Here is a 57,671-nt window from a genome sequence, read left to right on the forward strand (position 1 = left end):
CATGGGTGATGGGGCAGGGGACCGACATCGTGCCGATCCCCGGGACCAAGCGGCGGAAGTATCTGGAGGAGAATGTCGGCGCGCTGGACGTTACCCTGACCGACGAGGATCGCGCGCGGATCCACCGCATCCTGCCGCCGGGTGCGGCGACCGGGACGCGCTATGCCGAGGCGCAGATGGCGTCGCTGGGACGGTAATCGGGTCTGTAGAGCATCATGACATGACGTCGATTCACCCAGCCCGTTCGTCCTGAGCGTGTCGAAGCCTGTCCAGAGCGAAGCCGCAGGCGGCTTAAGCGTCATCTGGGCTTCGACAGGTTCAGCACGAACGGTTCAAGCTACTGTCGCGCGCACTCGTCAGAAGGTGGCGTGAAATCGGTCCTGTTGGTGGCGGGCGGCGTCGAGTTGGCAGAGACGCTCGATCTGGGTGAGCGACGCCGACAGCAATGTCGCCGGCGCGAGCCGGTCGGCGCGGTGCAGGGTCACGACGTCGGTATCGGACAGGTCAGACAGGGCGTCCTGATCGATCGTGTAGAGGCCGTCGATGACATGTTCGTGCTGGTCGGAACGGCGGAGCGTCAGGCGCAGGGGTCGGATCAGGTGGCGGGCGGCATAGTCGGCAATCAGGTCGCGTGCCGCGTCGAGGTCGGCGACGAGGCGTCGTAGCGCGTCCGCGACGGTCGTGGGCAGGGGAGTGGGTCGACCGTCTTCGAACAGCATTTGTCCGGATGCTCCGAGCGCCGGGTCTTCCTCGTCGATGGCGAGGCCCGCGACGCCGTCGGGGTGCAGCCGGAACCCCGTGAGTTGCAGCGCGCGGGGGCAATAGGTGGCGTGGAACCGCCCGTCGACGCAGAACAGGTTCTGCGGCTCCACCAGCCCGAGCAGCGCGATGAGGTTGAACCGGCCCGTATGAGCGTCCTTGGCGAGGCAGAGCGGCATGTCGGCGGCGGCGAGCGCCATCTCCGACAGGCCGATCTGCACGAAGCGCGGCGTGGACGCGACGATGCCGGGGTCGAACCGCAGCGCACCGTGGTGTGCCGGATCGAGCGGGCGGATGCGGCTCATACGCGTTGCAGGCCGTATTCGCGGACCGACCGCAACAGGTCGCGGTGGCGCGGCGCGCGGGCGATCAGGTCGGCGCGAAGGCGATCGTTGCGCGCGATCAGGCCGGTGGCCATTGTCGCCTCCGATGCCGCCGCCCCGACGGGGGGATAGTGGCTGGCGAAGCGCATGCCGTGCAGGACATATTGGTAGCTGGGCCACGAGAACACCTCCCGCGCGTGCGAGAAGTCCTGCGGCGCGGGCGAGTGATGCCGCCATAAGTCGAGCCGTTCCTGGAGCCCGTCCGGCATCGACGCGGCGGCGGCGTTATCGCGCCAGAAGTCTGTGTCGGTGCGCTGGGTGATGACGTAATGCAGCTTCAGGAACTCGACGATGCGCAGCCAGTGGTGGCGGAACGTGTCGTTGAACTGGCGCGCGACCATGTCCATCGCCGCACGCGTGCGGGGCAGTCGATCCGCGATCGCGTCCATCGACGTTTCGATCAGCATCAGCGCGGAGGCCTCCAGCGGCTCGATGAAGCCGGCGGACAGCCCCACCGCGACGCAGTTGTTCTGCCAGAAGCGCTCGCGGTAGCCGCCGTCGATGTTGATCGTGCGGACCGACAGCGCGTCGGCGGCTGGGCCGACGTAGCGGCGCAAGGCGGCTTCGGCGGCATCGTCGCTGGTGTGCGCGCTGCTGTAGACATGACCGACGCCGCGGCGCGTCCACAGGCCGATGTCCCAGATCCAGCCGGCATCCTGCGCGGTCGAAATGGTGTGGCAGGCGATCGGGTCGTCCTCGCGGTCGTACGGTACCTGCATGGCGATCGCGCGATCGGCGAACAGCACGTCGCGGCAGCTTTTGAACGGGACGCCGTAGACGCCGCCGATCAGCAACGCCGCGAAGCCGGTGCAGTCGACGAACAGGTCGCCGGCGATGCGACGACCGTCGTGGAGTTCGACGTCGAGGATGTCGCCGTTGTCGGACTGGTTCACGCGGGTCACGTCGCCGATGACGTGCTCGACGCCCAGCGACGCGGTGGCATGATCGCGCAACATCGTCGCGAACTTGCCGGCGTCGAGATGGTAGGCGTAATTGGCATGGCCCGCATATTCGGGCGCGGTGATCGTCTTCGGTGCGAGGCCGGCGTCGCACAGCGCCGCCTGATAATCGACGCAGTCGGCGAAGCTCGCACCGCTGCCGTCCGAGCGGCCCAGCCAATGGGGCGCGAGGTCGATCTCGCTGGCGCCGGCCGGCGGGTTGAGCGGGTGGTAATAGGCGTCGCCGGGCAGGCCGTCGGTCCAGCCGACGAAGCGTGCGCCCTGTTTCAACGAGGCGTCGCAGGAGCGGATGAAGTCCGTCTCGCTGATGCCGATCTTCGCCAGCGTGTTGCGCATCGTCGGCCACGTACCTTCACCAACCCCGACCGTGGGGATCCGGTCGGATTCAACGAGCTTGACCGTCACTCCGCTGCCGGTGCGCTTCGCTTGCGCGGCGATCCGGCACGCCGCGAGCCATCCTGCCGAGCCGCCGCCGACGACGATCACGGTGTTCACGCTGGCCGCAGGACCGCGGCCGACTTCCCCTCCATTCGACATCTAAGCCCCTGTTATTTGCGGGAATAAAATCGTTTGCATTTTCCCGTTGTATTAATCAGACAATAACTTTAGCAAAGACGATGATCCCGTTCAAGCGAGGCGGGACTTCAATCGGGAGGGATAGCGATGGGCAAAACTCAAGGACAATTCAAGCGGAACGCGACGTATTCTGCGTGTGGACTGGCCAGCGCGCTCATCGCTTTGATGGCCGCCACGCCCGCGATGGCCAAGCCGCAGACGGCGACGCCGACGGTACAGGATCCGGCCGCGAGCCTGCCGCCGCAGACGGAGGAAGCCGCCGACGACATCGTCGTCACCGGTATCCGCGCCAGCATCGCGACATCGGCCGCACAGAAGCGCGATGCCATCGGCGTTCTGGATGCGATCTCGTCCGAGGATCTCGGCAAATTCCCCGACGCCAACGTAGCCGAATCGCTTCAGCGTATTCCGGGCGTCGCGATCGACCGCAGCAACGGTGAGGGCCAGTCGGTCACCGTTCGCGGCCTGGGCCCACAGTTCAACACCGTGTTGTTCAATGGCCGCAGCTTCGCCAGCGACAATTTCAACCGCGCTTTCTCGTTCGACCTGATCCCGGCCGAACTCATCAGCGGCGCGCAGGTCTACAAGAGCTCCCAGGCCTCGTTGCAGGGCGGCGGTATCGGCGCGACGATCAATATCCAGACGCCACGTCCGCTGGACCTGAAGGAGTTCAAGGGCATCGTCAGCGCCAAGGCGCTGTACGAGAAGAACAGCGAGAAGTTCACGCCGCAAGTGTTCGGCCTGCTGAGCAACACCTTCGCCGATGGTCGACTCGGATTGCTGGCGTCCTTGTCGTACCAGAAGCGTATCGCGTCGATCGATTCCGTCACGAACGGCGGCTATCTGCCCAACACGACGGTCGGGCCGAACGCTGCGCCGCTGTTCCGAAACGTCTATGCGCCCCGCAACCAGGATGTCGGCAATGCGCGCGACGTCCGCACCCGGCTCGGCGCCACGCTGGTCGCGCAGTACGAGGCCAGCGACACGCTGACCTTCACGGTCGACGGGCTGTACAACAAGTTCAAGAGCGATTCGACCACGCGCGCGCTCGGCAGCTGGTTCGAGCCGTCGCAATATACCGCCGCGACGATCGACGGGAACCGCACGATCACCTCGCTGACCACCAGCGGCAATGCCGACTTCATCTCGTCGGGCGCGGTGCGTGAGACGACGACCTGGGAAGCCGGCGGCAACGTCGAATGGAATCCCACCGACGAGTTCAAGATGGTGCTGGATGCGACGTGGTCGCGCGCCAAGAACGCGGGCGGCGGCAAATCCTATTTCGCGGTCATCGGCTCGCCGTCGCAGTACAGCTTCACCCAGGCGGAGAATGGCGGCATCGGCTCCACCTCCGGCTATGGCGCGGGCGTGCTGAGCAATCCGGCATTGGGCCGCACGCATATCGCAGGCGTCAACGGCAACGACATCACCGAGAAGGTGACGGAATACCGCTGGAACAACGAATGGAAGCCGGAGAACACGCTGTTCAAGGCGTTCCGCTTCGGTGTGGCGCGCACCTCGCGCAACAAGAACAACGTCCCGATCACGTCCGCGGACGATGTCGGTTGCGTGTATTGCGGCTATCCGACGCTGGCCGACCCGTCGCTGCTGTCGTCGTTCACGATGGACGGACTGGGCGCGAAGAGCGGTTCGGTTCCGCTGACCTTCCTGACCTTCGATCCGCGCCGCTATCTCGATTTCCTGACCAGCGCGGCCGCGACTTCCGCGCTGGATCGCGCCCAGGGTCTGGCGGCCGGCACCACGGCGGCGCGGTATGCAAGGGTCAACGGCTATGCCGCTACGCCGCAACCGTCGGCTCGCGTCCGGGAAACGGTCTATGCCAGCTATGCCGATTTCGATTTCGAGGCGGACGTCGGTGCCATGCCGCTGTTCGTCAACGTCGGCGCGCGATACGAGTATACGGAGCTCAGTTCGTTCGGGCAGCAGCGCCAGCTGGTCGACCTGACGCCGACCGGCGGCAATCCCCCGACCGATCCGACGATCTATGTCGGTGTGTTCGCCAGCCCCGCGGGTGTCGCGATTTCCCGTGACTCATCGTACAGCAACTTCCTGCCGGCGGCGAACGTGCGGTTGAACCTGACGCCCAAGCTGCAGGTCCGGGTCGCGGCATACAAGACGCTGACCCGGCCCGCGATCGGCGATCTGGCCCCGACCTTCAACACCGACACGCTCCGGCCGGCGACGCTGAGCGCCAGCGGCGGCAACACCGAGCTGAAGCCGTATCGCGCCAACAACGCCGATCTGTCATTGGAATGGTATCCGACGCCGACCACGACGCTGTCGGCGGCGGTGTTCTTCAAGAAGGTCGACGACTTCATCGTTCAATCCTTCGCGACGGAGTCCATCCCGATCGCCAATGCGGGCAACGCACAGGGCGTGCGGCTGCCGGTCGGCGGGCTGATTACGCAACGCGGCGGGCAGTTCTTCGGCGAATTCAGCGTGCGACGTCCCCGCAATGCCGAGTCGCTGGAGATCAAGGGGCTGGAGTTGAACGTGGTGCACACGCTCGACTGGCTACCGGGCGTGCTGAGCGGCTTCGGCGTTCAGGCCAATGCGACGTTCGTCAGCACCAACCGCGACTTCGACGTCGACCAGATCGGTCAGTCGTTCGCCGCGGAGGGGATCGGCAATTCGCAGAATGCGACGGTCTTCTACGAGAAATACGGCATCTCGGCGCGCATCGCCTATAATCGCCGCGAACGCTTCCTGCGGCAGCTGGCGGGCGGTTCGGGCAACGAGCCGATCTTCGTGCGCGATTACGGCCAGTTCGACGGCAGCGTCGCCGTCAACGTGACGCCTGCCCTGCAGGTGTTTGTCGAGGGCACCAACCTGTTCAATGCGAAATACTTCACCACCGGCCGGTTCGACAACCAGTTGCTGACCTATCAGAATTTCGGGCCGCGTTACGATGCGGGCGTCCGCTTCTCGTTCTGAACGACATACGGTGGGCGGGGTCGGCTACGCCGGCTCCGCCCATTCCTGCCGTTTTCCGGGGTGACGCGGCCCGATGATGCGGTACACCTTGTGAAAGCAAGGGGGAAGACATCACCGTGACGTACCGCGCATCGACCGCCATCGCACTTTGCCTCATGGCGGGAGCCGCTTCGGCGCAGACCGCGCCGCCGCCCGCGTCCCAGCCGATCGAGAAGACGCAAGCGCCCGAGGACAAGGCGACCGCGCCATTGCCCGAGCCGTCGGGATCGATCGCGCCGACGCAGGCGACATCGCCGCCTCCCGCTGCCCCCGCCGCTGCGACCGTGGCGGTTGCGGCGAAAGCGGAGAAGCCGCCCGCCTGGATCGTCAACGCGCCCCGCGGCCTGAACACGCGGGAGGTGCGGGTCGAGGTGGACGAAGGGAGCTGGATGAACGTCGACGTTGCGCCGGACGGGCGCTCGATCGCGTTCGACCTGCTCGGCGATATCTACACGATGCCGATGTCCGGCGGGACGCCGATCCGGATCGCGGACGGCCTGGCGTTCGAGCATCAGCCGCGGTTTTCCCCCGATGGCCGGCAGATCGCCTTCACGTCCGATCGCGGCGGCGGCGACAATATCTGGGTCATGAACGTCGACGGCACGGACAAGCGTCAGGTGACCAAGGAGGACTTCCGCCTGCTGAACCAGCCGAGCTGGAGCCCGGACGGACGCTTCATCGCGGCGAAGAAGCATTTCACGACGGGGCGTTCGCTCGGCACGGGCGAGGTGTGGCTCTACCATGCGTCCGGTGGTGGCGGCGTCCAGCTCGTCAAGCGCGCGAGCGAGCAGCTTCAGAAGGAGTTGGGCGAACCGATCTACGCGCCGGACGGCAAGAGCATCTATTACACGCGCAACGTCACGCCGGGGCCGATCTTCGAATATGCGCAGAACTCGCGCACCGACCTGTTCGACATCGAGCGCTATGATCTGGACACGGGCGAGGTCGAGACGGCGGTGTCCGGCGTCGGCGGATCGGTGCGCCCGACGCCCGCGCATGACGGCAAGCGGATCGCGTTCGTGCGGCGCGAAAACAATCAGACGAAGCTGTGGGTCAAAGACATCACGACCGGGGTCGAGCGGGTCGTGTACGACTTGCTCGATCGCGACGTGCAGGAAACCTGGGCGGTCACCGGCGTCTATCCGAACATGGCTTGGACGCCCGACGATCGCGCGATCATATTCTGGGCCGGTGGCAAGCTGCGGCGGGTCAACGCGGACGGAGGCGGCGGAGCGGTGATCCCGTTCCGGGTCGCCGACACGCGCGTCGTGATCGACGCCACGCACCCGGTCGTCGAGGTCGCCCCCGAGCGGGTGGTGACGAAGATGCCGCGTTGGGCCAGCGTGTCGCCGGACGGCAGGCAGGTGGTGTTCGAAACCCTGGGCAAGCTATGGGTGAAGCCGGTGTCAGGTGGTGCGCCGCGACGCCTGACGCGTGGATCGGACGAGATGGAGCTGTGGCCAAGCTGGTCGCGCGACGGTCGGCAGGTGGTGTTCGTCGGATGGACCGATGCGGGCCTGGGGCAGGTCAGGGTGGTCGGTGCCGCCGGTGGTGCGGCGCGGGCCGTGACCACCGCCGGCGGTCATTATCGCCGTCCGCGCTTTTCCCCCGACGGCAAGACGATCGTGTTCGAACAGGGCGAGAGCGATGGCCTGACCGCGGCCCGCGGCGCATCGGGCGTTGGTGCGTACCGCATCGCGGCGTCCGGCGGCATGCCGGTCCGGATCGCCAAGGACGCGGCCGAGCCGCAGTTCGGCAGCGACGCGCAGCGGGTGTTTTCGCTGAAATCGGACAAGGGCAAGCGTCAGCTGGTCAGTACCGATCTGGACGGTCAGGCCGAGCGCGTCCACGCGACCGGCGAACTGGTCAACGACTTCCAGGTCAGCCCGCTTGGCGACTATGTCGCGTTCCGACAGAATTACGAGGCGTTCGTCGTGCCGCTGCTGCCGGGCAAGCAGGCCGTCGAAATCGACCAGAAATCCGGCCCGCTGCCCGTCGTCCGGGTCAGCGGCGACGGTGCGGACTTCATCAACTGGTCCGCCGACGGCAAGCGCATCCACTGGAGCGTCGGGCCTACGCTGTATTCGGCCGACACCGCGGCGCTGTTCGCCGCCGGACCGCAGGGCGAGGATGCGCCGAAATTCGCCGCGCCGAAGTCGGGCGTGTCGCTGTCGATGGACGTGCCGGCAGCCAAGCCGACGGGTACGGTTGCGCTGGTCGGCGCGCGCGTCGTGACGATGGCGAGCACCGATGGAGGCATCCTGAACGATGCGACGATCCTGATCCGGGGCGACCGGATCGTCGCGATCGGCCCGCGCGGTACCGTCACCGTGCCGACCGGCGCGACGATCGTCGATGTCGCCGGCAAGACGATCATCCCCGGGCTGGTCGATGCGCACGCGCATGGACCGCAGGGCGAGGACGAGCTGATCCCGGAGCAGAACTGGAACGCGATGGCGAACCTCGCCTTCGGGACCACGACGGTCCACGATCCGTCGTCGCGATCGGCGGAGATCTTCCCGGCCGCCGAGATGCAGCGTGCGGGCCTGCGCCTCCAGCCGCGCACCTTTTCCACCGGCGAGGTCATCTATGGCGCGAAGGCCGCGGAGGTTTATGCGGACATCGCGACCTATGACGATGCTCTGGCGATCGTGCGTCGCCTGAAGGCGCAGGGTGCCCACTCGGTCAAGAACTACAACCAGCCGCGTCGCGAACAGCGGCAGATGGTCGTCGCGGCGGCGCAGGCGGAGGGACTGGAGGTCGTGCCGGAGGGCGGCTCCCTGTTCACGATGGACATGAGCCTGGTGCAGGACGGCAATTCGACCGTCGAGCACAACGTGCCGCTGGAGCATTTCTATAACGACGTGGTGCAGCTCTGGTCGCAGACCAAGACCAACTACACACCGACGCTGGTGGTGACCTATGGCGGGCCGGCGGGCGACCCCTATTGGCGCGCGAACACCGATGTCTGGCGGCATCCGCTGCTGACCCGACACGCCCCGCCGGCGGCACTCGCGGCACAGAACGCGCGTCGCGAAATCGCGCCGGACGAGGATTATGTCGACGCGGCCAGCGCGCGCGAAGCCAAGAAGCTCGCCGACAAGGGCGTGCAGGTGTCGATCGGCGCGCATGGCCAGCAAGCCGGGCTAGGCGCGCATTGGGAGATGTGGAGCTTCGTGCGCGGCGGCTGGTCGCCGATCGAAGCGCTGCGCGCGGGCACGATCATGCCCGCGACATCGCTGGGCTATGCCAAGGATGTGGGTTCGCTGGAGGTCGGCAAGCTGGCGGACCTGGTGGTCCTGAACGCCGATCCGACGATCGACATCCGCAACAGCGACAAGGTCGACAAGGTGATGCTGGGCGGACGGCTCTACGACGCGGCGACGTTGAGCGAGGTTGCGACCGGAACGTACACGCGCAAACCCTATTGGTGGGAGGGCGCGACGGGGGCCAATGGCAGCGGCGCGCGCCTGACAAGCGGGCATGGGCACGGCGACTGGGCACAGGACTGAGCCCGGCGCGTCCGGCGCCGGATGGCCGTGGTCCCGTCGTGCACCGCGGTGGACGACGGGACCACGGCGTATGCGTCAGGCCAGCGTACGGACGTTCGGCTCGCGATCCCAGTAGCGCTTCTTTGCCGCTTCGACGAAACCGGACAGGTCAGTGACGCCCTCGTCGGCCTCGACTCCGGCCTTGTCGAGCAGCGGCTTCGCGGCGTCGTTCGCACCGATCGCCTTGAGGTGGCCGAATGCGTCCATGACCCACTGAACGGCCGCGCCCTCCTTGACCAGCTTGGCGCAGGCGGCCTCGGACAGGATCACGGCGCAGGCATCCACCGTCACCGAAGGCTGGCCGAACAACTGCGCATCCGCGGCGACGAACGACCCGTCCGACAGCGGCACCTTGCCGACCTTGGGCGCGATCAGCTTCGCCACCCCGCCCGCCGCCGCGATACCCGACGTCAGGGCCGCGAGCGCCGCCGCATCGGTGCCGTCCGTGATCAGGATGCCGACGGTGCGGCCTTCCAGCGTGTGCTTCTCCAGCGGTCCGCGGATGATCCGCAACGCCGGCGACAGGTCCATGTCGATGACCGGCGCGGCGGTCTGCGAGGCTGTCGGCAGGTCCATCGCCAGACCGTCGGCGACGCGCTGCGCCAGAGACTCGTCGACGTTGCGCAGGTTCGCCATCACTGCGATGCGGATATGCTCCAGCGACACCTTCGACAGTTCGAAGACCAGAGCCGACGCGATATGCGCCTGTTCCGCCGGGTCCATCGAGCGGAAGAACAGCCGCGCCTGACTGTAATGGTCGGCGAAACTCTCGGGCCGGATGCGCAGCTTCTGGCCCTGCTCCTCGGACGGGAAGGTCTTGTAGCCGCCCTCCGGGTCCTCGCGCGCGCCGGCTTCCTCGCCGGCCCGGGCAAGGCTGTTCGGCTCGTAATTGGCGCGGCCCTTGGGCACCGCCATCTGCATGTGACCGTCGCGCTGCTGGTTCATGAACGGGCAGCCCGCTGCCGCCGCACGCCCCTTGGCCGAGTTGATCGGCAGCTGGTGGAAATTGACCGAGCCCAGCCGCGAGAGCTGCGTGTCGGTGTAGCTGAACAGCCGCCCCTGTAGCAGCGGATCGTTGGAGAAGCCGATGCCCGGCACGACATGGCTCGGCACGAACGCCGCCTGCTCGGTTTCCGCGAAGAAATTGTCGGGATAGCGGTCGAGCACCATCCGCCCGACGATCTTCACCGGCAGCACTTCCTCCGGGATGATCTTGGTCGCGTCGAGCACGTCATAGGGCTGGCTGTTGGCGAATTCCTCATCGAACAGCTGCACGCCCAGCTCCCACGTCGGGAAGTCGCCGCGGTCGATGCTCTCGAACAGGTTGCGGCGCTGGAAGTCGGGATCGGCGCCGGCGATCTTCACCGTCTCGTCCCAGATCGTCGAGGCGAGGCCCGCCTTCGGCTTCCAGTGGAACTTGACGAAGGTGCTCTTACCCTCCTTGTTGATGAAGCGGAAGGTGTGGACGCCGAACCCCTCCATGTTGGCGAAGGTGCGCGGCAGCGTGCGGTCCGACATCGCCCACATCACCATGTGGGTGGATTCCGGCATCAGGCTGATGAAGTCCCAGAACGTATCGTGCGCGGTCGCCGCCTGCGGATAACCGCGATCGGCTTCCATCTTGGCGGCGTGGATCAGGTCTGGGAACTTGATCGCGTCCTGAATGAAGAACACCGGGATGTTGTTGCCGACAAGGTCCCAATTGCCCTGTCGCGTATAGAATTTGACCGCAAAACCGCGCACGTCGCGCGGCGTATCGACCGATCCCGCGCCGCCCGCGACGGTCGAGAAGCGGGTGAACACCTCGGTCCGCTGGCCCTTCTTCTGGAACAGGTCGGCGACGGTGATGTCGGCGAGGCTTTCGGTGCACTCGAAATAGCCATGCGCCGCCGATCCACGGGCGTGGACGATCCGCTCCGGAATACGCTCGTGGTCGAAGTGGTTGATCTTCTCGCGGTAGACCTCGTCCTCCAGCAGGACCGGACCGCGCGCGCCGGCCTTTAGCTGGTTCTGGTTGTCGCTGATCGGGGTGCCGTGATTGGTGGTCAGCACTGGATGATCGGCATCGGCGATCTGATGGGTTTCGCCGCCGTTGCCGGCATTCAGGGCGCTATGATCGTGCATGGAAACTCCTCGGGTTCGGGAGAGCTAACGGCCCAGCGGACCGGTCGGGTACGAACGAGTGCGCCTATCCGCAGGAATGTGAGCGCCTATCGCGTTGATCCAGATCAACAGACCGCGTGCACCGTTCGAATTTCTCGAACGATCAGCGATATCTTATCGGGATGTTTCATGCGGGAGGCCGCGCTTAAGGTGCAGCCCAACACGATCACCACCACCGGAAAGGACCCTGCCATGACCTATGTGACCACCGCGGACGGTGCGGAGATTTTCTATAAGGATTGGGGTCCCAGGGACGCGCAGCCGGTCGTTTTTCACCACGGCTGGCCCTTATCGTCGGACGATTGGGACACGCAGATGCTGTTCTTCCTCGATCAGGGCTACCGCGTGGTGGCGCACGACCGGCGCGGCCACGGTCGTTCCAGCCAGATCGGGACGGGCCATGACATGGATCATTATGCCGCGGATGCCAGTGCGGTGGCGGAGCATCTCGATCTGCGAAATGCGGTGCACATCGGCCACTCGACGGGCGGGGGCGAAGTCGCTCGCTACGTCGCCCGATACGGTCAGCCGCAGGGCCGCGTCGCCAAGGCGGTGCTGGTCAGCGCGGTGCCGCCGCTGATGGTCAGGACCGCAGGCAATCCCGACGGCGTGCCGATGGAGGTGTTCGACGGCATTCGGGCGGGACTGGCGACCAATCGTGCCAAGCTGTTCCGCGAGTTTGCCGAAGGTCCGTTCTACGGGTTCAATCGCGACGGCGCGGAGGTGATTGCGGCCGTGGTCGACAATTGGTGGCGTCAGGGCATGATGGGTAGCGCGCTGGCGCATTATCTCGGCATCGCGGCCTTTGCCGAGACGGACCAGACCGAGGACCTGAAAGCGATCACCGTGCCGACGCTGGTCTTGCAGGGTGATGACGATCAGGTCGTGCCGTATCGGAACGCGTCCATCAAGCAGGCGGAATTGTTGCAGAACGCTACGCTGAAAATCTATCCCGGGTTCAGCCACGGCATGCTGACCGTCAACGCCGACGTCATCAATCCCGACCTGCTCGACTTCGTGCGCCGCTGAGGTAGCCCGTCGATCACGTGGATCGGCCGGATCACCCCTCGGCAGATTGGGGGGTGATCCGGCCGACCGGAAGCGGTCCGCAGGTCAGTACCGCAGGCGCGCGCCGATCGAGAAGATTCGACCCTCGTAGCGGACGTCGCGGGGATAGGCGGGCGCCTCGACATAGCTTTTATACGGTTGCTTCAGCAGGTTGGTTGCGTCGACAGTGATCGTCGCGTTGGGCGTGAAGTCGTAGCTGGCGGACAAATCGAGGCGGCCGACCGGGGCGGAGTAGGCGGTCGCGAAGACTCCGGGCGCGGTGTAGGAATCCACGTTGGCGCTGCGATGATTATAGGCGAGGCGCACCGATGCCGGACCCGCTTCGTACAGGCCGATGACGTTGTAGCTCCACCTCGACACGCCCGGCAGCGAGCCCGTCGTGCGGGTCAGGCCGGGCACCGGCGGCAGGCTCTGAGAACCGTCGATATAGGTGCCGTTGGCCTGGATGCCGAAGCCGCTGAGGAAGCCGGGCAGGAAGTCGAAGAAGGTGGTGAATGCCGCCTCGATTCCCTTGATCTGGCCGGAGCCTGCGTTCTGCGGGCGATAGACGAGGATCGGGCCGAAGGTGGGATTGATTTCCTGCGTGCCGAAGCTGCTGATGAACCCGTTGATCTTGCGATAGAAGCCGGCGACCGACACCGACCCGGTGCGGGAGAAGTAATATTCCAGCGAGGCATCGTAATTGTCGGAACGGATCGGCTGCAGGTTCGGATTGCCGCCCGATCCGGTGTAGGAGATGATGCCGCCGATCGTGCCCTGCTGGATCGTCAGCGCGGGGTTGATCTGGTTGAAGCCGGGCCGGCTCAACGCCTCCGTCCGGGTCGCGCGGAATTGCAGCTTGTCGGTCAGGTGGAACGTCAGATTGATGTTGGGCAGCACGTCGACGTAGCGGTTGTTCGCCTGCACGGGCACGAACACGGTGCTGGGCACGCCGTTGATCGTGATGTTCTGTGCCGACGTGCCGTCGAGCGTATTGTCGGTGATGACGATGCGGGTGCCGATCACGCCGTCCACCCTGATCCCCAGCGCCTCGCCGGCGAATTTGAGCTGCGTGTAGCCCGCATAGGTGACTTCGTTGGCCGAGAAGGCGTTGACGGCGTTGTAGTCGGGTACGTCCGGTGCCCAGGTCGCGATCGTGCCGGCGTCCGCCCCCGATCGCACCAGACCGGCGCGGACGAAATCGCGGATGCCGGTGATGTTGTTCAGCACGCCGTCCGCGGAGATGCTGTAATAGCGGCGGAATTGCTGCGTATCCGATCCCCGGAAGCCGGCGCGGATGACGCCGCCTTCGTCGACGCCGGGCACCTGCGCGATCGGGATGCCGAGCTGCGGGAAGGCGGCGTAGCGATCCCCCGACCGTGCGCTGGCGTCACGATTGGCGTAGCGCAGGCCGATCTGGAATTCCGGAAACAGCTCCGATCCGGTGTCGAGGACCATGTTGCCCTGCCACTGAATCTGCTCGCCGGTGGCGCGGTTGCGCTGGTCGTAAAAGCCACGGAAATTGTAGCTGGCGGGATCGTCGAAATCGAGACCGGTGGGCGTGAAGTCGACACTGCCCTCGACGTTCAGGCCGACATCGACCGCGATCGGCCGGATCAGCTGCGTGTCGAACGAATAATAGACGTTGTCCACGATGGACTTGGTGTAGGCGAGGTCGGTCGTGAACACGGCGTTGCCCGCGGTGTATTTCGCGCCGACCGCACCCTGATACGTGTCCGTCTTCTCGACTCCCACCTGCTTCGAGGGGCCGTTGACGATGCCGAGTTGAGCGTTGAAGCTGGCAGGGGTCTTGCCGTCCGCGGTCAGGACGAGATCGCGAAGCGTCGGCGATCCGGCCTGGAGCGGGATTCCGAAGAAATCGTCGCCGCGCTTGTTCCGGTAGGCCTGCCAGAGGCCGTCGACATAGACTTCCAGATTGTCGTTCGGTCGCCATTGCAACGATCCGTTGAGCGACGGCCGCTTGCGGATACCGCGCGCGTAGAACAGGCCGATGTCCTGCGGATAGGTGAACTGGCGACCCACCGACGCGGGCAGCACCTGCTGGTCGGGCAGCAGATAGTCCTGAAAGCCCTGATAGCGGATCGAGTTCAGATATCGCGACTGGGTGTAGCTGAAGTTCAGGAGCGCGCCGATCTCGCCGATACCGGTGTCCCAGCGGTTGGAGACGAGGACGCTGCCAATCGGGTCGTACTTGCGCGATTCATCGTTGTAGGTGCCGCGGATCGCGCCTGCGAGCTCGAACCCCTTGAAGTCGAACGGCCGGCGCAGACCGATATTGACGAGGCCGGCGATCCCGCCCTCGATGTTCGTGGCGGTCGTGGCCTTGAACACCTCAACCTTCGACAGCGCCTGCGCGGGGAAATCCTGCAACGCGACCGCGCGTCCGTCCGCCGTGAAGATGTCGCGGTTCTGGAGCGTGGTCTGCACATTGGGAAGGCCGCGGATCAGCACGCCGTTGGCTTCGTCGCGGTAGCGGCCCACCTGCACGCCGGTGACGCGGGCGAGCGCTTCGGATGCGTTGTTGTCCGGGAATTTCCCGATGTCCTCGGCGACCAGCGCATCGACGATCGCGACGGAGTCGCGCTTGATGGTCTGCGCGCTTTGCAGGCTGGCACGGATGCCGGTGACGACGATGTCCTCGCCCGACGTGTCGGCGATCGTCTGCGACGGATCGGCCTGCGGGTTGACACCGGCCGGGTCGGTCGTCGCGGTCGCGGCGGGGTCGGTCGCACCCGCCGCCACGCTGCGACCGGTCGAGCCCCGATCCACCGGCGCCTGATCCGCCACCTGCGCCGAGGCCGCGCTGCTGCCGGCGGTCGTCGCCAGCACCAGTCCGGACGTGGTCAGCAGCAAGCGCGAAAGATACCCCATCATCGTCCTTCTCCCAATCGCGATTATCGTTGTCGTTGCGGTGCCTACGGTCGGCGGCGGGCCGGCTGCGTGGCGGCGAGCGGCGTGACCGCGATGCGATCGATGTCGGGCGCGAAGCGGGATCGCAGCAGCACGCCGGGCCACGCCTGCGACGCGTAGCTGCGGCCGTCGAAGTTCGGCTGTTCCTCGCCCGAGAAGCGCACGCTGTTGCGACCGGCGCGCAGCGTCACCGGGACGGTCAGTTCCCACCAGTTGTTGCGGTGAAAGCTGTTGGGGAACGTCACCGGCATCGCCGCGCCGCCGTTCACCGCGATCAGCGCGCGGCGGGCGAGCGGGTCCGGGTTGTAGTGCGTGGCCTGCGACTGTTCGTCGTTCGCATAGCGAATGGTCAGCGCGTACCGCCCCGCCCGGTCGACGACGACGTCGGCGAAGGTCAGCGTGTTGCCGTTCCCCGGCTCGCCACCGATACCGACGACGGCGTGGCCGCCGATGGCGCGCGATGCCGGGGCGATCGCGGCGGAGCCGGCGATCGTCGCCGCTTCCGCTTCGTAGACGCGAGCCCCCGTCATCACCGGCTTGCCGACACGGATCCGGTCGAGCCGCGTCGTCGGCGTCGTGCCGCTGACCACCAGCTTGTTGATGCCGCCCAGCAGGAACGCCGTCGATCCGGCCGCGAGCGGCGTGCCGTTGACGGTGACGCTGGTACCTCCGCGTCCGACCGTGTCGATACCCACCGGTGTCAGTCCGTCCGAGGGGGCGTAGACCCAGAAGGTGGCCGTTGCGCCGCGAGGGAGGGCCACCGCGCCCGGCCCGGACTTGGCGAGGCCACCATAGGTCGGCGTCGTGCCTGCGAGCGAGGCGTACTCCGCCTCGTACACCGTATCCGTTGCCGCGGGATCAGACAGCGACAGCGTGACGCGGTCGATCGCTGCGTTGCCGACCGTGCGGCGTTGGCCGTCGAGGCTCCGCGTGGCGAGCGTCACGACGTGTCGCCCGCGGGTCAGCGACACCGTCGTGTCGGCATGATCCCAGACCGAGGGTTTGTAGCCGAGCGGCAGCAGCAATTCGCGCTCGCCCGCGGTCGCGCCGTCGATGCGCAGGAAGACGTTGGTCGCCCCGTGGGCGGCGACGGCAGTGTCCTTGTTGAAGCTGTTGGCGACGACGCGCAGGTCGTAGAGCCCGTCGCGCGGAACATCGACCGCGATATCGAGACGGACATCGCGATCGGTCGCGAACCCCGCCACCGAATAGCCACCGGACGTGTAGAAGCGATCGACCGCCTTGGGGGACCCTTCCGGTCCCTTGATGGTCAGGCCGGTGCCGTGCCGCGCCGCCTTTTCCGCCTCGTAATCCTGCCGCCACAGGACCGGATCGCGGGCCGCCGCGCCGCCACCGGCGGGCGACACGATCACCTCGTACGCGGACTCCTCGCGCAGAAGTGGCAGCGCGCCGCGGCCAAACGCGATAGCCAGCGAGCCGGCGGCGACCGGCATCGTCAGGTCCGCCACCACGCGCGGCGGCGGCGCATCGCCGAGCTGTCCGCTCCAGCCGATCTCCCGCACCAAGACGCGGACGTTGCGGCCGAACGTCGCCGCGGGGATGTTGGCGAGCGTCAGCGTGTTCGCGCCGTTGCCGCCGCCGAGGATGACGCGCGCCTGCTTCTTCGCCGGATCGAGCGTCGCGACACCCTGCAAGGTGTAGCTTTGACCCGGTCGTGGCGGCGTCACGGCCAGCGTGTGGCCGGTCATCCCCGCATAAGCGTTCAGCAGCCACCACTGACCGTTGCCGCGATTGGCCTGGACGGCGGAGTCGCTGAGATTGCCGTCGATGTTCCAATAGGCGATGTCGGCATCGACCTTCGCATCCTCGATCGCGGCGATCCACTGGATCATCTGGCCGGGCACGGACGTGTGGTAGTTGTACGCGTATTCGTTGATGTTGATCGGGAGGTGCTTGCCGCGGTGTCGGGTGCCGGCAAAAACCTGATCCTCCCACTGGCGATAGCGGCCGACGCTGGCGCGAACCGTGGCGGGATCGCTGAGTTCGTGCCATGTCATGACATCGGGCAGCGTGTCGGCGGCGACCGCATGGCGCAGGAAGCCGAGATTCTCGTCGAACAGGCGGCTGGTGTTCGGTCCGGCGATCCGCGCATCCGGCATCGCGGTGCGGATCATCCGGACGGCGCGATCCCATGCATCGAAGAAAACCCTGGGGTTCTTCTGCCAGCCGGTGCCGTCGCAGCTTTCCGGCCCGTCGCCGAACATGTTCCCCTCGGGCTCGTTGTAGGGCACGAAGACGATGCGGGCGCGGTATCGGGGCGCTAGCGTCTTCACCTGCTCGACCTGCGCGCGCAGTTTCTCGATGTAGCTGGTCACCGACGCGGCGCAGTCGCCGGTTTTCCACCGATAGGGGAAGTGCCGCGTGATGTCGGTCATGTAGATGTAGGTGTCGCCACCCGACGCGTCGGTCAGCAGCCGTACAACTTCCAGGGCATCGGCGCCCGGATGCTGCGGGCCGTCCTGCGCCTTGGTCGATACGGTCCGCAGTCCGATCCCTTCGACGAGGTTGGGGGAGGGCAGGCGTGCATCGTACAGGCCGTAGAGCGTGCCCGATGCGCCACCGTGATACGGGCCGGTGTCGCTGGAAAGGTCGACGGTCAGGCGACCCGCCTCTGCGCGGATCGCAGTCGGCGGGACGGTGTCCTGCGCCGGCGATGCCGTCGCGCAGAGGCTGGCCGCGCCCAGCAGGGCGGCGATCGACGCGGCGCGCTTGCGAACGGAAGGCGATGTCGGGATCATGGCGAGGCGCTTTCGGTGGAGCAGGAGGATGGCAGGCGCGATCATGCCGGGCGTCCCGCCGTCATCGCGGCGATCGTCGCACGGCTCAGCGCCAGTCGGCTGGCGGTCAGCGCCAGCAGCAGGTGGAGGATGCCGGGTACGATGGTCGACAACAGGGTGATGCCGGTCAGCGACAGCGGCGTCTGGTTGCCCGCTCCCGCCCGGTAGGACACCGCGACCAGCACCGTGCTGATGAGCACGCCGGCCAGCGCCCAGGCGAGCTTCACGAAGAACTGGTTGAACGCGAAGCTCATCCCCGACGAGCGCATCCCCGTTTTCCATTCGCCATATTGGTCGGCGAGCTGGATCAGCGTGAAATGCAGCGGCAGCGTGCAGCCCAGCACGATGCAGCAGAGGGCGACCAGCACCAGCCACAGGTTCGGCATATCGCCGGGTACGAAGAACGCCGCGAAATGGCCGGCGACCAGGATCAGGTTGACCCAGACGTACACGTCGCAGATCGCAAACCGCCGCGTGAACAGCTGGACGACGATCGATCCGATGAAGCCGCCGATCGTCGCCGTGCCGAAGAACAATGCTTGATAGGTGGCGTCGCCGTTCAGGACGTAGGTGATGAAGTACAACGCCGCGCCGCCCTTCGTATTGAAGATGCCGATCAGCAGGAGCGTCATGACGAAGGTCAGCCGCAGCTGGGTGTTCCCGAGCGTGTTGGCGACGGCGACCCGCAGCGACGCCTCTTCGGACGCGGCGGTGTCGGTGACGCGTTCGCGGACGAACAGAAAGCAGATCAGGAACAGCACGACCGCGATGGCGCTGAGGATGGCGACGCCGTCACGGTAGCCGCGCGCGATGTCCGCGCCGCCCAGATACCGGACCATGATCGGCAGCCCGACCGATACCGTGAACGACGCCACGGCCACCAGCGCGAACCGCACCGATTGACAGGATACGCCGTCCTCCGCGCTGTCGGTCATGCGGGTGATGAGCGCGCAATAGGGAACGTTGTTGAGCGAGTAGGACAGGGCGAGCAGGAAATAGGTCGCGGCCGCATAGGCGACCTTGCCGTCATAGCCGAGGTCGGGCGACTGGAAGGTCAGGAAGCAGCTGATGCCGACAGGCAGCGCGGTCCAGAGCAGATAGGGGCGGAATTTGCCCCAGCGCGTCTGGGTGCGATCGGCCATGATCCCGATCAGCGGATCGGAGATGGCGTCGAAGATGCGCAGCGAGACGAAGATGATGCCGACGACCGCAGGCGCCAGCCCGAACACGTCGGTGTAGTAGAAGGTCAGGAAGTTCGCGATCAGGCCGGTGATGATCGTGCCGCCGGCGTCGCCGAGGCCGTAACAGACCTTTTCGAAGAAGGGCACCGGCAGTCCACCAACCGCCGTGCGGCCGGGCGTGCCGTCGCCGACCGTTCCGCCGTTTTCCATCACCGCCATTCCGCCCATCTTGCCCTCCCGATCGATCGGTGCTGTCGCGCGCGCCGTACCGTGTTGATTCACTCGTCGTTCGTGTCGGCGAAGGCGTCGATCACCGCCGCGTCGGCGCGGACGAAGACCGGTATCCGGTCCAGCGCCGCGTCGCGTTCGATCGTGTCGCCGCCGTTCAGCCGGTCACCCGTCCAGGGATCGATCCAGTCGCCCTCGGGCAGATAGACAGAGCGGGCGGTCGCTCCCGCGGCCAGGATCGGCGCGACGAGGATGTCGGGTCCGAACATATATTGGTCGTCGATCGTCCAGCAGCGCGGATCGGCCGGATATTGGTAGAACATCGCTCGCATCAGCGGGTCGCCGCGTTCGTGTGCGGCCCGCATCAGATCGCCGATATAGGGTCGGAGTCGCTCGCGCAGCGCGGCATAGCGGCGCAGGATCGCGTACACGTCGTCGCCAAAGCTCCACAACTCGTTGCCAGCGCCTGTGTCGCACTGGGCGATGCCGTCGCGGAACGGCACTTCCGGGGGCGTGATCGGATCGCGGTGGCCGTGCATGCGCAGGAGCGGCGAGAAGACCGCCCACTGAAACCACCGGACGAGCAGTTGGTGGAACGCGGGGTCGTCGACATGGCCGCCGTGAAAGCCGCCGATGTCGGTCGTCCACCACGGGATACCCGCCAGCCCCATGTTCAGGCCGGCGCTGAGTTGGTTGCGCATCGAGTCGAACGAACTCTGGATGTCGCCGGACCAGACCAGCGCGCCGTAACGCTGGCTGCCCGCCCAGGCGCAACGGACGAGGCTGACGATCTCCGTCTCTCCGTCTGCCTTCAGCCCGTCGTGGAACGCCTGCGCGTAGTGCAGCGGATAGGCGTTGCCGACCTCCTGCACGTCGCCGGCATGGTAGCGATAGGTGTCGAAGTCATAGGCGCTGAATTCGGGTTCCGCCTCGTCCAGCCAGAACAGCTTGACGCCGTTGTCGCGGTAATTGCGCTTCGCGACATCCCACACGAATGCACGGGCGCCGGGATGGGTGGTGTCGATGAAGCGCGTGTTGCCCAGGAAATCCTGGTGGATGTCGATGCCGCGTTTGGTGTTCACCAGATAGCCGCGCTCGGCCATTTCGGCGTAGTTCTCGGAACGCGGATCGACCGTCGGCCAGACGGATACCATCAGCGCGGTACCCATCGCCGCAAGTTCGGCAGTCATCGCGGCGGGGTCCGGCCATTCGCGCGGATCGAACCGCCAATCGCCCTGTACCGGCCAGTGGAAGAAGTCGGCGACGATCACCGCCAGCGGGATACCGCGCCGGTGGTAGTCACGCGCGACGTCGAGCAGTTCGTCCTGCGTCCGGTACCGGAGCTTGCACTGCCAGAGCCCGGTCGCATAAACCGGCATCATCGGAACCGTGCCGGTCACCGCCGCATAGTTGTGCAGGATATCTGCCGGCGTGTCCGCTGCCGTGATCCAGTAATCGACCGCGCGAGCGGCATCGGACGTCCAGCGCATGCCGTTCGCGGCGAAGCATGCCTCGCCCACCGCCGGCGAGTTCCACAACAGTCCATAGCCGTCGCTGGAGATGACGAAGGGTACGCTGGCCTGCGAATTGCGTTGCGCGAGTTCCAGCGAGCAGCCGGCGAGGTCCAGATTGGGCTGTTGATACTGCCCCATCCCGTACAGCCGCTCGCCCGTCTTCGCCTCGAACCGGACCGTGATCCTCGACGTGCCGCCATGCAGGGGCTTGAACTCGCGACCGGAGAGGGCGAGGGCGCTGATCTTGCGCGTTTCCGGCTCGCCGATCGTCCAGTATTTCGTGACGGTGTCGCGCTGGCGCCACTTCTCCTCCAGCAATACGCGTCCATCGCCGCTCAGGAAGCGGACGCGGCCTTGCAGATCCACCTCCGCGACAATGCGGCCATTGGTGATGCGCGCGATGTTGCCGTCGCGCGCGACGACGGCAGCCGAATCGTCGGAGGGCAGCAGCGCACCGGCCGGTTGGTCATGCTGGGGATAGATCGATGCGCGCAGCCGCAGTCCGTCGCGGCCATGCGCCTCGATCCGCAACCATTCGCCGTCGTACGACCAACACACGGCGTCCGGTTCCAGCGTCAGCGTGTCCATTCCAGTCCGATCCTCAATCCCGGCGCTGTCTGTCGCAGCCTTCCGTAAACGTTTACGGACAATCGTTCCGATCGATCCTGCTGTCAACACGTACTTGCGCCGAACGCCCGATGTCGCGACGAAGCGGGATGGATATTCGCGCGCTCGCCCGTCATCTGGACCTGTCGATCGGAACGGTTTCGCGGGCGCTGAACGGCAAGAAGGACGTCAATCCGGCCACCCGAGAGCGGGTGGTCGCGGCGGCGGCGGCGCACGGTTACACGCCGAACCAGTCCGGCCGATCGCTGCGGCGGGGGCGGACGGGCTCGGTGGGTTTCATGCTGACGCTGGAGCATGACAGCGCGGCGCATGGCGATCCGTTCTTCATGGCGCTGTTCGAAGGGATCCAGGCCGGCCTTGCGGAAGCGGATATCGACCTGATCGTGCTGCTGGCGCGCGAGGGGGAGGATCAGCTCGATTTCCTGCGGCGCAACGTGTCGCGCGGCATCGCGGACGGCTGGCTGCTGTCGGCCACGCAGCGCAACGATCCGCGCATCCCGTTCCTCCTCGACAAGGATATTCCGTTCGCGACGCTGGGGCGGAGTGCATCGGGCGGAGATCAGCCGTGGATCGACCTGGACTTCGAGGGCCTCGTCGAAAACGGGCTGACCCGTTTCCTGGCCGGAGGGCACCGGCGGATCGGCCTCGTCGCGCCACCGGCGACGGTGAACAACAGTTACGTCGTGATCGCCAAATATGGCGAGACGCTGCGCGCCGCCGGGCTGGCCGTGGACGAGCAACTGATCCGGCAGGGCGCCGGTGACGAAACCGCCGGGGAACAGGCGATTGCGGCGTTGATGAGCCTGGACGATCCGCCGTCCGCCGTGCTGGTGATGGGGGAGACCGCTCCGGTCGGCGTCTATGCCGGCCTGCGCCAGCTGGGGCTGGTGCCGGGGGCGGATATCGCGGTCATTGGAGCGCGGGCGAACCCGTCGACATCCGCGTTGCAGCCGCGGCTGACATGCTTTTCGCTCGATCTGCGCGAACTGGGAATCGGGCTCGCCCGCGCGTTGCTGCCGAAGCTCGTCCGCAACGAAGCGGGCGGCGAGGACGACGGTGCGCCGCCGGTCGTCCAGACGCTGTGGCCACTGACGCTGATGCCGGGCGACAGCGAACATTCGGGCGAGATCGCGCCGGGGACGGCGATTCATGCGGGGGGCGCGGTCCTGTCAGATCGTTGAACGGCCGGAACAAATCCGTGCCGCGATCCATTTCGCACCCGGCTGATACGCAGCTTCAACAGGGGTCGAACTATGAAAAAGATGCTCATTCTGGCAGCCGCGACGGGTCTGGCCTCGCTGGCGGCGTGCAATTCGACCCCCACCGAACAGGCGGCCGACAATATCGAAGCGAACAGCGAGGCCGTTGCCGACAATCTGGAAGAGGCCGCGGACAACGCGACGACCGACGCCGCGGAAGACCGGCTGGAAAACCGGGCGGACGCGGTTCGCGACACCGGCCAGAACCAGGCGGAAGACATGCGGACCAACGATCCGGACACCAACCTGTCGAACGGCATGTGATCTGCACTCGCGGGTTTACAGGAACAGATCGGGCCGTACCCAAGCGCGGCTCGAACTGGAGGGCGCTCGACGATGTCGGGCGCCCTTTCGTGTTTGATCCTCGATGACCCCGCGCAGCAACAGGCTTCGCTCATGAGCAACGACGCACTTCGGGTGGTCGCGCCGACCACCGACGTTGGTTCGTTCCCGGACCGGCGCGCGGACAGGGCGGTCGTGGGCGATCAGGTGCGGGCGGTGACCGCAGACTGGGACCGGGCGAACGGGCCCGAAGACTTTCCCGCGGCTCGTCTCAGGGATCTCGCCCACCTGGGAGGACTGGAAGCTTTCGTCGCGCTGCCCGATGAAGCAGCGATCGCGGACTTGCTGACGGTATTGCGACGGGTCGGCGGTGCCGATCTGAGTCTGGGTCGTGTGTTCGAAGGGCATATTAATGCCGTCCAGCTTGTCGAAGCCTATGGCTCCGCTCAACAGCGCGCGACGCTGATCGAGGATCTGGTGGCGCATCGCACGTTCGCGGTGTGGAACACCGAACCGGCGCCGGGCATGACTCTGGCGGGTCACGGCGACGGGTTCGCATTGTCTGGCGCCAAGTGTTTCGCGACAGGTGCCGGCCATCTCGACCGGGCGCTCATCACCGCGACGCTGCCGGATGGCGCCAAGCAAATGGTGCTGGCGGACATCGCCGGACAACCCGACCGTGTCGACAACTCCGCATGGCAGGTCCGGGGCATGCGCGGCTCGATGAGCGGAACGTTCGATTTCGACGGTATGATCGTCTCCCGCGATGCGCTGATCGGCGATCCGGGCGATTACGAGCGCGAGCCGCGCTTTTCGGCGGGAGCATGGCGGTTCACCGCCGTCCAGCTTGGCGCGATCGAGGCGCTGCTGCGGCATTGGCGTACCCATCTGCTGGCGACGGGCAAGGGCGCCGATCCGATCCAGCGGGTCCGGTTCGGCGCGGCCGTAGCCGCCACCCGCTCTGCAAACATCTGGGTCGCGCGAGCGGCGCGCCTGGCGGAAACCGCACGACCCCAGGCGATCGCCTGCGTGATGATGACGCGCGGCATCGTCGAGGATGCGGGGTTGCAGGTCATGGAAGGCGCAGCCCGTGCGGTGGGGACGGCGTCGTTCTTCGCCGGCAGCCGGATCGACCGGATCACCCGCGATCTGGGCCTGTATCTTCGCCAGCCGGTTCCCGATCAGGCGCGCGACCGCGCCGCGGCGGCATGGATGGAGGCAGATTGCTGGGGCGACGATCCCTGGTGGTGACACCGGGACGCAGAGAATGGGCGAAGTCGTTGCGGCGGGCGCGGCCGATGTCGCCTGTCGAAGCCGTCCGAAGCGGCGGATGGCTGGTGATCGCGCCGCACCCCGACGACGAGACGCTCGGTGCGGGCGGCTTGATCGCCGCCTTGACCGGGGCCGGCGGGCATGTGTCGGTCACGTTTCTCACCGACGGTTCGGGCAGTCATGTCGAAGCCCCCGGCTGGAGCGCGCGGCGGGTGGCCGACGCGCGCGCGCACGAGGCTCTTGGCGCGTTGCGGATGCTGGGATGGCGCGGCATGCCCATGTCACTGGGGTGGCGCGATGCGGCTCCCTTTCCGGCGAATACGCCAGAGTTCGATGCCACGGTACGCCGGCTGGTCGCGCTGTGCCGCCGGCACCGCATCCGCAACATTGTCGCAAGCTGGGAGGCCGATCCGCACTGCGACCACGAAGCAGCGGCCGTGCTGGCGCGGGCGGTCGGCCGTCGCCTCCGGATCGTGCCACGCTTCTACGCAGTGTGGGCGTGGACACTTCCCGACCTCGACGCTCGCCTGAAGGCCATGCGCATCGCCGCGATGCCCGTCGCCCGCTGGCGGGGGCACCAGCGTCGTGCACTCGCCTGCCACCGCACGCAATTGGGCGGGCGCATCACCGGCGCCGCCGAACGCTTCGTGCTACCCAGGGCCATGCGACGGCTGGTCGACGCCCCCCACATGCTGTTGCTGGAGGCGCGCCATGCGTCGTGAGACGTCCATCGATTCCGAATGGTTCGAAGCGCTGTACAAGGACGGCGGCGATCCCTGGAATTTCGCCACCAGCCCCTATGAGCGGGAGAAATACGATCACACGCTGGCAAGCCTGCCCCGCGACCAGTTCGGGTCGGTGCTGGAGGTGGGATGCGCGAACGGCGTGCTGACGCAACGACTGGCGCCGCGGTGCGACCGTCTGCTGGGGGTCGATGTCTCCCCCACCGCCCTCGCGGCGGCAAAAGAGCGATGCACCGGCCTTACCAACGTCACGTTGGAGCAGCGTCGCCTGCCGGAGGAGGCACCGCCGGGTCCGTTCGATCTCATCCTGCTGTCCGAGGTCGTGTATTATTGGGATAGCGACGACCTGCTGCGTCTGGCCGAATATCTAACGGATGCCGTGCCGTCAGGTGGGCATCTGCTGCTCGTCCACTGGCTCGGCGACACAGATTACCCCAAGTCCGGCGATGCCGCGGTCGAGGAACTGCGGATTGCGCTCGCGACCAATGTCAGCGTCGTGATCGAGGAGCGGCGGGAGCAGTATCGGCTCGATCTGTGGCGTCACTGCTGACTGGCGCGCGCGGATCATCGCACCCGCGCGGTCGATTGCACCGCCAAGCGTCCGAAAGCTCAGCCGGTCTTCCGACCGGGCCTGCGCCGGGGTGAGCGCCGCCGGGAAGGCATAGGTTTCGTGAAGGGGCTCGTCCTCGCCCTGCGCGATCCACTGCGCAAAGGCATCGGCCATGCCACCGGGTGCGCGACCCTCGGTACGGCCGGAGGTGAAGACGCGGACATCAACAGGGTGGCGAACGCGCCCTCCTGCCCGGCGAACCGCATCGAAGAGCGCACGATCCTCGGCTACCGGCGGAGTCGGTGCACCGCCGATGCGGCGATACAGGTCCAGCGTCAGTGCGATGCTCGCACCGCCCTCGTAATAATGGCGTGGCCAGATGTCGTCCGACGGCGGCTCGCGATCGGCTCGCAACCAGTCCAGTGCCGTATAATAGCGACCGAGCATGTTGAGGCGACGCATCGCGTCGGTGCCGAGCGCCGCCCGTTCGGTCCGGCGGGTCAGCGCGCGGCCGGCGACCGCGTCCGCGCCGCCGGTGTGGATGTGCGACAGCGACCGGATCAGCCAGTCCGGCGCGACTTCCGTGTCCGCGTCGGTCGACATCAGGACGTCGGTGGTGTCGATGAGGTGATCTGCGGCGGCATCGAGCGCCAGCCGCCGGGCCCAGCCGGCATGACGATGCTCCCCGATCAGCGACACCGCCGACCAGTGCAGGACCGCATGGCGCAGGCGCGTCGAGCGGAGGCAGGCGACGGTGCGGTCCGTGCAGTTGTTGGCGACGGCGACGATCGCGACCGATCCCCCGAACCGCCCCGCCGCGACGTCCAAGGCGGCGAGACAGGCGGGCAGACGATCCTCTTCGTCTTTCGCCGGTAGCGCGACGGCCGCGCGGCGATGTTTAAGTCGCTGGATATTCATCCATGTTAGAAAACTTATACGGCACGACCGTTCCCGATCGTGCACAGCGGAGCGCCATCGCATGGCGACCGTGCCATTCACACATAACCGGAGCATCTAAAGCCGGAATGGTGACCCCTACGGGAATCGAACCCGTGCTTCAGCCGTGAAAGGGCCGCGTCCTAACCGCTAGACGAAGGGGCCAGCGGAGGAGGCTGCTAGGGCAAGAGAGCGGGCGCGTCAATCCGCCCAGGCGGCATCGTCGAGATGAAGTTCGGCGGCGGGGCGGCTGCCCCAGTCGTCGATCTTCGCGCGGCCCGCGAGCCAGAGGCGGCGGTGGGGGGCGCAGGCGAGCAGGGTCTGGCCGAGCGGCGTGTCGGCGGCGCGGAACGCGACGGCCTTGAACCCGCGGCCGTCGTCGCCGGTGGCGATCGCGCGGACATGGCCGTTGCCGACGATGTCGACCTTCACGAGGCGCACGGGGCCGGCGGCGACGCGCGGGGAGGGCCAGCCGGCACCGTATGGGCCGCCGGCCTCCAGCGAGCGAACGAGGTCGGGGGTGACTCCGCCGGGGGCCAGCACGGCGTCCAGCAGGAGCGCCCGATCTTCGCGGGCGCGGTCGACGGCGGCGGCGAGGCGATCGTCGAGGAAAGCGGCGAACGCGGGAATGTCTGCCTCTGCCACGGTCAGGCCGGCGGCCATCGCGTGACCGCCGCCCGCCGCGAGCAGCCCGTGTTCCTTTGCGGCCAGCACCGCCGCGCCGAGATCGACGCCGGTGATCGAGCGGCCAGAGCCTTTGCCGACGCCCGCGTCGTCCAGCGCGATGACGACGACCGGTCGGCCGAGCCGCTCCTTCAGGCGTCCGGCGACGATGCCGATAACGCCGGGATGCCAGCCGCGACCGGAGACGACGACGACGCGGGCGGATGCATCGATGAGCGTGTCGGCATGTTCCTGCACCGCCGCCTCGATCGCGCGGCGTTCCTCGTTGTAGCGGTCGAGCTCGGCAGCGAGCGCCTGCGCCTCCGCCGGATCGTCGGTGGTGAGCAGGCGCACGCCGAGATCGGCACGGCCGACGCGGCCACCGGCGTTGATGCGCGGTCCGAGCGCGAAGCCGAGATCGGTGGCGGTCGGTGCCCGCGTCAGGCGGGACGCGGAGATCAGCGCATCGAGGCCCGGATTGGCCCGCCGCGCCATCACCTTCACGCCTTGTGCGACAAAGGCGCGGTTGAGGCCGCGCAACTGCGCGACATCGGCGACGGTGCCGAGCGCGACGAGATCGAGGAGGTCGATCAGCTTCGGCTCCGCGCGATCGGCGAAATATCCGCGGGTGCGGAGTTCGCGAACGAGCGCCGCAGCGAGCAGGAAACACATGCCGACCGCCGCCAGATGCCCGTGCGCGGCCGCGTCGGCGAGCTCGTCAAGTCGGTTCGGGTTCACCAGCGCGTGCGCGTGCGGCAGCGCACTGGCGCATTTGTGGTGGTCGACGACGAGGATGTCGACGCCGTGATCGCGCGCCGCCTCCAGCGCCTCGAATGCCTGCGCGCCGCAATCGACGGTGACGATCAGCGTCGCGCCATCGGTGGCGAGCCGGACGAGCGCCGCGCCGCTTGGGCCATAGCCCTCGGTGAGGCGGTCCGGGATGTAGGCGACGGGATCGAGCCCGAGCGATCGCAGGACGCGGATCATGACGGCGGCGGACGTCGCGCCGTCGACATCATAGTCGCCGAAGATCGCCACCCGCTCACCGGCCTGAACCGCGTCGGCGAGCCGCGCGGCGGCGCGGTCCATGTCGCGGAAGATCGAGGGATCGGGCATGAAGCCGCGGATCGAGGGGGTGCGATGCGCCTCCAGAGCATCCGGCGGGCAGCCGCGCGACAGCAGCAGCTGCGTGACGAGATCGGCCTCTCCCATGCCACCGTCGCGCGCATCCGCCGCGAGGGACCGCCAGCGCCAGGGCTGGCCCAGAAACGACGCGGCAACGCCGAGGACGCTCATCGAACTGCCCGAAGAAGAGGCGAAGTGGAGGAAGTGGAGGTGCTGGCGGGGGTGAAGTTCAGGAGGCGAGGCGGAACGAAAGTTGCGACGGTCGGGGCTTGAAAGTTGGTGGTCATCGCGGTCGCTTTGCCACGGGAGGTGGGGCGTAGGACAGCGTTTGTTGGTCGTGAGAGCCTGCGGCCGATGTCCAGCGTGCACCTCGGGTTTGACAGGACGGCCCCCGATGCCCTGGGAGCCCGGCCTGTCTCCCCGCCGTGCCCGGCCGGTCGGGGCAGCTACTCCGCCGCGTATTTCAGCGGAGTAGTGCCGGAACAGGTCCGGGGTGGCGGTGTGGAGATGGAGCGGTCGGTTGCCAACCTCCCACGGTGGCGTGCCTAGGCGGCGTAGCGGGCCTCGACGGGGGTTCGCCGCAGGGGAGTCGCGGCCGTCGCGGGGGTGTCGCTGTGGATGCGGAAGCGGCGGACCTGCCGCATCAGTTCTGCGGCATCGCTGGACAACGTGCGCGCAGCGGCGTTGCTCTGCTCGACCATCGCCGCATTCTGCTGGGTGACGCTTTCCATCTCGTTGACCGCGATGTTGACCTGACCCATTCCGGAGGCCTGATGCGCGGAGGAGGTGGCGATCTGACCAGCCAGGACGCTGACCTCCTCGATCCGGCTAATGATGCTGCCGAGTGCCTTGCCCGTTTGCGCGACCAGCGAGACGCCCAGTTCGACCTGTGTCCGGCTGGCGACGATGCGCGACTTGACGTCGTTGGCGGCGTCGGCGGAGCGTTGCGCGAGGGCGCGGACCTCCGACGCGACGACCGCGAACCCGCGGCCGGCGTCGCCGGCACGGGCGGCCTCGACACCCGCGTTCAGCGCCAGCAGATTGGTCTGGAACGCGATCCCGTCGATCAGCGCGATGATCTCGCCGATTTCGCTGGAGGTGCGCTCGATCCCGCCCATCGCATCGACCGCCTGGCGGACGATGGTGCCTACCGCCTCCGCTTCCGAACGCGTGGCGTTGACGATCTTGCTGGATCGGGCGGCTCCATCGGCGGCGTCGCGCACGGTCGAGGTGATCTCGTCCATCGCCGCCGCTGTTTCCTCCAGAGAGGCCGCCTGCCGCTCGGTCCGGGCGGCGAGATCGTCCGAGGCGCGCGCGATCTCGTTGGCGCTGACGTCGATCCCCGCGGAACGATCGCTGACGGCGAGCAGGGCCGCGGACAGGTTCTGGACGGCGGCGTTGAAGTCGCGTTCGATGGTGCCATAGCCGTCAGGGAAGCCGGACAGGCGGGTGGTCAGATCGGCGTCGGCAAGCCGGCTGAGCGCCGCGCCGATGCCGCTGACCGCCGCATGCTGGTCCATGTCGCTCTTTGCCTTAGCGATCGCGGCGTCGCGAAACACCAGCACGGCCTGCGACATGCGGCCGAGCTCGTCGCCGCGATCCGTGTCCGGTACGACGACGCCATTGTCACCGGCCGCCAGCGTGGCCATCGCCGTCGTCAGGCGAACGACGGGGCGGGCGAGCTGGCGTGCCAGCAGCATCGACAAGGAAATGGCGAGCCCGAGCAGCGCAACACCGCCGGCCGCAAGGGCAATCAGGCTGGTCCGCAGCGCCGCGTCCTGCGCGCCGCGGGTATCGGCCATGACCTGCCGCGCATCGGCGCGCAAATCGCGGAGCGGGGCAAGGACGGGCACCATCGTCACCGTCTTGCTGGATGCCGACAGCTTTGCCTGCGCACCCGACCGATCGCCCGCACGCACCTGCGCGATCAGCGGATCGCCCCACCGGACACGCCATGCACGAATCCTGGCATCGGACTGCGCGACGCGGGCGCGATCCTGCGGCAGGGTCAACAGGCTGGCGAGGGTCTTGGCGGCTGCGGAGCCGTTGTCGCGTGCCTCGCGGAACTGCTTCAGATAGCCTTCATCGCCGGTGATGAGGAAACCGCGGACCTGGCTGTTCTGGCGCAGGATCGCGATTTCCATTTCCAGCGTGAGGCGGTGGATGTTCTCGCTACGGACACTACGCGCGGCGGCATCGGCGATGCTGGCATTGGCGTTGTACAGCACCGCCATCATCGCCAGCACGGCGAGCACGATGACGGAAAAGCAGGTCGCGATCTTTCGGCCGATCGGCTGGTTTGCAAACATGGAAATCCCCATCGACAGGCGGCGGGAGGCCGCGCCGATCATGGGAACCGGATAATGTCTTTCACTGTCGAAAGCGTTAATCCCTCAAGAACATCGGATTAGCGCTTGAATCGGACAGGGAGATCGGCGTCAGACCGCGTCGGCGAGCCAGCGTTCCAGGTCGTCGCTGCCACCGATGCGTTCGCCGTCGATGAAGACCTGCGGTGTGGTGTCGACGCCGTGTTCGGCCTTGAACGCGTCAACCTCTTCGCGGGTGCGCAGGATGCGGTCGTCGACCTGCCATCCCTCCGCCTGAAGCAACTGCTTGGCGCGGACGCCGAACGGGCAGGTGTGGTCGGGAAGTACCATGCGGTACAGCGTGGCCTGGCGGGCGGGTTGGTCGGTCATGGCCGCTATAGCGCTGGAAGCGCACGGCTGTTCCGCTAGATCTGTCGCAGGGCGCGTGCCGGCCGTGCGCTCATGATCGGCCACGCGCCCGCCAGCCCGATCGCGACGGTGATGCCCAGCCCGGCGACCAGCGTGACGGCGATCGCGAGCGGATCGGGCGACCATGTGAAGCCGAACATCTCCACCACGACGTACCAGGCGCCGCCGAGGCCAAGCGCGACCGCGACCGCCGCGACGACGAGGCCGAGCAGCAGATATTCGATCGCCTGTCCCGCCAGCAATTGCGCGCGGGTCGCGCCGAGCGTGCGCAGGATCACGGCGTCATAGGTGCGGGCTTCGCGAGCGGCGGCGATCGCGCCGACCAGCACGGCGATGCCGGCGGCCACCGCGACTCCGGCAGCCGCTGCGATGGCGGCGGCGACCTGCCCGACGATGTCGCGGACCTGCGCGAGCACGCCGCGCACTTCGATCACCGACACGGACGGGAACGGGGCGAGTAGAGCGCGCGTGACGGCGCCTTCGCGGCCGGTCGGAAGGTCGATCGTCGCCGCGAGGTTGTGCGGCGCGTCGGCGAGCGTGTTGGGGGAGAAGACCAGCACGAAATTGAATCCGAGCGTGTCCCAGTCGATCCGCCGCAGGGAGGCGATGCGCGCGGTGCGCTCGACGCCGAGCAGGCTGACGGACAGCGTGTCGCCGACCTTGAGCGCGAGCGACTGCGCCAGCCGCTCGTCCACCGACACGAGGGGCGGGCCGCTATAGTTGGCGGGCCACCAGCGGCCGGCGGTCAGGCGGTTGCCGTCCGGGATGGTGCGGGCATAGGTCAGCCCGCGTTCGCCGCGCAGCGCCCATGCGCCCTCGGGCAACGTCTTCAGGTCGGCGACGCGGACGTTCTTGTAGGCGGTGATCGTGCCGCGGAGGATCGGTACCGTGCGGATCGCTGCGCCGGGGGCGGCGGACTGGACGGTGCGGCGGAACTCCGCTTCGCGCGGGCGGGGCACGTCGAGCGCGAACAGGGCGGGCGCGCGGGCGGGCACGGTGGTGGCGATGTTGGCGTCGATGCTGGTGCGGATCGCCGCGAGCAGCACGAACAATGTCAGGCCGAGGCCGAGCGCGACGACCAGCGCCTCCGTCCGGGCACCGGGCCGGTGCAGCGCGGCGAGTGCGAGCCGGATCAGCGGGCGGCGCGGGCGGGGCAGGCGAGCGGCGGCGATGCGGACGAGGCGACCGAGTCCCGCCAGCAGCAGGAGCGCGCCGGCGACGGCGGCGAGTAAGGTGGCGGCGATCTGCGGCTGGTCCGACGACAGGATGGCCAGCGCGACGGCGGCAGCGCCGGCGACGATCGCGACGCCGCGCCCCCGCCACGAGGACTTGCGAAGCGGGGCGAGCGCACCCCGGAGCAGGCCGGCGGCGGGTGTGGCTCCGGCGGCGGCGAGGGGCGGCGCGGCGAAGGCGATGGCGATCAGCAGGCCATAGGCGGCTGCACGGACGAGCGGCCATGCCTCGATCGCGAAGCCGGCGGCGATCGGGAGCGTGCCGGCGAGCGCGCGGGTGAGCAGCGGCACGGCGGCGATGCCGATCGCGAGGCCGCCGATCGTGCCGACCAGCGCTGCCGCGCCGATCTCCAGCGCATGGATACGTGCGACATCGGCGGCGGTCGCGCCCAGAACCTTGAGCGTGGCGATGCTTCCGCGGCGTGCGGTCAGGAACGAGGCGACGCCGTTGCCGACGCCGATGCCGGCGATCGCGAGTGCGGCGAGGCCGACCAGCGTCAGGAACTCGCCCATGCGACCGACGAACCGCGACGCGCCGGGGGAGGCGCGGTCACGCGTCTTGACCGCCCAGCCGCCCGCCGGGAACGCGTCGCGGAAGCGCATCGTCGCGGCATCGGGGTTCCGGCCGGCGGGCAGGGCAATGCGGTAGCGGGTGTCGTAGAGGCTGCCCGGCTGCACCAGTCCGGTCGCGGCCAGCGTCGGCATGCCGACGATCGCGACGGGGCCGAGCGTGAAGCCCTCTCCCAGCCGGTCGGGTTCGTCGCCGATGATGCCGCCGACGCGCAGCGTCGCGGTGCCGATGCGCAGGGGGGCACCGCGCGTTAGGTTCAGGCGCGACGCGAGGGTGGGGGCGATCCAGACTTCGCCGCCCGACGGGGCACGGACGCTACGCCCATCGGCCAGCTTCAGGGCACCGTAGAGCGGGTAGGCGGCGTCGACCGCCTTGAGCTGGATCGGCGCGGCGTTGGTGCCGGCGACGGCGTTGGCCTGCATCCGCACGGTTTCGGACACGCGACCGAGGCGTGTCAGGGCGGCGCGTTCCTGCGTGGTGGCGAGGCGTTGCGAAGTCGCGACCTCGATATCGCCGCCGAGGATCGCGCTGCCGCGCACCGCCAGCTCACGTGCCACGGTATCGGCGAGGCCGCCGATCGCCGCCAGCGCCCCGACACCGAGAAACAGGCAGGCGACGAGCAGGCGCAGGCCGCGGAACCGCCAGTCGAGTTCGCGCCGCGCCAGCCGCCACGCAAAGGCCCAGTTGCTCAAACGACGTGTCCGTCGGCGAGCGTGACGACGCGGTCGCAGCGTTCCGCGAGGCGCGCGTCGTGGGTGATGACGACCAGGGTCGCGCCGAGCGCGGCGCGACGGTCGAACAGCAGGTCCATGATCGCATCGCCGGTCGCGGTGTCGAGATTGCCGGTCGGCTCGTCCGCGAACACCAGGGGCGGGCGGGGGCCGAGCGCGCGGGCGATCGCCACGCGCTGCTGCTCGCCGCCGGACAATTGCGTGGGATAATGGTCGAGCCGGTGGCCGAGGCCGACGGCGGCGAGTTCCGCCTCCGCGCGTGGCCACGCGTCGGCCATGCCCGCAAGCTCCATCGGCACCGCCACATTCTCCCGCGCGGTCATCGTCGGCAGCAGATGGAAGGCTTGCAGGACGATGCCGATCCGGCCTCGGCGCGCCTTTGCCAACGCATCCTCGTCGAGGCGGCCGAAGTCGAGCCCGTCGACCAGCACTTGCCCGCCGCTCGCGCGTTCCAGCCCGGTGAGCACTGCCATGAGCGAGGACTTGCCCGATCCAGATGCGCCGAGCAGCGCGACGCTTTCGCCGCGTAACACGGACAGGTCGACGCCGCGCAGGATCGCGGTTTCGCCGAGCGTCAGGGTGACATCGCGGGCATCGATCACCATAGCGGGGTCGTTCATAGTGGAAGGATAGCCTGTTGGGATCGTTGCCGCGCTATGCGACAGCCGTCGCGTTCGTCCAAGCCCTGCTGCTCGGCGGTTGCGGACAGCCTGCGCCGGAACCTTCGCCCAAGCCCAGCGCAACCGCAGTGGCTGCGGTGCAGCGGCCGGCGGGCAAGGAGCGGCTGGTGCTGGCGTTCGGGGACAGCCTGTACGCGGGATACGGGCTGGATCGCGGACAGAGCCTGCCCGATGCGGTGCAGGCGCGGTTGCGGCGCGCAGGCGTGAACGCCGATGTCGTCAACGCGGGCGTGTCGGGCGATACCAGCGCGGCGGGGCGGCAGCGGCTGGGGTTCGTGCTCGACAATCTCAAGCGCAAGCCCGACCTCGTGATGCTGGGGCTGGGCGGCAACGACGTGCTGCGCCAGATCGCGCCGGCGGAGACGCGGGCGAACATGACGGCGATGCTCGACGAACTGAAGCGGCGCGGGATCCCGGTGCTGCTGACGGGGATGAAGGCGCCGCCGAACCTCGGCCCGGATTACGTCGCGGCGTTCGATACGATCTGGCCCGATCTGGCGAAGCGGTACGGGGGCGGGCTGTATCCGTTCATCCTCGACGGGGTGATCGGCGACCCCGAGTTGATGCAGGGCGACCGGGTGCATCCGAACGTGCGCGGCGTGGCGCGGATCGCCGACAAGGTCGCGCCGCTGGTCGCCGGGCAGTTGCGGGAAACCGGCTAACCCACATCATGAGCGGGCATTTTCCGGGGAACGTGGGGGTGGGCCGACCGATTGTCGGGGCCGAGTTCAACCTGTCAGGAGTCCCCCGATGACCGATCGTCCCGAACCGCCCCAGGCCGAGCAGCAGCAGGAGATGCCCGGCACCACCAATGCGATGACGCCGCGTCCCGACCACGGCGAGGACAGCTATGTCGGGCACGGCCGCCTGACGGGAAAGAAGACGATCATCACGGGCGGCGACAGTGGTATCGGCCGGGCGGTCGCACTGGCCTTTGCTCGCGAGGGCGCGGACGTGCTGATCGCCTATCTCAGCGAGGACGAGGATGCACGCGAGACGCAGCGCCTGATCAAGGCGGCGGGGCAGCAGGCGGTGCTGGTCGCCGGCGACATCAGCCAGCCCGATCATGCCCGCGCGGTCGTCGCGAAGGCGGTCGAGGCGTTCGGCCGCGTCGACGTGCTGGTCAACAACGCCGCGCATCAGGCCAGCTTTTCCTCGCTGGAGGACATTGCGGACGAGGAGTGGCAGAAGACGTTCGCGACCAACATCCACGCGATGTTCTATCTGGCGAAGGCGGCGGTGCCGCACATGCAGGAAGGCGCGTCGATCATCAACACGACCTCGATCAACGCCGACCAGCCGAGCGAGACGCTGCTCGCCTATGCGACGACAAAGGGGGCGATCCACAATTTCACCGCTGGGTTGGCGCAATTGCTGGCGGAGAAGAAGATCCGCGTGAATGCAGTCGCGCCGGGGCCTGTGTGGACGCCGCTGATCCCGTCGACGATGCCGCCCGAGGCGGTCAAGACGTTCGGCCAGAACACGCCGCTGGGTCGGGCGGCGCAGCCGGCGGAGCTGGCGCCGCCGTACGTGATGCTGGCGAGCGACGAGGCGAGCTACATCACCGGCGCGACGATCCCGGTGACGGGGGGGCGGCCGTTCCTGTGATCGCTGGCTGATCCCGACGGTTATGAAGGAGCCGGGAGGATGGCGAGTGGGCAATCCTCCCGGCTTTGAAGGGAGGTGGCGAAGGGGCGGACACGGGCCACGTCGCCTCGGGCCGTGCTTCCGGCGTGTCATCTCTGCGCAAGGAAGTGAGTTTGGAAGATCGACGGCGATAGTTTTCAGTGAGAAGCGAGCGCTCTGGCGGTGGGTACGAGGACTGGCGGCACTGGCTGCCGTGTGATCGTGCTTCGGCGGGGTTCGATCCGCTACCGCTTCCGAAGTTGGCGACTTGCCGGAAGGAGGCGGCCGCCGTGCGGCATTGTAGCGGGAGCATATGATGTAACGTGGACGACATGCGCACGTCATCGAATTCGCACGCAGCCGCAACGCTCCTGTCGCCAAGCATCCTTAGGCGAGCCCCCAGCGGACCGGTGTCCGGGTCTACGGGGAAAATCTGAAATGTCTGTCGATAGCGAGCGGCTGTTGCGCCGTGTTTCCGATCGTCGTGAGTTGCTGCGCAGTGCCGCCAGCCTGTCGATCCTGCCGCTGGGGGCCGGCCTGCTGAGTGCGTGCGGAGAGGACGGAGCAGGGGCTACCGCCGATACCGCGATCACCACGCAAGGCGCGGTGCGATCGTCGACCGCCACCACCAGCTTCACGATCGCGGTGCTGCCGGACACGCAATTCTATTCGCGCTATGCGACGACGGACGAGAGCGAGCAGTTCCAGCGCAAATATGGCAGCACGCCGTTCGCCGCGCAGACCAAGTGGATCGCCGACAACGCCGCCGCCTACAATATCCCGTTCGTCATCCATCTGGGCGACGTGGTCGATCAGGTCGGCAAGCCCAACCAGTGGCGCATCGCCGATGCCGCGATGAAGCAGCTGGAGGCGGCGCGCATTCCCTATTCGATTTTGGCGGGCAATCACGACGTCGTCACCGATTACGAATATCGCGGACCGTGGGACCAGTCGTCGGGCACCGACGCGCAGCGCAACCTCGGCGCGGAGCCGTACCTCCAATGGTTTCCGAAAAACCGCGCCGCGACGCAGGCGACGTTCCGCGAGCGCGACAGCAGCGGTTTCCATGAGGCGCATGTGTTCAAGGCGCACGGCGTCGAGTTCATGGTGCTGTCGCTGTCGTGGCGCATCTCGGATGCGGCGATCGCGTGGGCGCGCGACGTGATCCGGCGCAACCCGACGCTGCCCGTGATCCTGTCCAACCACCAATTGCTCAACATCGACAAGGACGGCGTCAGCCCGCTCGAAACCGAATATGGCAAGATGCTGTGGGAGAAGCTGATCCGCGATACGGACCAGATTTTCATGACGCTGAACGGCCATCATCACGGCGCGGCTTGGCTGTCGAAGACCAACGACTTCGGCAATCAGGTCGAGGAGATGGTGGTCGATTACCAGATGGATTATCAGGGCGGCAACGCGCTGATGCGGCTGTACGAGATCGATTTCACCGCGAACAGGATCAACGTCATGTCCTTCTCGCCCTGGGTCGTCCAGAAGCCGAAGGCCACGCTGAACCAGTTCGACCGTGCCGTCCTGACCGAGGCGAACAACCAGTTCACGATCCCGATCAACTTCAAGAAGCGCTTCGCCGGCTTTCAGAAGTTCAGGCCGACGCTGGCGACGACCGGCGCGCCGATCCTGCCGGTGGTGAAGGCGAATCTGCTGAAGGATTACACCGATCCGGTGCCGCCAGTGATGACGCCGCCCCGCGACGCCAACGACTTTCCGGTCGTGCCGGACACCTACGCACACTGGCGCGCGACCGGCGGGAAGGCCGGGCAGGCGGTCGCGATCGGCGAAACGCTGGCCGACATCAGCGGCAACGGCTTCGACATGACGCGCAATCCGCTGACCGGGCCGGCGCAGGTCGGCGACGTGATCTGGACCGACGACAAGCATTACCTGTCGTCCGCACCGGGCAGCCTGCGCTTCCTGAATTCGGACAAGGTCACCGGGCGGTGCAGTTCGTTCGCGACCGCGCCGGGGATGGGCGTCAACAACCGCAGTTTCTGGGACGGCTACACGGTCGAGGCGTTCATCAAGGTCGACGCGAACTGGACCCGCGAGAATCACCGATGGTGCAACATCCTGGCGCGGATGGGCAATCGTGGCAATCTGCCGGGGTTCAGCGGCGGTGACCGCGAGGCGTCGTCGGTGCTGTTCGCGATCTCGTCGCTGCGCGAGGTGCAGTGGGAGATCGTGCCCGCCAGCAATTCCAGCCAGCCCAAGGCGAACTGGTCGGGCGAGATCATGGCCAACACCTGGTACCACGTCGCCATCGTCAACGATCCAGCGACCCGGGACACGATCCTGTACGTCGAGGGCGCGCCGGTGTTGCGCAACGTCAACGGCACGACCGGCATCCGGTCGCAGAACGTCAACCAGCCCTGGGTGATCGGCGCGACGCATTGGGACGGCGCGATGGAGGACGGGTATTTCGGCCATATCGGCGAACTGCGCCTCGTCGGCCGTGCGCTGACCCCCGACCAGTGGCTGACCGCCCGCCGCAAGTAAGCCGGCGACGCACCTGATCTATTCCGGAGATTTGACATGAAGACCTTCACGCTCGCGCTCTCGCTTTCGGCCGCGCTCGTTCCGACTGCGGCCGGTGCCCAGCAATTTCAGGCGGGGGCCGACATCTTTACCGGTACCGGTACGTCCCACCGCTATGTGGGGCGCGGCGGTACGGTGCAGCCGTCCAACCGGGCACTCGGCTCGGTCGCCGACGGCGGCTTCGATACGTTCGACAATTTCGGCTATTTCAACGGTACGCTCGGCGGGCTGACGCTGAACCGACAGGTCGAATTGCTGTCGGGCAACACCTATCGCTTCTTCGACAGCTTCACGAACACCGGCAACGCGACGGTCACGACGACGGTGTCGTTCTTCGGCAATCTGGGGTCGGACGGCGACGAGCTGGTCGGCTACGACGGGGGTGGCCTGATGGTCAGTTGCGAGGGAGACGGCGCGGGGGCGTGCATCGACGATGCGGTACTGGCGCTGGTGTCTGGCAATACCGGCAGCGGGCGGCAGGCGATCACGCCGAACTTCTACAACGCGGCCTTCGACCTGACGGTGGGGGCGGGGCAGACCGTCAGCCTGTTGAACTACGCGTTCCTGGCGCGGGACATCGACGGGCCGCTGGCGAGCGACGTGGCGCTGGCGACGCGGCGCGGGTTGTCGCTGGTGGCGCGGCCGGATGTCGCCGGGCTGAGCAAGGCGCAGCTCGCGACGGTCGCCAACTTCTCGGCCGCCAGCATGGTGCCGGAGCCGGCGAGCTGGGCGCTGATGATCGTCGGCATCGGCGGGATCGGTGCGGGGCTGCGCCGGCGGACCACGCGGGTCCGCGTCGCCGCCTGAGCGATCGGGGGGCGGTGCCGGAGCATCGCCCCTGATCCTGTTCCTGAAATTCCACTGGATTCCAGCGCCTCCCTCATTCATCAGACAATTAGGGAGAGCGGCATGATCGAGGACTTCACGCGGCGGGGTGTGCTCGCGACCGGGGCGACGGCGGCGCTGGCGTCGACAGTGGCGATCCCAAGCGGCGCGGGGGCGAAGGATAAAGCATCACCGCGGTTGCGCGAGCGGCTGGCGGAATGGCGCTTCCATCTTGGGCATGCGGCGGATCAGGAGCGGGATTTCGGCTTCGGCCGCAACCAGCGGACGTTCGCCAAGGCGGGCAATTCCACCGCGGACGCGGCGATGGCCAAGTTCGACGATGCGGGCTGGCAGGCGGTCCGCGTGCCTCACGACTGGGCGGTGGCGCTGCCCTTCGCCAAGCCGGAGACTCCCGCCGGCAAGGACAGCGAGGACGCCGCCGCCGCGCATGGCTTCAAGGCGATCGGGCGGGCGTTTCCCGGCAACAGCATCGGCTGGTACCGGCGCACGATCGCCGTGACGGCGGCGGATCGCGGACGGCGACTGTGGCTGGAGTTCGACGGGGTGTTTCGCGACTGTCTGGTGTTCGTGAACGGGCACATCGTCGGTCGGAACGAGAGTGGCTACGCGCCGTTCGCGGTCGCGATCAACGACTTCCTCGATTATGACGGCGGGCCGAACATATTGGCGCTGCGCGTCGATGCGACGCTGGGCGAGGGATGGTTCTACGAGGGGGCGGGGCTGTACCGCCATGTCGATCTCGTCCGCGCCGAGCCGCTGCACATGCCGCAATGGCATAGTGTGGTGCGCAGCGAGGTTGGCGCGGACGGTGCGCGCGTCACTGCCGCGACCGAAGTGTTCAACAGCGGCGAAGCGGAGGTGTCGGGCACGCTGCGGCGCAAGCTGATCGGGCCGGATGGGCGGGCGGTGGCATTGCCGGATGCGACGTTCCGCATCGCGCCGGGCGAGCGGATCACGTTGAACGGAGAGGCGCGGGTGACCGCGCCGGTGCTGTGGTCGGTGGAGACGCCGAAGCTGTACAGGCTCGCGTGTGAAATCGTGATCGACGACCGCGTGATCGATGCCGACGAGACGCGGTTCGGCATCCGCACGGTGCGGTTCGATGCGGAGCGCGGATTCCTGCTCAATGGCAAACCGGTCAAGCTGCTTGGCACCTGCAACCATCAGGATCATGCCGGTGTCGGCAGCGGCATCCCCGACGCGCTGCACGCGTTCCGGATCGCGCAATTGCAGTCGATGGGTTCGAACGCATGGCGCAGCGCGCACAATCCGCCGGCGGCGGCGCTGCTCGACCTGTGCGACGAGATGGGCATGCTGATGATCGTCGAGGCGCGGCTGAACAGCAGCGACGAGGAGGCGATGGGGCAGCTCGACCGCATCCTGCGCCGCGACCGCAATCATCCGTGCGTGATCGCGTGGTCGCTGGGCAACGAGGAGCCGCAGCAGGGTACCGACAAGGGCGCGCGGGTGACGGCGGCGATGCAGGCGCATGTCCGCAAGCTGGACCCGACGCGGCCGACGACGTTCGCGTTCGACAATAGCTGGGATCGCGGCGCGGCGAAGGTCGTGGACGTGGTCGGCTTCAACTATCGCACCGACAAGATCGAGGGGTTCCACCAGAGCTTCCCGACCGTGCCGACCTACGGGTCCGAAACGGGCAGCACGGTCGCGACGCGCGGAGCCTATGCCAACGATGCCGCGGCGCATGTCGCCCGCGCCTACGACACCGAGCATCCGTGGTGGGCATCGACCGCGGAGGCGTGGTGGACGATCGCGGCGGCGCGGCCGTATATCGCGGGCGGGTTCGTATGGACCGGCTTCGACTATCGCGGCGAGCCGACGCCCTATGCGCAGTTTCCCAGCATCTCCAGCTACTTCGGCATTCTCGACACGTGCGGGTTCCCGAAGGACAATTACTATTACTATCGCGCGTGGTGGCGGCCCGACGAGCCGCTGGTCCACCTGTTGCCGCACTGGACATGGCCGAGCCGCGGGGGCCAGCCAATCGAGGTGTGGGCGCATGGCAATTGCGAGGAGGTCGAGCTGCTGCTCAACGGCCGCTCGCTGGGGCGCAAGGCGATGCCGCGCAACGGTCATCTGGCGTGGAGCGTCCCCTATGCGCCCGGTCGGATCGAGGCGCGCGGCTACAACAAGGGGCGCCGCGTGACGCGGTCGGTCCGCGAGACGGCGGGTCCGGCGGCGGCGGTGCGGCTGACCGCCGACCGGCGCATGACGAAGGCGGGCGGCGACGATGTCGCGATGCTACGCGCCGAGGTGGTAGACGCCAAGGGGCGGCCGGTGCCGGACGCGGACGCCCTGCTGCGCTTCGCGGCGCAGGGGGACGGCGCAATCATCGGTGTCGGCAACGGCAATCCGACCAGTCTGGAGGCGGATGTCGCGAGCGAGCGGCGGGCGTTCCACGGACTGGCGCAGGCGATACTGCGCGTCGGCAAGACGCCGGGGCCGATCCTCGCCACCGTGTCCGCCGACGGGTTGAAGGGCGACGCGGTCCGCATCGTCGCTATGCCGGCAGTTTCCTGATGGCCGGGAGTATCCTGATGCGCCGTTTGATCCTGGCCGCCGCGCTGTTTGCCTCCACGGCGCAGGCGGGAGAGCGTGCGCCGCTGCCAAAGGGCGGGCTCTATCTGGGCGGCGACCTGTCGTACGTGAACGAAATGGAGGATTGCGGGGCGGTGTACCGCGCGGGCGGCAAGCCGGTGGATCCGTTCGCCTATCTGCATGCCCGCGGCGGCAACATCGTCCGGGTGCGGCTGTGGAATGACGCGACGTGGACGAAGTACAGCGACTATGCGGACGTGCTGAAGACGATCCGTCGCGCGAAGGCGGCGGGGATGCAGGTGCTGCTCGACTTCCACTATTCGGACGACTGGGCGGACGGCGGCAAGCAACTGACACCGAAAGCGTGGGAGGGACTGTCGACGGAGGCGCAGGCGAAGGCGCTGCACGACTTCACGCGCGACACGCTGCTGCGGCTGGACCGCGACGGCGCGATGCCGGAGATGGTGCAGGTCGGCAACGAGACGAACCCGGAACTGCTCGGCGGCAAGGAGATGACCCCGATAAACTGGGCGCGCAACGCCGCGCTGTTCAACGCCGGGATCAGGGCGGTGCGGGAGGTCGGCAAGACCGCGTCGATCGATCCGCGCGTCATGCTGCACATCGCGCAGCCCGAGCATGTGCTGCCGTGGTTCACCGCAGCGAAGGCGGCGGGCGTGACCGGTTACGATATCATCGGCATCAGCTATTACAGCAAATGGTCGAAATACTCGTTGCCGCAACTGAAGCAGGTGATCGCGTCGGCAAAGGTGCAATTCGGTGCGGACGTGATCGTCGTCGAGACGGGATACCCGTTTACGCTGGAGGCGGGCGATACGGCGAAGAACCTGCTCGGTGCCGACGCGCTGGTGAAGGGCTATGCCGCGACGCCGGCGGGGCAGCGCAAGTTCATGATCGACCTGACGCAATTGACGGTCGATGCCGGGGGGATCGGCGTGGTGTACTGGGAGCCGAACTGGGTTTCGACGCGCTGCGGCACGCGGTGGGGCAAGGGGTCCGACTGGGAGAACGCCGCGTGGTTCGACCTGAAGCGGACCGAGGCGCTGCCGGTGTTCGACTGGTTGGGCCATAAGTACCGGCGGTGATTGGGTTTCCGCTCGACGAGCGTTCGGAAGGTTAGGCTAAGGTTAGTCCAATGCGGCATTTCGCAGCGGCGTGAACGTCGACAATTGCAAAGAGCGTCTTTCGCGATACTCTCTGTGGGGTGTGTAGGACAGCGGATTTCGAACATGATGGCTTGGAGGGCGGTAAAGCCGGGAGCGCTGGACAAGCCAATCCCCGCCGACGCGGGAACATCGTGCATCCATCGCGGCGCTGCGGCATTAGGATAGGTACATGTTCGTGCTGCTCCTCGTCGCGCTCCTCGGGAGTTGCATCGTACCGCTGTCGGCGCGGTATGTGGGGAAGGGCGCGGGGTTCATCGTCGCGCTGCTGCCGTTCGGGCTCGCCGCCGCCTTCGTCGCCTATGCGCCCGTCGTCGAGCGGGGCTGGGTGCGGGGCGAGGGCATCGCGTGGGCGCCCTCGCTCGGGCTCGACCTGACGCTGAGGCTAGACGGGTTCTCGTTCCTGTTCTGCCTGCTTATCACCGGCATCGGCGGGCTCGTCGCAGTGTATTCGGGCGGGTATCTGACGGACAAGCCGCGGGCGGAGCGATCGCGCTTCTTCACGCTGATCCTGCTGTTCATGACCGCCATGCTCGGCACCGTGCTGGCCGACAACATGCTGTTGCTGATCGTGTTCTGGGAAGCGACGAGCATATTGTCGTTCCTGCTGATCGGGTTCGACAGCCGCAGCGCGCGGTCGCGGCGGGCGGCGATCATGGCGTTGCAGGTGACGGCCGGCGGCGGGCTGGCGCTGGTCGCGGCGGCCGCGATGATCGCGCAGGTCACGGGGAACTGGTCGCTGGCCGCCGTCGCCGGCAACGCGCCGCAGATCGTCGCCAGCCCCTACGGCGTGCCGATCATCCTGTGCATCATGATCGCCGGCTTCACCAAATCGGCGCAATTCCCGTTCCATTTCTGGCTGCCCAACGCGATGCAGGCGCCGACGCCGGCATCGGCATTCCTGCATTCGGCGACGATGGTGAAACTGGGCATCTACCTGCTCGCGCGGTTCGAGCCGGTGATCGCCGCGACATGGTGGGGGCGGACGACGCTGATCACCGTCGCGTGCATCACGATGGCGGTCGCGTCGGTGCAGGCGTTGCGCGCGGAGAGCTTCAAGTCGGCGCTCGCCTATTCGACGATGGCGTCGCTCGGCATTCTCGTGCTGCTGGTCGGACTGGACGGACCGGCGGCGACGGTGGCGATGATCGGGTTCCTGCTGGCGCACGCGATCTACAAGGCAGCCTTGTTCTTTTGCGCGGGATCGGTGCTGCACGCCACCGGCACGGGGACGCTGCGGTCGCTCGGCGGGTTGGCGCGCAAGCTGCCGATGACGGCGATCGCGTGTACTGGCGCGAGCCTGTCGATGGCGGGCATCCCGCCGTTCCTGGGCTTCATCTCCAAGGAATTCCTGTTCGAGGCGCAGCTGGAGAGCAGTTGGGAACTGATCCCGCTGGCGATCGCGGTGCTGGTCAACGCCGTTATGGTCGGCGTGGCGGGCGTCGTGACGCTGCGCCCGTTCTTCCTGAAGCCGGTCAAGCCGGTGAAGGTCGAGCACCGCGAGAGCGTATCGCTGTTCATGCCGCCGCTGCTGCTGGCGCTGGCCGGCCTGACGATCAGTCTCGATCCCGACTGGATCACGCGCGTGGCGATCCGGCCAGCGGTGGCGGCGGTCTATGGGCGTGCGGTGCCGGTCGATGTCGCGGTGTGGCATGGCTGGACGCCGATGCTGGGATTGAGCCTGATCGTGGTGGCGATCGGTGCGGCGATCGTCCGCTGGTGGCGATCGATCCACGCGTTCCTGCGCGACGCCTATCTGATTGAGGAGATCGGGCTGGAGCGGCTGTGGGAGACGACGGTGCGCGGGTTGTTGCGGGTGAGCGCCGCCGTGACCGGGTGGGTCGAGCATGGCGACCTGCGGCGCTACGTCGTGACCACCGCCGTCGCGCTCGTCGCGCTGGTGCTGTGGTCGCTGGCGGTCGCGGGCGCGGCGATCCGCTGGCCGGTGTCGGACGCGCTCCGGCCGACGGAGGCGCTGGTCGCGCTGATCGGCGTCGGTGGTGCGGTGGCGGCGGTGCGCGCGCGCAACCTGCTGACGACGATGGTCGCGGTCGGGATCACCGGGTTCGCGGTCGCGATCACCTTCATGGTCAACGGCGCGCCCGATCTGGCGATCACGCAGTTCACGGTCGAGGCGCTGCTGGTCGTGCTGCTGACCGCCCTGCTGCTGGCCGTGCCGCTGGACGCCGCGCGCAGCCGTCGCCCCCGCCAGCGTGCCGGCGACGCCGCGATCGCGACGGCGTTCGCGGCGGTGATGTTCGTGGCGATGGTGGACATGACGGGGGCGGGCCACCCGACTCCCGCCGCCGACTGGTTCGGGCGGATGAGCTATGTCGCGGGCAAGGGGCTGAACGTCGTCAACGTCATCCTCGTCGATTTCCGCGGCTTCGACACGCTGGGCGAGACGACGGTGATCGCGGTCGCGGCGCTGCTCGGGGCGTCGCTGCTAGGGGCGCGCCGGACGGAGCCGCAACCCCGCCGCGCGGTGCATTACAGCTTCGCCGCGGCCAGCGGGCCGTTGTTCTGGTTGCTGATCGTCGCCTCCGTCCTGATCCTGTGGCGTGGGCACGACCAGCCGGGCGGCGGCTTCGTCGGCGGGCTGGTCGCGGCGCTGGCCTTCGCGGTGTTCGCGCTGGCGCGGGGCGTGCGGTCGGCGGAGACCCGGCTGCGGGCGCGGCCGACGACGCTGGTCGCGAGCGGACTGTTGCTGGCGGTGCTGAGCGGATTGCCGGGGATGATCGCCGGTGGGCCGTTCCTGTCGCAATTGTGGTGGGAGCCGCCCGCGGGCGTGCCGCTGCCCAAGCTGGGGACGACGATCGCGTTCGATCTGGGCGTGTTCCTCGTCGTGCTGGGGGCGGTGCTGACCTTCCTGTTCGGATTGCGGCGGGAGGGCGCGCGATGACGATCCTCTACGCGTTCTGCGCCGCCGCGATCATGGGCGCGGCATTGTACATGATCCTCTCGCGCAATCTCGTCCGCATCCTGCTGGGGCTGGCGTTGCTGTCGACGGGCGTGAACGTCATGCTGTTCGTCGCGGGCGATTTCAGCAGCCGTCAGCCGCCGCTGATCCGCGCCGGCGAAAAGGCGCTGGGTGAGGCGGCCGATCCGCTGGCGCAGGCGCTGATCCTGACCGCGATCGTCATCGGCTTCGCGCTGACGGTGGTGCTGGCGACGATCGTCGTCACCGGCTGGCGGTCGTCGGGGTCGCTCGATGCGCGCGATCTGGACGCGGCCGAGCAGCCGGACGATCCGGAGATCCGGGAGCCGCACGCTGACTGACGCATGGCTCCTGATCCTGCCCGTCGGGCTGCCGATGCTGGGGGCCGGTGTCGCCGCGCTGCTGCGCCGCCGCGCCGGCGTGGCGGAGGCGGTGTCGCTGGTCGTGCATCTTGCGGTGCTGGCTGGCGCGCTGCTGCTGTTCGGGCGTGCGACGCAGGACGGGCCGCTGGCGCTGACGGTATTCGGCGGCTGGCCGGCGGGGATCGGTGTCGGCTTTTCGGCGCGATTACCGGGCGCGGTTCTGGTGCTGGTGAGCGCCCTGATCGCGTTCGCGGGCGCGGTGTTCGGCCATGCGGCGATCGGGCCACGGCGACGGCGGGCGGGCTATGACGCGCTGATGCTGGCGTTGCTGGCGGCGGTAAACGGCGCGTTCCTGACGACCGATCTGTTCAATCTGTATGTCTGGTTCGAGCTGGCGCTGCTCGCCGCGCTCGGGCTGGTGACGCTCGACCGGCGGCAGGCGCAGATCGGCGGCGCGATCCGCTATGCCGCATTCGGCATGCTGGGCGCGACCGCGATCCTGGCGGGGATCGCGTTGATCTATGGCGTGACCGGAACGCTCGATCTGGTGACGCTGGCGCGGGTGCTGGGCGACGAAGGTCCGAGCGTGGCCACGGCGACGGCGGCGGCGTTGCTGGTCGGCGGGCTGGCGCTGAAATCCGGGCTGGTGCCGTTCCACGTCTGGCTGCCATCTTCCTATGCCGCGGCGCCGCTGCCGGCGGCGGCAGTGTTCGCCGGGCTGCTGACCAAGATGGGCTTCTACGCGTTGCTCGTCGTCGTCGCGGGCGTGTTCGGGCTGGGCGCGACGTTCCTGGCGCCCGCGCTGCGCGTGATCGCGGCGGCGACGATGCTGCTGTGCGCGCTGTCGGCGCTGGCGCAGACGGATATGCGGCGGCTGATCGGTTATCACGTCGTCGCGCAGGTCGGATACATGGCGGCGGGCCTGTCGATGGCGACGCCGGCCGGGATCGAGGCGGCGGTGTTCTACATGGTGCATTCCATGATCGTGCAGGCGAACCTGTTCTTCGGACTGGGCGCGATCCACCGCGCGACGGGAAGCTGGAACCTGCGCGGCACGGGCGGCATGATCCGGTCCAACCCGCTTTTCGCGTTCCTGTTCGCGGTGCCGATGCTGTCGCTGGCGGGCATCCCGCCGCTGTCCGGGTTCTGGGCGAAGCTGCTGGTGGTGCGCGCGGCGTTCGCGGGCGGGGCAGCGTGGCTGGCGGTGGCGGCGCTGGTCGCCGCATTGCTGACGATCGTGTCGGTCGCCAGCCTGTGGTCGGAGGCGTGCTGGAAATCGCTGAAGGGCCGGCGCGTGCGGCGGGTGCCGTGGTCGATGCTGGCGGGCATGGCGATCCTGTCGGGAGCGACGCTGGCGATCGGGTTGCTGCCGGAGCGGGTGGCGATCGTGGCGAAGCTGTCGGCGGCGGCGCTGGCGCGGATGGGGTCGTGATGCGGAAGCCCCTTGCCCTCGTCGCGCTGCTCGCCAGCTTCGTCGCCGATCTTCTGCTGTCGTCATTCGCGGTGGCGCGCGTCGTGCTGGCGCCGACGATCCGCACGTATCCGGCGATCGTGGCGATGCCGGTGGAGGTCAGGACGCCGTGGGCGGTGGCGCTGCTGGCGTGCTTCACGTCGCTGACGCCCGGATCGACGTGCCTGCACGTGTCGGACGACCGCAAGCGATTGTACCTGCACCTGCTCGACGGGCGCGATCCGGACGCGAGCATCGCGAAGTTCCGCCGCGTGTACGAGCGGCATCTGCTGGAGCTGGAGCGATGACCGGCATCGTCGACTGGCTGGAACTGCCGCTGGTCGCCGCGCTGGCGCTGGCCGGGTGGCGGATGGTGCGCGGGCCGAGTGCGGCGGATCGGTTCGTGGCGTTCGACATGCTGACGGCGGTGGCGGTCGGATTCGCGGCGCTGACGGCGGTATCGACGGGGCGGGCCGCGTTCCTCGACGTCGCGCTGGGGCTGGCGCTCGTCAATTTTGTCGCGACGGCGGCGTTCGCGCTGTTCCTCGAACGCAACGACGGAGCGGGGGAATGATCGCCACGCTGCTGATGGCGCTTGGCGTCCTGTTCCTGCTGATCGCGGCGATCGGCGTGATCCGCCTGCCCGATGCGCTGCAACGCATGCACAGCGCGACCAAGGCTGGGACGCTGGGCACCGCGCTGACGGTCGCGGGCGCGGTGGTGGCGCTGCGGGGGGAGGGTGTCGGCAGCGGTGCGCTGGCGGTGCTGTTCCTGCTGGTGACGCTGCCGATCGGGGCCCAGTTGCTGGGGCGGGCGGCGTACCGGTCGGGTACGACGCTGAAGGGGATCGAGCAGGATGCGCTGGCGGAAGACGCTAGCCTGCATCAGTCCGCGTCCGCCGAACGTACGAGCGACGTTGACCGCGCCGACCGCGATATCTAGTCAGACCAGATGACGGGAGGCCGGGATCGGACCCCCGATCCGGAGAGAGACACCCGCATGGCCATGGCACCCACGTCCCACGCTGCGACAACCGGCGCGACCGCCGCCGGGGGCGGCGACGGCAAAAGCTATCGTTCCGCCCTGACGCTGCTCGCCAGCCTGTTCTTCATGTGGGGCTTCATCACGGTCATCAACAACACGCTGCTGCCGCATCTGCGCAGCGTATTCGATCTGGATTACACCCAGACGACGTTGATCGAATCGGTGTGGTTCATCGCCTATTTCTTCGCGTCGATCCCGTCGGCGAAGCTGATCGAGCGGATCGGATATCAGAAATCGCTCGTCACCGGCCTGCTGATCATGGCGGCGGGTGCGCTCGGCATGGTGCTGGCCGCCAGCATCCCGTCCTACGGCGTGACTCTGGTCATGCTGTTCGTGATCGCCAGCGGCATCACGCTGCTGCAGGTCGCGGCCAACCCCTATGTCGCGGTCGTCGGTCCGCCGGAAACCGCGTCGTCGCGCCTCAATCTGGTGCAGGCGCTGAACTCGCTCGGCACGATGCTCGCGCCCTCGTTCGGGGCGTATCTGATCCTCGGCCGCTCCGTCGGCGGCACGGCCAAGGCGGACACCGTGCTGACCCCGGCGCAGCGGCTGGCCGACGCGCAGTCGGTCATCCTGCCGTACGTGCTGGTCGCGATCGTGCTGGTCGTGCTGGCGGTGGTCATCGCTCGCTTCCCGCTGCCGGCGATGGGATCGTCGACCAGCCGCGCCGCGAAGGCGGATCGCAAGAACCATTCGCTGTGGAAGCACCGCAACCTCGTCTTCGGCATTCCCGCGATCTTCATCTACCTGATCGCCGAGATCGGCGTCGCCAACCTGTTCGTGAATTTCGTCAGCCAGCCGAATATCGCCAACCTGACGCACGAGCAGGCGGGCAACTACCTGACGTTCCTGTGGGGCGGCATGATGGTCGGCCGCTTCGTCGGTTCCGCGATCATGCAGAAGGTGCGGGCGGAAACGCTGCTGGCGGTGTTCGCGGTCGGCGCGTTCGTCGTGATGCTGGTGTCGGTGTTCACGACCGGTCACGTCGCGATGTGGGCGCTGATCTCGGTCGGGCTGTTCCATTCGATCATGTTCCCGACGATCTTCACGCTCGGCATCAAGGGTCTCGGCCCGCTGACCGAAGAGGGTTCGGGCCTGCTCATCATGGCGATCGCCGGTGGTGCGCTGGTGGTTGTGCAGGGCAAGCTGGCCGATATGTACGGGCTTCAGACTTCGTTCCTGCTGACCGCGGCGTGCGAGCTCTACATCCTGTTCTACGCGCTGTGGGGATCGAAGGCGACGCATGCCTTGCCGGACCAGCAGCCCGTGGAAGCCGCCGAATGACGGTGCCGCCCGGTTGCAGAATCGGGCGCGCTACCATATGTCGGACTAAATCATAAACACAGGCAGATGACGATATGGACGTGATGGAACGCACGGGCTTTCGCTCGATCACCGCAGCCACCGGCGAGCCCGCCGGCGAGCCCCTTGCGACACACGGCGTAGCGGATGTCGAGGCCGTCTGCGCCGCAGCCGAAGCGGCGTTCGACACGTATCGTTCGATCGACAACGAGGCGCGCGCCGCGTTCCTGGAGAAGATCGGCGAGGAGATCGTCGCGCTCGGCGATACGCTGATCGAGACGGCCTGTCGCGAGAGCGGCCTGCCGCGTCCGCGGATCGAGGGCGAGCGCGGGCGGACCGTCGGCCAGCTCAAGCTGTTCGCCGGGGTCGTCCGTCGCGGCGGCTGGATGGGCCTGCGCATCGATCCGGCGATGCCCGACCGTGCGCCGCTGCCCCGCCCCGACCTGCGCCTGCGGATGATCCCGCTCGGTCCCGTTGCGGTGTTCGGCGCGTCCAACTTCCCGCTCGCGTTTTCCACGGCGGGCGGCGACACCGCCTCCGCGCTGGCCGCCGGCTGCCCCGTGGTAGTGAAGGGTCATCCGGCGCACCCGGCGACGGGCGAGCTGGTCGCCGGCGCGATCCGTGCCGCCGTCAAGGCGTGCGGCCTGCCCGAGGGGGTGTTCGGTCACCTCGTCGGCCCCGGCAATGAGCTGGGTCAGGCGCTGGTGCAGGACCCGCGCATCACCGCGGTCGGTTTCACCGGTTCGCGTGGCGGCGGGCTCGCGCTCGTCAAGCTGGCGCAGGCGCGCGAGGTGCCGATCCCCGTCTATGCCGAGATGTCGAGCATCAATCCGGTCGTGTTGTGCCCGGCCGCCCTGTCGGCGCGTGGCGCGGCGCTGGGCACCGCCTTTGTCGGGTCGCTGACGATGGGCGCAGGCCAGTTCTGCACCAACCCCGGTCTGGTGCTGGCAGTCGAGGGCGACGGGCTGGACGCGTTCGTGTCCGCCGCGGCCGAGGCGCTGACGCAGGCCGAGCCGCAGACGATGCTGACGGGCGGCATCCACGCCGCCTACGAGCGCGGGCTTCAGGACCTGTCGAGCCACGACAAGGTCGAGACGGTCGCGCGCGGCAAGGTGGGCGAAGGCGTCGCCCGCGGTCAGGCGGCGTTCTTCCAGACCGATGCGCAGGCATTCCTCGCCGATGCGGCGCTCGGGCATGAGGTATTCGGCGCGTCGTCCATCCTCGTCCGCTGCCGCGATGCCGACGAACTCGCCGCGGTGCTGAAGGCAGCCGAGGGTCAGCTGACCGCGACGATCCACATGGACGAGGCGGACACCGACTTCGCCGCCAAGCTGGTGCCGGTGCTGGAACGCAAGGCGGGCCGCATCCTCGCCAATGGTTGGCCGACCGGCGTCGAGGTGGCGCACGCGATGGTGCACGGCGGGCCATTCCCGGCCACGTCGGACGGGCGCACGACCTCGGTCGGCAGTCTGGCGATCGATCGCTTCCTGCGGCCGGTGAGCTACCAGAACCTGAGTGCCGCGCTGCTGCCGGCGGTGTTGCGCGACGGTGGCGCGGGCGATGCGCCGACGCTGCTCGACGGAACGCTGGTGGCCGGCTCGGCCGACTGAGGGACCTTTCGTCCTCCCCAGCAAGGGGAGGTGGCAGCCCGCAGGGCTGATGGAGGGGTGACACCGCCAGCGTCGACACCCCTCCGGCGCTTTGCGCCACCTCCCCTTGCAGGGGAGGAACTGAAATAGACGACCGACTTTAGGAGAGAGACATGACCCTGCGCCTCTTGCAGCATCGCGGTGATGACGGTGCCCGGAGCGTGATCGTGGCGGACGATGCCGGTGCGGCATTCGTGGCCGGCGTCGACAGCGTTCGGGGGCTGGCGGCGAAGGCGATCGCGGCGGGGACCGATCTCTCGACGGCGATCGACGCCTGCGGGCGCGGCGCTGCGGTCGATGTCGCGGCCGAGCTGGCGGCGGGTCGCATCCTCTCTCCGATCGATCATGACGACGCTGCGCATCTGGTGATGACCGGCACCGGCCTGACCCATCTCGGTTCGGCCGAGGGGCGCGACAAGATGCACCGCGCGGCGTCGGAGGCGGCGGTGCAGACCGACTCGATGCGAATGTTCCTGGAGGGCGTCGAGGGCGGCAAGCCCGCCGAGGGTCAGGTCGGGCAGCAGCCGGAGTGGTTCTACAAGGGCGACGGCACCGGGCTGGTCGGGCCGGGCCAGCCGCTGACGATGCCGTCCTTCGCCAAAGATGGGGGCGAGGAGCCCGAACTGGCGGGCATCTACCTGATCGGCGAGGACGGCACGCCGTTCCGGCTAGGCCTTTGTCTCGCCAACGAATTCAGCGATCACGTCACCGAGCGTCACAATTACCTGTGGCTGGCACATTCGAAGCTGCGTCAGGCGGCGCTCGGCCCCGAACTGCTGGTCGGCACGCCGCCGCAGCATATCGAGGGCAGCAGCCGGATCGTCCGCGACGGCGCGACGCTGTGGGAGAAGCCGTTCCTGTCCGGGGAGGCGAACATGTCGCACAGCCTCGCCAATCTGGAAGCGCATCATTTCAAGTACGCGCTGTTCCGGCGGCCGGGCGACATCCACGTCCATTTCTTCGGCACCGCGACTCTGTCCTTTGCGGATGGTGTGACGACGCAGGAGGGCGACGTGTTCGAGATCGAGGCGGTGCCGTTTACGCTGCCGCTCCGCAACCCGCTGGCGCGCGCCGCGGAGCAGACGGTTACCGTCCGGGCGCTGTAACCGAGGGCGCCGTTACCCGCGTCGCGAACGCCGCCATGTCCGCCAGCACCGGCGCACGGCGGCGGAAGGGGCGGGCGATCGCCGTCAGCAGCCCGGCATGGCCGATGCCGGCATAGCGGACACGCTCGACCGGGACGCCGGCTGCGGTGAGTTGCCGTGCCAGCGTGTCGCTGTTCGACGGACGGACCAGCGTATCGTCGTCGCCGGTAGCCAGCAGCGCGGGCGGGTCGCCCGGCGCAACGTGCGCCCCCGGCTGTGTCGCGGGCAGGTCCGGCGCGTCGCCGAACGTCTCACGCGTCACATCCTCGTCGAGAGGCAGGAAGTCGTAAGGTCCGGCGAGGCCGACCCAGCCGCGGACGGCGGCGCGATCCTTGCCCAGCCAGCGGGGGTCGATCGCCAGCATCGCGGCATTGTAAGCCCCAGCCGAGTGGCCGGCGAGCACCAGTCGGTCGGGATCGCCGCCCAGCGCCGCGACATGGCTGCGCACCCAGTGCACCGCCGCGGCGTTGTCCTGGAGGAATATCGGATAGCGCACCGCCGGCACCAGTCGGTAATCGGGAATGACGACCACGAAGCCGCGCGCCGCCAGCGCCCGGCCGACGAACCCGTAGCCGCCCTTGGTCCCCGAATTCCACGACCCGCCATACAGGAAGACCACGACCGGCACTGACGCCGAGCCCGCCCGCGGCGCATAGACGTCCAGCCGCTGGCGGGGGTCGGCACCGAACGCGACATTGCGCGCGACCGCCACGACGCCGCCGTCCTTTGGTATGACCGCGTCGAAGATACGGATCGGTGCACAGGCCGCGGCCAGGCTGCCGAGGATCGATCCGATTACTGCCGTCCGTCCGATCCGCATCATTGTATCCCTGTTACTTCCGGTGTCGTGGTCGTCCCGCTCCCCGGCGGTGCCGGTTAGCGCCTTGTTAACCGTCCTGGGTTAGCCAAGTCGCGTTACGAACGAGGGGGATACGTGGTTCACCGGACGATCCTGGCCCCGCTGGGTGTCGGAATCCTGTACTGGGCGGCGGCGGCGATGTCGCTGGCGCTCACCAACGGGGCCGACGGCGTCGCCACGATGTGGCCGGCGAGCGGGATCCTGTTCGCCGCGCTGATCGTCCTTCCCGCTCGCCTGCGCTGGCCGTGTCTCGGCTTCGCCGCGATCGGCAGCGTCATTGCCAACGCGATGGCCGGCTTGACGGCCGCGACCGTGATCGGTTTCACGATCGCGAACATGGCCGAGGCGCTGGTGGCCAGCGCGCTGCTGCGCCACTGGAGCCCCCACCGACCATCGTTCATCGTTCCACGCGACGTGCTCGCCTTTACCGCAGCGTCGGTCATCGCCGCGCTGTGGAGCGCGACGATCGCCTGGATCGCGGCCGGGCAGCCGGGCGAACTGTTCCTGCCATCGTGGTTCGTCACCGTCACGCTGGGGATGTTGATCGTCACGCCGACGGCCTTGTTGATGGTCGCGCTGGTCAACCCCCAAAGCCGGGCCGCCGTGTGTCAGGGTTCCGCACGTCGAGCCGCCGGGCTGTTGACGATGGTTTTGGCGGTCACGCTGGCCGTTTTCGCCCAGAATTCCTACCCGTTGCTGTTCCTGCCGCTCGTCGCCTTGCTGGCGGCGACCTACGGCCTCGGTCCGGTGGGTGCCGCGAGCGGCGTGGCGATCATCGCCATCGTCGCGCCGCTGATGACAGGCATGGGGAGGGGGCCGCTGGGCCTGATGCTCCAGAGCCGCATCGAGATGTCGTTCTTCCTGCAATTCTATCTGGTCGTGTTGTTCGCCACCGCGCTGCCGCTGGCGGCGCTGCTCGCCGCGCGCGACCGGTTGGGGCGGCAGTGCGCGGACAGCGAGCGATTGCACCGGCTGCTGGCGGATACGTCGAGCGACGTCATCGTCCGGTTCAGCAACGATGGCCATCCGGTCTATATCTCGCCTGCCGTCATCCGCATCCTCGACATGACCCCGGCGGAAGTGATCGCCGCCCCGGTGATGGAGCCGATCCACCCGGACGACCGCGAGATGGTGCGCGCCAACTGGCTGCGGCTGCTGACCGGCGATCCGAACGCGAGCCTCGTCGTCTATCGTCACCGTCGCCGCGACGGCAGCTATGTCTGGCTGGAGGCGGCGTACCGAATCGTCGATGCCGCGCCGGGCACCCCGGCGGAGGTCATTGCCTCGATCCGCGATGTCGATGCGCGCCACCGGGCCGAACTCGATGCGGTCCGGGCCGTGAAGCGCATGCAGGAAACCAACCGCCTGCTCGCCCTGGCGGAGCGGGCGGCGGGTGTCGGGCATTGGCGGCTGGGTGTCGCGGACGGCACGCTGTTCTGGTCGCCGGAGGTGTTCCGCATTCACGGCATCGCCGAGAATGAGATGCCGACGGCGGAGGATGCGATCCGCTTCTACCTGCCCGAGGAGCGACCACGGATCGGGTCGCTGGTCGGCCAGTCGATGGCGCTGCGCGTCGGCTTCGATTTCGAGGGGCGGATCGTGCGGCCGGGTGGCGAGGTGCGGCACATCATCTCGCGCGGGCAGCCGGAGTTCGATCCCGACGGCGTGTTCATCGGCCTGTTCGGCATCTTCCAGGACGTGACGCTGCAAGTGATCGCCGGCCGCGAACTGGAAGCCGCCAAGCGGGCGGCGGAGGACGCGGCGGCGCAGGCGTTGCGGCTGGTCGACATCGACGCGCTGACCGGCGTGTCGAGCCGGCGCAAGGCGATGGCGGCATTGGACGAGGCGATCGTCGACAGTCGGGCGGCGGGCCTGCCGCTCGCCGTCGCGATCTTCGACATCGATCATTTCAAGGGGGTCAACGACCGTTACGGCCATGCAGCGGGCGATGCGGTCCTGCGCCGCGTGGCACGGGTCGCCAAGGAAGCGGTGCGACCGACTGATCTTGTTGGCCGCCTCGGGGGCGAGGAATTCCTGGTGCTGCTGCCCGGTGCGCCCGCCGCCAACGCGGTGGCGATCGCCGAGCAACTGCGTACGGCGGTGGCCGCGAGCGGCGGCGGTGTCGAGGTGGGGCCGCGCGTGACGGTCAGCGTCGGCGTCGCGCTGCTCGGCGAGGATGCCAGCGCGGCGAGCTTGCTGGGCGACGCCGACCGGGCACTGTACCGGGCGAAAGCCGCGGGGCGGAACGCGGCGCGGCTGGCGGCCTGAGCGCCCCTGTTCGGCTGGCGGATCAGTTCGCGATCAGCGTCACGATTTCCGCTGCGATGTCGCTCGGCGTGCGCAACCGGCCGTCCGCCAGCGTCGGCACGGTCGCCCAATGGCCGAGCAGCCCCTCCGCCGCCATCGTCGCGTAATTGGCGCGCACGCGGACCTGCAACCCGCCATCGGCTTCGTACGCGTCCAGCGCCTCGTCGGTGTAGCTGCGCTTTCGCTTGCGCAGGATCAGGCCGTGGGCGACGTCGACGGGCGTGTCGAGATATACCGACAGGTCGGGAGCAGGCAGGGCGAACTGCTCCGTTTCCAGCGCCGCGATCCAGCGCATCAGGTCGGCGGCGTCGTCGGCGGGCCCCTGCGCGGCCTGATACGCCATGTTCGACGCGATATAGCGGTCGAACACCACCACGTCGTGCGATGCCGCCGCGCCGTGGATCGCGTCCGCGGATTCCAGCCGGTCGAGCGCATACAGCACCGCCGCCGCTTTCGGAGAAGCTGCATGCGGCAGGCGGCTACCCAACAACTCCCCCAGCACATGGCCGCCGATCGTCGCACCGTAGCGTGGGAAGGACAGGACGGTGGCGGTGCGGCCGGCGGCGTTGAGCTGCGCGGCGACCTCCGCCGCGGTCGTCGCCTTGCCCGCGCCGTCGCCACCCTCGATCGCCAGCAGGAACCCGGTCACGCCTGCATCCGGGCGTGGTGGCGGATGACCTCGTCGATGATGAAGCGCAGGAACTTCTCGGTGAACTCGGGATCGAGCTCCGCCTCTTCGGCCAGATGCCGCAGGCGCGCGACCTGCCGCTCCTCGCGGCCAGGGTCGGCGGGGGGCAGCCCCGTCGTCGCCTTGTAGCGGCCGACCGCCTGCGTCACCTTGAACCGCTCGGCGAGCAGGTGGACCAGCGCCGCGTCGATGTTGTCGATCGACTTCCGATAACCCTGCAACACGTCGTCCGTCATCCGGTGCCCCCTGTTTCGCGCTCAATGCGGCGTCATGGATCGTATCACAAGCCCGGCAAGGCTTGCGTCACCCGGCGGTTACCGTAGAGGGTGCCGGTCCGATGACCGCCACGATCCACCGCCTCGGTTCACGACCGCAGCCTTCGCTCGACCCGATGGTCCGTCTCGTCACCGGCGACATGAACAGCGTCAACGCCGTGATCCTCGACCGGATGCAGTCCGAGATCCCGCTGATCCCCGAACTCGCCGGTCACCTGATCGCGGGCGGTGGCAAGCGGATGCGGCCGATGCTGACGCTCGCGAGCGCGCGGCTGATCGGCTACACCGGCAATCGTCACCACCGGCTGGCGGCGGCGGTGGAGTTCATCCACACCGCGACGCTGCTGCACGACGACGTGGTCGACGGATCGGACCTGCGCCGGGGCAAGCGCAC

Annotated in this window: 41 protein-coding genes, 1 tRNA gene and 1 pseudogene (2 of these 43 cut by a window edge); 26 read left to right on the plus strand and 17 right to left on the minus strand. The window is 67.9% G+C overall.

What is annotated here, in order from left to right; translation table 11 throughout:
- A protein-coding gene (locus AC0CH8_RS06945) for an aldo/keto reductase (RefSeq protein WP_465239250.1) crosses the window boundary here: on the plus strand, nt 1-197 show its final stretch. The gene continues 790 nt to the left of window position 1, outside the view; only the last 197 of its 987 coding nucleotides appear in the window; the start codon falls outside the window, past its left edge; the stop codon is at nt 195-197.
- Between the two features lie 159 nt (nt 198-356).
- Here AC0CH8_RS06945 and AC0CH8_RS06950 read toward each other — a convergent pair whose 3' ends face one another.
- Both AC0CH8_RS06950 and AC0CH8_RS06955 read right to left on the minus strand, forming a co-directional pair.
- Nucleotides 357-1,064 carry a SapC family protein gene (locus AC0CH8_RS06950; protein ID WP_465239251.1) on the minus strand — a complete coding sequence of 236 codons (708 nt, stop codon included), beginning with the start codon at nt 1,062-1,064 and terminating at the stop codon, nt 357-359.
- Entirely contained in the window at nt 1,061-2,638 is a 1,578-nt protein-coding gene (locus AC0CH8_RS06955) for a tryptophan halogenase family protein (RefSeq protein ID WP_465239252.1), read from the minus strand. The genes AC0CH8_RS06950 and AC0CH8_RS06955 overlap by 4 nt, the downstream gene beginning before the upstream one ends.
- Nucleotides 2,639-2,842: 204 nt before the next feature.
- On the opposite strand from AC0CH8_RS06955, the gene AC0CH8_RS06960 reads away from it, so the two are divergent.
- Nucleotides 2,843-5,632, plus strand: coding sequence for a TonB-dependent receptor (locus AC0CH8_RS06960; RefSeq protein WP_465239253.1), 2,790 nt, complete (start codon nt 2,843-2,845; stop codon nt 5,630-5,632).
- Between the two features lie 155 nt (nt 5,633-5,787).
- Nucleotides 5,788-9,183, plus strand: a complete 3,396-nt coding sequence (locus AC0CH8_RS06965; protein ID WP_465239254.1) for an amidohydrolase family protein — start codon at nt 5,788-5,790, stop codon at nt 9,181-9,183.
- A gap of 75 nt (nt 9,184-9,258) precedes the next feature.
- On the opposite strand, the gene AC0CH8_RS06970 is transcribed toward AC0CH8_RS06965, so the two are convergent.
- Nucleotides 9,259-11,346: a catalase gene (locus AC0CH8_RS06970; protein WP_465239255.1), complete on the minus strand. Its 2,088-nt coding sequence runs from the start codon at nt 11,344-11,346 to the stop codon at nt 9,259-9,261.
- A gap of 231 nt (nt 11,347-11,577) precedes the next feature.
- Here AC0CH8_RS06970 and AC0CH8_RS06975 point away from each other — a divergent pair, with 231 nt between their 5' ends.
- Nucleotides 11,578-12,414 carry an alpha/beta fold hydrolase gene (locus tag AC0CH8_RS06975; protein ID WP_465239587.1) on the plus strand — a complete coding sequence of 279 codons (837 nt, stop codon included), beginning with the start codon at nt 11,578-11,580 and terminating at the stop codon, nt 12,412-12,414.
- Between the two features lie 84 nt (nt 12,415-12,498).
- Here the strand turns inward: AC0CH8_RS06975 and AC0CH8_RS06980 are convergent, their stop codons facing one another.
- Genes AC0CH8_RS06980 through AC0CH8_RS06995 form a run of 4 tightly spaced genes read right to left on the minus strand, consistent with a single transcriptional unit; the run spans nt 12,499 to nt 21,672 of the window.
- Entirely contained in the window at nt 12,499-15,327 is a 2,829-nt protein-coding gene (locus AC0CH8_RS06980) for a TonB-dependent receptor (protein WP_465239256.1), read from the minus strand.
- Nucleotides 15,328-15,368: 41 nt separating this feature from the next.
- Nucleotides 15,369-18,167: a cellulosome protein gene (locus AC0CH8_RS06985; protein WP_465239257.1), complete on the minus strand. Its 2,799-nt coding sequence runs from the start codon at nt 18,165-18,167 to the stop codon at nt 15,369-15,371.
- Nucleotides 18,164-19,624, minus strand: coding sequence for an MFS transporter (locus AC0CH8_RS06990; RefSeq protein WP_465239258.1), 1,461 nt, complete (start codon nt 19,622-19,624; stop codon nt 18,164-18,166). The genes AC0CH8_RS06985 and AC0CH8_RS06990 overlap by 4 nt, the downstream gene beginning before the upstream one ends.
- Nucleotides 19,621-21,672 carry a glycoside hydrolase family 31 protein gene (locus AC0CH8_RS06995; RefSeq protein ID WP_465239259.1) on the minus strand — a complete coding sequence of 684 codons (2,052 nt, stop codon included), beginning with the start codon at nt 21,670-21,672 and terminating at the stop codon, nt 19,621-19,623. The genes AC0CH8_RS06990 and AC0CH8_RS06995 overlap by 4 nt, the downstream gene beginning before the upstream one ends.
- A 128-nt stretch (nt 21,673-21,800) precedes the next feature.
- On the opposite strand from AC0CH8_RS06995, the gene AC0CH8_RS07000 reads away from it, so the two are divergent.
- From AC0CH8_RS07000 to AC0CH8_RS07020, 5 genes are all read left to right on the plus strand, one after another.
- Nucleotides 21,801-22,892 (plus strand): substrate-binding domain-containing protein, encoded by a 1,092-nt coding sequence (locus AC0CH8_RS07000; protein WP_465239260.1) that lies wholly within the window; start codon nt 21,801-21,803, stop codon nt 22,890-22,892.
- Between the two features lie 72 nt (nt 22,893-22,964).
- Entirely contained in the window at nt 22,965-23,234 is a 270-nt protein-coding gene (locus AC0CH8_RS07005; RefSeq protein ID WP_204199565.1) for a hypothetical protein, read from the plus strand.
- Between the two features lie 132 nt (nt 23,235-23,366).
- Nucleotides 23,367-24,503, plus strand: a complete 1,137-nt coding sequence (locus AC0CH8_RS07010; RefSeq protein ID WP_465239261.1) for an acyl-CoA dehydrogenase family protein — start codon at nt 23,367-23,369, stop codon at nt 24,501-24,503.
- 47 nt (nt 24,504-24,550) lie between these two features.
- The gene (locus tag AC0CH8_RS07015; protein ID WP_465239262.1) at nt 24,551-25,246 is read left to right on the plus strand and encodes a PIG-L deacetylase family protein; all 696 of its coding nucleotides are present in this window, start codon (nt 24,551-24,553) and stop codon (nt 25,244-25,246) included.
- Entirely contained in the window at nt 25,236-25,817 is a 582-nt protein-coding gene (locus AC0CH8_RS07020) for a class I SAM-dependent DNA methyltransferase (RefSeq protein ID WP_465239263.1), read from the plus strand. Before AC0CH8_RS07015 ends, AC0CH8_RS07020 begins: the two co-directional genes overlap by 11 nt.
- Before the next feature lie 495 nt (nt 25,818-26,312).
- Here the strand turns inward: AC0CH8_RS07020 and AC0CH8_RS07025 are convergent.
- The 7 genes and pseudogenes from AC0CH8_RS07025 to AC0CH8_RS07055 form a co-directional block, all read right to left on the minus strand.
- Nucleotides 26,313-26,831: pseudogene (locus tag AC0CH8_RS07025) on the minus strand (glycosyltransferase); the annotation flags it as partial.
- A gap of 12 nt (nt 26,832-26,843) precedes the next feature.
- Nucleotides 26,844-26,918: transfer RNA gene (locus AC0CH8_RS07030), tRNA-Glu, on the minus strand.
- A gap of 36 nt (nt 26,919-26,954) precedes the next feature.
- Complete coding sequence (gene recJ, locus AC0CH8_RS07035) at nt 26,955-28,712, minus strand: single-stranded-DNA-specific exonuclease RecJ (protein ID WP_465239264.1); 1,758 nt, start codon at nt 28,710-28,712, stop codon at nt 26,955-26,957.
- Nucleotides 28,713-29,086: 374 nt separating this feature from the next.
- A complete protein-coding gene (locus AC0CH8_RS07040; RefSeq protein ID WP_465239265.1) occupies nt 29,087-30,892 on the minus strand; it encodes a methyl-accepting chemotaxis protein in 1,806 nt (601 codons plus the stop codon).
- Between the two features lie 87 nt (nt 30,893-30,979).
- Complete coding sequence (locus AC0CH8_RS07045; protein ID WP_465239266.1) at nt 30,980-31,237, minus strand: glutaredoxin domain-containing protein; 258 nt, start codon at nt 31,235-31,237, stop codon at nt 30,980-30,982.
- A gap of 35 nt (nt 31,238-31,272) precedes the next feature.
- Nucleotides 31,273-33,771, minus strand: coding sequence for an ABC transporter permease (locus AC0CH8_RS07050; RefSeq protein ID WP_465239267.1), 2,499 nt, complete (start codon nt 33,769-33,771; stop codon nt 31,273-31,275).
- A complete protein-coding gene (locus AC0CH8_RS07055) occupies nt 33,768-34,430 on the minus strand; it encodes an ABC transporter ATP-binding protein (RefSeq protein ID WP_465239268.1) in 663 nt (220 codons plus the stop codon). Before AC0CH8_RS07055 ends, AC0CH8_RS07050 begins: the two co-directional genes overlap by 4 nt.
- 17 nt (nt 34,431-34,447) lie before the next feature.
- Between AC0CH8_RS07055 and AC0CH8_RS07060 the strand changes: the two genes are divergently transcribed.
- The 15 genes from AC0CH8_RS07060 to araD1 all read left to right on the plus strand — a co-directional run bounded on the left by AC0CH8_RS07060 (nt 34,448) and on the right by araD1 (nt 53,109).
- Nucleotides 34,448-35,152, plus strand: coding sequence for an arylesterase (locus AC0CH8_RS07060; protein WP_465239269.1), 705 nt, complete (start codon nt 34,448-34,450; stop codon nt 35,150-35,152).
- Between the two features lie 88 nt (nt 35,153-35,240).
- Nucleotides 35,241-36,098, plus strand: coding sequence for a glucose 1-dehydrogenase (locus AC0CH8_RS07065; RefSeq protein WP_465239270.1), 858 nt, complete (start codon nt 35,241-35,243; stop codon nt 36,096-36,098).
- A gap of 456 nt (nt 36,099-36,554) precedes the next feature.
- Nucleotides 36,555-38,633, plus strand: coding sequence for a LamG-like jellyroll fold domain-containing protein (locus tag AC0CH8_RS07070; RefSeq protein ID WP_465239271.1), 2,079 nt, complete (start codon nt 36,555-36,557; stop codon nt 38,631-38,633).
- A 36-nt stretch (nt 38,634-38,669) separates the two neighbouring features.
- Entirely contained in the window at nt 38,670-39,479 is an 810-nt protein-coding gene (locus AC0CH8_RS07075) for a PEPxxWA-CTERM sorting domain-containing protein (RefSeq protein WP_465239272.1), read from the plus strand.
- A 102-nt stretch (nt 39,480-39,581) separates the two neighbouring features.
- The gene (gene galA / locus AC0CH8_RS07080) at nt 39,582-42,059 is read left to right on the plus strand and encodes a beta-galactosidase GalA (RefSeq protein ID WP_465239273.1); all 2,478 of its coding nucleotides are present in this window, start codon (nt 39,582-39,584) and stop codon (nt 42,057-42,059) included.
- A gap of 17 nt (nt 42,060-42,076) precedes the next feature.
- A complete protein-coding gene (locus AC0CH8_RS07085) occupies nt 42,077-43,180 on the plus strand; it encodes a glycoside hydrolase family 53 protein (protein WP_465239274.1) in 1,104 nt (367 codons plus the stop codon).
- A 250-nt stretch (nt 43,181-43,430) separates the two neighbouring features.
- The gene (mbhE, locus tag AC0CH8_RS07090) at nt 43,431-46,160 is read left to right on the plus strand and encodes a hydrogen gas-evolving membrane-bound hydrogenase subunit E (protein WP_465239275.1); all 2,730 of its coding nucleotides are present in this window, start codon (nt 43,431-43,433) and stop codon (nt 46,158-46,160) included.
- Nucleotides 46,157-46,537 carry a sodium:proton antiporter gene (locus AC0CH8_RS07095; RefSeq protein ID WP_465239276.1) on the plus strand — a complete coding sequence of 127 codons (381 nt, stop codon included), beginning with the start codon at nt 46,157-46,159 and terminating at the stop codon, nt 46,535-46,537. The genes mbhE and AC0CH8_RS07095 overlap by 4 nt, the downstream gene beginning before the upstream one ends.
- Nucleotides 46,470-47,990, plus strand: coding sequence for a proton-conducting transporter transmembrane domain-containing protein (locus tag AC0CH8_RS07100; protein ID WP_465239277.1), 1,521 nt, complete (start codon nt 46,470-46,472; stop codon nt 47,988-47,990). Before AC0CH8_RS07095 ends, AC0CH8_RS07100 begins: the two co-directional genes overlap by 68 nt.
- The gene (locus AC0CH8_RS07105) at nt 47,990-48,316 is read left to right on the plus strand and encodes a Na+/H+ antiporter subunit E (RefSeq protein WP_465239588.1); all 327 of its coding nucleotides are present in this window, start codon (nt 47,990-47,992) and stop codon (nt 48,314-48,316) included. Before AC0CH8_RS07100 ends, AC0CH8_RS07105 begins: the two co-directional genes overlap by 1 nt.
- A complete protein-coding gene (locus tag AC0CH8_RS07110) occupies nt 48,313-48,582 on the plus strand; it encodes an MrpF/PhaF family protein (RefSeq protein ID WP_204199546.1) in 270 nt (89 codons plus the stop codon). Before AC0CH8_RS07105 ends, AC0CH8_RS07110 begins: the two co-directional genes overlap by 4 nt.
- Nucleotides 48,579-48,950: a monovalent cation/H(+) antiporter subunit G gene (gene mnhG / locus AC0CH8_RS07115; RefSeq protein ID WP_465239278.1), complete on the plus strand. Its 372-nt coding sequence runs from the start codon at nt 48,579-48,581 to the stop codon at nt 48,948-48,950. The genes AC0CH8_RS07110 and mnhG overlap by 4 nt, the downstream gene beginning before the upstream one ends.
- A 63-nt stretch (nt 48,951-49,013) precedes the next feature.
- Nucleotides 49,014-50,336, plus strand: a complete 1,323-nt coding sequence (locus AC0CH8_RS07120; protein ID WP_465239279.1) for a sugar MFS transporter — start codon at nt 49,014-49,016, stop codon at nt 50,334-50,336.
- A gap of 83 nt (nt 50,337-50,419) precedes the next feature.
- Nucleotides 50,420-51,964: an aldehyde dehydrogenase (NADP(+)) gene (locus tag AC0CH8_RS07125; RefSeq protein ID WP_465239280.1), complete on the plus strand. Its 1,545-nt coding sequence runs from the start codon at nt 50,420-50,422 to the stop codon at nt 51,962-51,964.
- A 152-nt stretch (nt 51,965-52,116) separates the two neighbouring features.
- Nucleotides 52,117-53,109: an AraD1 family protein gene (gene araD1, locus AC0CH8_RS07130; RefSeq protein WP_465239281.1), complete on the plus strand. Its 993-nt coding sequence runs from the start codon at nt 52,117-52,119 to the stop codon at nt 53,107-53,109.
- Here the strand turns inward: araD1 and AC0CH8_RS07135 are convergent.
- Nucleotides 53,090-53,971, minus strand: coding sequence for an alpha/beta hydrolase (locus AC0CH8_RS07135; protein WP_465239282.1), 882 nt, complete (start codon nt 53,969-53,971; stop codon nt 53,090-53,092). The two genes, araD1 and AC0CH8_RS07135, sit on opposite strands and share 20 nt — an antisense overlap.
- Nucleotides 53,972-54,082: 111 nt before the next feature.
- Here AC0CH8_RS07135 and AC0CH8_RS07140 point away from each other — a divergent pair, with 111 nt between their 5' ends.
- Entirely contained in the window at nt 54,083-56,275 is a 2,193-nt protein-coding gene (locus AC0CH8_RS07140; RefSeq protein WP_465239283.1) for a diguanylate cyclase, read from the plus strand.
- Between the two features lie 22 nt (nt 56,276-56,297).
- On the opposite strand, the gene AC0CH8_RS07145 is transcribed toward AC0CH8_RS07140, so the two are convergent.
- Together AC0CH8_RS07145 and AC0CH8_RS07150 are read right to left on the minus strand one after the other, a co-directional pair.
- On the minus strand, nt 56,298-56,963 hold the full coding sequence (locus AC0CH8_RS07145; RefSeq protein WP_465239284.1) for a dTMP kinase: 666 nt from the start codon (nt 56,961-56,963) through the stop codon (nt 56,298-56,300).
- Entirely contained in the window at nt 56,960-57,238 is a 279-nt protein-coding gene (locus AC0CH8_RS07150) for a chorismate mutase (protein WP_204199538.1), read from the minus strand. Before AC0CH8_RS07150 ends, AC0CH8_RS07145 begins: the two co-directional genes overlap by 4 nt.
- Nucleotides 57,239-57,339: 101 nt before the next feature.
- On the opposite strand from AC0CH8_RS07150, the gene AC0CH8_RS07155 reads away from it, so the two are divergent.
- On the plus strand, nt 57,340-57,671 hold the 5' portion of the coding sequence (locus AC0CH8_RS07155) for a polyprenyl synthetase family protein (RefSeq protein ID WP_204199537.1). 682 nt of this gene lie beyond the right edge of the window; only the first 332 of its 1,014 coding nucleotides appear in the window; the start codon lies at nt 57,340-57,342; its stop codon lies off the right edge, out of view.

The organism is Sphingomonas sp. AC435 (assembly GCF_979253005.1).

Excerpts from the sequence above, each read along its gene's own strand:
- mnhG (WP_465239278.1), top strand. The coding sequence starts at position 48,579 with ATGATCGCCACGCTGCTGATGGCGCTTGGCGTCCTGTTCCTGCTGATC.
- AC0CH8_RS06960 (WP_465239253.1), top strand. The coding sequence starts at position 2,843 with ATGGCCGCCACGCCCGCGATGGCCAAGCCGCAGACGGCGACGCCGACG.
- AC0CH8_RS07020 (WP_465239263.1), top strand. The coding sequence starts at position 25,236 with ATGCGTCGTGAGACGTCCATCGATTCCGAATGGTTCGAAGCGCTGTAC.
- AC0CH8_RS06975 (WP_465239587.1), top strand. The coding sequence starts at position 11,578 with ATGACCTATGTGACCACCGCGGACGGTGCGGAGATTTTCTATAAGGAT.
- AC0CH8_RS07120 (WP_465239279.1), top strand. The coding sequence starts at position 49,014 with ATGGCACCCACGTCCCACGCTGCGACAACCGGCGCGACCGCCGCCGGG.
- AC0CH8_RS06995 (WP_465239259.1), bottom strand. The coding sequence starts at position 21,672 with ATGGACACGCTGACGCTGGAACCGGACGCCGTGTGTTGGTCGTACGAC.
- galA (WP_465239273.1), top strand. The coding sequence starts at position 39,582 with ATGATCGAGGACTTCACGCGGCGGGGTGTGCTCGCGACCGGGGCGACG.
- AC0CH8_RS07095 (WP_465239276.1), top strand. The coding sequence starts at position 46,157 with ATGACGATCCTCTACGCGTTCTGCGCCGCCGCGATCATGGGCGCGGCA.
- AC0CH8_RS07105 (WP_465239588.1), top strand. The coding sequence starts at position 47,990 with ATGCGGAAGCCCCTTGCCCTCGTCGCGCTGCTCGCCAGCTTCGTCGCC.
- mbhE (WP_465239275.1), top strand. The coding sequence starts at position 43,431 with ATGTTCGTGCTGCTCCTCGTCGCGCTCCTCGGGAGTTGCATCGTACCG.
- AC0CH8_RS07150 (WP_204199538.1), bottom strand. The coding sequence starts at position 57,238 with ATGACGGACGACGTGTTGCAGGGTTATCGGAAGTCGATCGACAACATC.
- AC0CH8_RS06950 (WP_465239251.1), bottom strand. The coding sequence starts at position 1,064 with ATGAGCCGCATCCGCCCGCTCGATCCGGCACACCACGGTGCGCTGCGG.
- AC0CH8_RS06970 (WP_465239255.1), bottom strand. The coding sequence starts at position 11,346 with ATGCACGATCATAGCGCCCTGAATGCCGGCAACGGCGGCGAAACCCAT.
- AC0CH8_RS07010 (WP_465239261.1), top strand. The coding sequence starts at position 23,367 with ATGAGCAACGACGCACTTCGGGTGGTCGCGCCGACCACCGACGTTGGT.
- AC0CH8_RS07015 (WP_465239262.1), top strand. The coding sequence starts at position 24,551 with ATGTCGCCTGTCGAAGCCGTCCGAAGCGGCGGATGGCTGGTGATCGCG.
- AC0CH8_RS07125 (WP_465239280.1), top strand. The coding sequence starts at position 50,420 with ATGGAACGCACGGGCTTTCGCTCGATCACCGCAGCCACCGGCGAGCCC.
- araD1 (WP_465239281.1), top strand. The coding sequence starts at position 52,117 with ATGACCCTGCGCCTCTTGCAGCATCGCGGTGATGACGGTGCCCGGAGC.
- AC0CH8_RS06965 (WP_465239254.1), top strand. The coding sequence starts at position 5,788 with ATGGCGGGAGCCGCTTCGGCGCAGACCGCGCCGCCGCCCGCGTCCCAG.
- AC0CH8_RS07135 (WP_465239282.1), bottom strand. The coding sequence starts at position 53,971 with ATGATGCGGATCGGACGGACGGCAGTAATCGGATCGATCCTCGGCAGC.
- AC0CH8_RS07000 (WP_465239260.1), top strand. The coding sequence starts at position 21,801 with ATGGATATTCGCGCGCTCGCCCGTCATCTGGACCTGTCGATCGGAACG.
- AC0CH8_RS07085 (WP_465239274.1), top strand. The coding sequence starts at position 42,077 with ATGCGCCGTTTGATCCTGGCCGCCGCGCTGTTTGCCTCCACGGCGCAG.
- AC0CH8_RS07075 (WP_465239272.1), top strand. The coding sequence starts at position 38,670 with ATGAAGACCTTCACGCTCGCGCTCTCGCTTTCGGCCGCGCTCGTTCCG.
- AC0CH8_RS07055 (WP_465239268.1), bottom strand. The coding sequence starts at position 34,430 with ATGAACGACCCCGCTATGGTGATCGATGCCCGCGATGTCACCCTGACG.
- AC0CH8_RS07070 (WP_465239271.1), top strand. The coding sequence starts at position 36,555 with ATGTCTGTCGATAGCGAGCGGCTGTTGCGCCGTGTTTCCGATCGTCGT.
- AC0CH8_RS07100 (WP_465239277.1), top strand. The coding sequence starts at position 46,470 with ATGCGCGCGATCTGGACGCGGCCGAGCAGCCGGACGATCCGGAGATCC.
- recJ (WP_465239264.1), bottom strand. The coding sequence starts at position 28,712 with ATGAGCGTCCTCGGCGTTGCCGCGTCGTTTCTGGGCCAGCCCTGGCGC.
- AC0CH8_RS07065 (WP_465239270.1), top strand. The coding sequence starts at position 35,241 with ATGACCGATCGTCCCGAACCGCCCCAGGCCGAGCAGCAGCAGGAGATG.
- AC0CH8_RS06955 (WP_465239252.1), bottom strand. The coding sequence starts at position 2,638 with ATGTCGAATGGAGGGGAAGTCGGCCGCGGTCCTGCGGCCAGCGTGAAC.
- AC0CH8_RS06985 (WP_465239257.1), bottom strand. The coding sequence starts at position 18,167 with ATGATCGCGCCTGCCATCCTCCTGCTCCACCGAAAGCGCCTCGCCATG.
- AC0CH8_RS07005 (WP_204199565.1), top strand. The coding sequence starts at position 22,965 with ATGAAAAAGATGCTCATTCTGGCAGCCGCGACGGGTCTGGCCTCGCTG.
- AC0CH8_RS07045 (WP_465239266.1), bottom strand. The coding sequence starts at position 31,237 with ATGACCGACCAACCCGCCCGCCAGGCCACGCTGTACCGCATGGTACTT.
- AC0CH8_RS07110 (WP_204199546.1), top strand. The coding sequence starts at position 48,313 with ATGACCGGCATCGTCGACTGGCTGGAACTGCCGCTGGTCGCCGCGCTG.
- AC0CH8_RS07040 (WP_465239265.1), bottom strand. The coding sequence starts at position 30,892 with ATGATCGGCGCGGCCTCCCGCCGCCTGTCGATGGGGATTTCCATGTTT.
- AC0CH8_RS06980 (WP_465239256.1), bottom strand. The coding sequence starts at position 15,327 with ATGATGGGGTATCTTTCGCGCTTGCTGCTGACCACGTCCGGACTGGTG.